General features: G+C 70.5%; 54 protein-coding genes and 2 riboswitches (1 of these 56 running past the window's edge). Of the genes, 34 read left to right on the top strand and 20 right to left on the bottom strand.

The window, feature by feature from the left end; translation table 11 throughout:
* Together ACFO0C_RS02290 and ACFO0C_RS02285 are read left to right on the top strand one after the other, a co-directional pair.
* Positions 1-514 carry the 3' portion of a beta-phosphoglucomutase family hydrolase gene (locus ACFO0C_RS02290; RefSeq protein ID WP_378064786.1) on the top strand. 221 nt of this gene lie to the left of the window's left edge, so 514 of the gene's 735 nt are visible here — the last part of the coding sequence; its start codon lies off the left edge, out of view; the stop codon is at positions 512-514.
* A 23-nt stretch (positions 515-537) separates the two neighbouring features.
* Positions 538-2,901 (top strand): glycoside hydrolase family 65 protein, encoded by a 2,364-nt coding sequence (locus ACFO0C_RS02285; RefSeq protein WP_378064784.1) that lies wholly within the window; start codon positions 538-540, stop codon positions 2,899-2,901.
* Between the two features lie 62 nt (positions 2,902-2,963).
* Here the strand turns inward: ACFO0C_RS02285 and ACFO0C_RS02280 are convergent, their stop codons facing one another.
* Positions 2,964-3,992: a coiled-coil domain-containing protein gene (locus tag ACFO0C_RS02280; protein WP_378064782.1), complete on the bottom strand. Its 1,029-nt coding sequence runs from the start codon at positions 3,990-3,992 to the stop codon at positions 2,964-2,966.
* 6 nt (positions 3,993-3,998) lie between these two features.
* Positions 3,999-4,130, bottom strand: a riboswitch (cyclic di-AMP (ydaO/yuaA leader).
* 207 nt (positions 4,131-4,337) lie between these two features.
* A riboswitch (cyclic di-AMP (ydaO/yuaA leader) is annotated at positions 4,338-4,474 on the top strand.
* Between ACFO0C_RS02280 and ACFO0C_RS02275 the strand changes: the two genes are divergently transcribed.
* The gene (locus tag ACFO0C_RS02275; protein ID WP_378064781.1) at positions 4,473-5,507 is read left to right on the top strand and encodes a coiled-coil domain-containing protein; all 1,035 of its coding nucleotides are present in this window, start codon (positions 4,473-4,475) and stop codon (positions 5,505-5,507) included. Its footprint overlaps the riboswitch before it by 2 nt.
* A gap of 23 nt (positions 5,508-5,530) precedes the next feature.
* Here ACFO0C_RS02275 and ACFO0C_RS02270 read toward each other — a convergent pair whose 3' ends face one another.
* Together ACFO0C_RS02270 and ACFO0C_RS02265 are read right to left on the bottom strand one after the other, a co-directional pair.
* Complete coding sequence (locus tag ACFO0C_RS02270; protein WP_378064779.1) at positions 5,531-6,301, bottom strand: ABC transporter ATP-binding protein; 771 nt, start codon at positions 6,299-6,301, stop codon at positions 5,531-5,533.
* Complete coding sequence (locus ACFO0C_RS02265) at positions 6,294-7,190, bottom strand: ABC transporter permease (protein WP_378064778.1); 897 nt, start codon at positions 7,188-7,190, stop codon at positions 6,294-6,296. The genes ACFO0C_RS02270 and ACFO0C_RS02265 overlap by 8 nt, the downstream gene beginning before the upstream one ends.
* 226 nt (positions 7,191-7,416) lie before the next feature.
* Here ACFO0C_RS02265 and ACFO0C_RS02260 point away from each other — a divergent pair, with 226 nt between their 5' ends.
* From ACFO0C_RS02260 to ACFO0C_RS02250, 3 genes are all read left to right on the top strand, one after another.
* The gene (locus ACFO0C_RS02260) at positions 7,417-7,980 is read left to right on the top strand and encodes a TetR/AcrR family transcriptional regulator (RefSeq protein ID WP_378064969.1); all 564 of its coding nucleotides are present in this window, start codon (positions 7,417-7,419) and stop codon (positions 7,978-7,980) included.
* A gap of 118 nt (positions 7,981-8,098) precedes the next feature.
* On the top strand, positions 8,099-8,464 hold the full coding sequence (locus tag ACFO0C_RS02255) for an Atu4866 domain-containing protein (RefSeq protein WP_378064777.1): 366 nt from the start codon (positions 8,099-8,101) through the stop codon (positions 8,462-8,464).
* 51 nt (positions 8,465-8,515) lie between these two features.
* Entirely contained in the window at positions 8,516-9,079 is a 564-nt protein-coding gene (locus ACFO0C_RS02250; protein WP_378064776.1) for a hypothetical protein, read from the top strand.
* Positions 9,080-9,083: 4 nt separating this feature from the next.
* On the opposite strand, the gene ACFO0C_RS02245 is transcribed toward ACFO0C_RS02250, so the two are convergent.
* Positions 9,084-9,539: a cysteine dioxygenase gene (locus ACFO0C_RS02245; protein WP_378064775.1), complete on the bottom strand. Its 456-nt coding sequence runs from the start codon at positions 9,537-9,539 to the stop codon at positions 9,084-9,086.
* A 344-nt stretch (positions 9,540-9,883) separates the two neighbouring features.
* On the opposite strand from ACFO0C_RS02245, the gene ACFO0C_RS02240 reads away from it, so the two are divergent.
* The 3 genes from ACFO0C_RS02240 (at position 9,884) to ACFO0C_RS02230 (ending at position 12,361) form a co-directional block, all read left to right on the top strand.
* Positions 9,884-10,972 carry a neprosin family prolyl endopeptidase gene (locus tag ACFO0C_RS02240; RefSeq protein ID WP_378064774.1) on the top strand — a complete coding sequence of 363 codons (1,089 nt, stop codon included), beginning with the start codon at positions 9,884-9,886 and terminating at the stop codon, positions 10,970-10,972.
* Between the two features lie 151 nt (positions 10,973-11,123).
* Positions 11,124-11,645: a sigma-70 family RNA polymerase sigma factor gene (locus ACFO0C_RS02235; RefSeq protein WP_093620254.1), complete on the top strand. Its 522-nt coding sequence runs from the start codon at positions 11,124-11,126 to the stop codon at positions 11,643-11,645.
* The gene (locus ACFO0C_RS02230) at positions 11,642-12,361 is read left to right on the top strand and encodes a zf-HC2 domain-containing protein (protein ID WP_378064773.1); all 720 of its coding nucleotides are present in this window, start codon (positions 11,642-11,644) and stop codon (positions 12,359-12,361) included. The genes ACFO0C_RS02235 and ACFO0C_RS02230 overlap by 4 nt, the downstream gene beginning before the upstream one ends.
* Positions 12,362-12,367: 6 nt before the next feature.
* Here ACFO0C_RS02230 and ACFO0C_RS02225 read toward each other — a convergent pair whose 3' ends face one another.
* Positions 12,368-12,841 carry a response regulator transcription factor gene (locus ACFO0C_RS02225; RefSeq protein WP_378064772.1) on the bottom strand — a complete coding sequence of 158 codons (474 nt, stop codon included), beginning with the start codon at positions 12,839-12,841 and terminating at the stop codon, positions 12,368-12,370.
* A gap of 106 nt (positions 12,842-12,947) precedes the next feature.
* On the opposite strand from ACFO0C_RS02225, the gene ACFO0C_RS02220 reads away from it, so the two are divergent.
* Positions 12,948-13,961 carry an NADPH:quinone reductase gene (locus ACFO0C_RS02220; RefSeq protein ID WP_378064771.1) on the top strand — a complete coding sequence of 338 codons (1,014 nt, stop codon included), beginning with the start codon at positions 12,948-12,950 and terminating at the stop codon, positions 13,959-13,961.
* On the opposite strand, the gene ACFO0C_RS02215 is transcribed toward ACFO0C_RS02220, so the two are convergent.
* From ACFO0C_RS02215 to pseB, 6 genes are read right to left on the bottom strand one after another with little or no spacing between them, the layout of a single operon-like run.
* The gene (locus tag ACFO0C_RS02215) at positions 13,948-14,949 is read right to left on the bottom strand and encodes a PseG/SpsG family protein (RefSeq protein WP_378064770.1); all 1,002 of its coding nucleotides are present in this window, start codon (positions 14,947-14,949) and stop codon (positions 13,948-13,950) included. The two genes, ACFO0C_RS02220 and ACFO0C_RS02215, sit on opposite strands and share 14 nt — an antisense overlap.
* The gene (locus ACFO0C_RS02210; protein ID WP_378064968.1) at positions 14,946-15,674 is read right to left on the bottom strand and encodes a cytidylyltransferase domain-containing protein; all 729 of its coding nucleotides are present in this window, start codon (positions 15,672-15,674) and stop codon (positions 14,946-14,948) included. The genes ACFO0C_RS02215 and ACFO0C_RS02210 overlap by 4 nt, the downstream gene beginning before the upstream one ends.
* The gene (locus ACFO0C_RS02205) at positions 15,668-17,158 is read right to left on the bottom strand and encodes a hypothetical protein (protein ID WP_378064769.1); all 1,491 of its coding nucleotides are present in this window, start codon (positions 17,156-17,158) and stop codon (positions 15,668-15,670) included. Before ACFO0C_RS02205 ends, ACFO0C_RS02210 begins: the two co-directional genes overlap by 7 nt.
* Positions 17,155-17,964, bottom strand: coding sequence for a hypothetical protein (locus ACFO0C_RS02200; RefSeq protein ID WP_378064768.1), 810 nt, complete (start codon positions 17,962-17,964; stop codon positions 17,155-17,157). The genes ACFO0C_RS02205 and ACFO0C_RS02200 overlap by 4 nt, the downstream gene beginning before the upstream one ends.
* Positions 17,965-17,967: 3 nt before the next feature.
* Complete coding sequence (locus ACFO0C_RS02195) at positions 17,968-19,092, bottom strand: DegT/DnrJ/EryC1/StrS family aminotransferase (RefSeq protein WP_378064767.1); 1,125 nt, start codon at positions 19,090-19,092, stop codon at positions 17,968-17,970.
* A complete protein-coding gene (pseB, locus tag ACFO0C_RS02190; protein WP_378064766.1) occupies positions 19,092-20,114 on the bottom strand; it encodes a UDP-N-acetylglucosamine 4,6-dehydratase (inverting) in 1,023 nt (340 codons plus the stop codon). The genes ACFO0C_RS02195 and pseB overlap by 1 nt, the downstream gene beginning before the upstream one ends.
* Before the next feature lie 141 nt (positions 20,115-20,255).
* On the opposite strand from pseB, the gene ACFO0C_RS02185 reads away from it, so the two are divergent.
* The 10 genes from ACFO0C_RS02185 to ACFO0C_RS02140 all read left to right on the top strand — a co-directional run bounded on the left by ACFO0C_RS02185 (position 20,256) and on the right by ACFO0C_RS02140 (position 32,200).
* Positions 20,256-20,498 (top strand): acyl carrier protein, encoded by a 243-nt coding sequence (locus ACFO0C_RS02185; RefSeq protein WP_378064765.1) that lies wholly within the window; start codon positions 20,256-20,258, stop codon positions 20,496-20,498.
* A complete protein-coding gene (locus tag ACFO0C_RS02180; RefSeq protein ID WP_378064764.1) occupies positions 20,495-21,226 on the top strand; it encodes an SDR family NAD(P)-dependent oxidoreductase in 732 nt (243 codons plus the stop codon). The genes ACFO0C_RS02185 and ACFO0C_RS02180 overlap by 4 nt, the downstream gene beginning before the upstream one ends.
* Positions 21,223-22,437 (top strand): AMP-binding protein, encoded by a 1,215-nt coding sequence (locus tag ACFO0C_RS02175; protein ID WP_378064763.1) that lies wholly within the window; start codon positions 21,223-21,225, stop codon positions 22,435-22,437. Before ACFO0C_RS02180 ends, ACFO0C_RS02175 begins: the two co-directional genes overlap by 4 nt.
* The gene (locus ACFO0C_RS02170) at positions 22,434-23,471 is read left to right on the top strand and encodes a LuxE/PaaK family acyltransferase (RefSeq protein WP_378064762.1); all 1,038 of its coding nucleotides are present in this window, start codon (positions 22,434-22,436) and stop codon (positions 23,469-23,471) included. The genes ACFO0C_RS02175 and ACFO0C_RS02170 overlap by 4 nt, the downstream gene beginning before the upstream one ends.
* Positions 23,468-24,649: an acyl-CoA reductase gene (locus tag ACFO0C_RS02165; RefSeq protein WP_378064761.1), complete on the top strand. Its 1,182-nt coding sequence runs from the start codon at positions 23,468-23,470 to the stop codon at positions 24,647-24,649. The genes ACFO0C_RS02170 and ACFO0C_RS02165 overlap by 4 nt, the downstream gene beginning before the upstream one ends.
* Positions 24,646-25,626, top strand: coding sequence for a glycosyltransferase family 2 protein (locus ACFO0C_RS02160; RefSeq protein WP_378064760.1), 981 nt, complete (start codon positions 24,646-24,648; stop codon positions 25,624-25,626). Before ACFO0C_RS02165 ends, ACFO0C_RS02160 begins: the two co-directional genes overlap by 4 nt.
* Positions 25,623-27,884: a hypothetical protein gene (locus ACFO0C_RS02155; protein WP_378064759.1), complete on the top strand. Its 2,262-nt coding sequence runs from the start codon at positions 25,623-25,625 to the stop codon at positions 27,882-27,884. The genes ACFO0C_RS02160 and ACFO0C_RS02155 overlap by 4 nt, the downstream gene beginning before the upstream one ends.
* A gap of 65 nt (positions 27,885-27,949) precedes the next feature.
* Positions 27,950-29,254, top strand: coding sequence for a sensor histidine kinase (locus ACFO0C_RS02150; protein WP_378064758.1), 1,305 nt, complete (start codon positions 27,950-27,952; stop codon positions 29,252-29,254).
* A 28-nt stretch (positions 29,255-29,282) separates the two neighbouring features.
* The gene (locus ACFO0C_RS02145; protein ID WP_378064757.1) at positions 29,283-29,927 is read left to right on the top strand and encodes a LuxR C-terminal-related transcriptional regulator; all 645 of its coding nucleotides are present in this window, start codon (positions 29,283-29,285) and stop codon (positions 29,925-29,927) included.
* A gap of 71 nt (positions 29,928-29,998) precedes the next feature.
* On the top strand, positions 29,999-32,200 hold the full coding sequence (locus ACFO0C_RS02140) for an MMPL family transporter (protein WP_378064756.1): 2,202 nt from the start codon (positions 29,999-30,001) through the stop codon (positions 32,198-32,200).
* On the opposite strand, the gene ACFO0C_RS02135 is transcribed toward ACFO0C_RS02140, so the two are convergent.
* Positions 32,193-32,552: a fluoride efflux transporter FluC gene (locus tag ACFO0C_RS02135; RefSeq protein WP_378064755.1), complete on the bottom strand. Its 360-nt coding sequence runs from the start codon at positions 32,550-32,552 to the stop codon at positions 32,193-32,195. The genes ACFO0C_RS02140 and ACFO0C_RS02135 overlap by 8 nt on opposite strands.
* Positions 32,549-32,893, bottom strand: coding sequence for a fluoride efflux transporter FluC (locus ACFO0C_RS02130; RefSeq protein ID WP_378064754.1), 345 nt, complete (start codon positions 32,891-32,893; stop codon positions 32,549-32,551). Before ACFO0C_RS02130 ends, ACFO0C_RS02135 begins: the two co-directional genes overlap by 4 nt.
* 308 nt (positions 32,894-33,201) lie before the next feature.
* Between ACFO0C_RS02130 and ACFO0C_RS02125 the strand changes: the two genes are divergently transcribed.
* A complete protein-coding gene (locus ACFO0C_RS02125) occupies positions 33,202-34,029 on the top strand; it encodes a hypothetical protein (RefSeq protein ID WP_378064753.1) in 828 nt (275 codons plus the stop codon).
* Entirely contained in the window at positions 34,029-35,741 is a 1,713-nt protein-coding gene (locus tag ACFO0C_RS02120) for a hypothetical protein (protein WP_378064752.1), read from the top strand. The genes ACFO0C_RS02125 and ACFO0C_RS02120 overlap by 1 nt, the downstream gene beginning before the upstream one ends.
* A 60-nt stretch (positions 35,742-35,801) precedes the next feature.
* On the opposite strand, the gene pseI is transcribed toward ACFO0C_RS02120, so the two are convergent.
* The 4 genes from pseI to ACFO0C_RS02100 are packed head-to-tail and all read right to left on the bottom strand — an operon-like array spanning position 35,802 to position 40,646.
* On the bottom strand, positions 35,802-36,818 hold the full coding sequence (gene pseI / locus ACFO0C_RS02115) for a pseudaminic acid synthase (RefSeq protein ID WP_378064751.1): 1,017 nt from the start codon (positions 36,816-36,818) through the stop codon (positions 35,802-35,804).
* The gene (locus ACFO0C_RS02110) at positions 36,815-37,264 is read right to left on the bottom strand and encodes a GNAT family N-acetyltransferase (protein ID WP_378064750.1); all 450 of its coding nucleotides are present in this window, start codon (positions 37,262-37,264) and stop codon (positions 36,815-36,817) included. Before ACFO0C_RS02110 ends, pseI begins: the two co-directional genes overlap by 4 nt.
* A 4-nt stretch (positions 37,265-37,268) precedes the next feature.
* Entirely contained in the window at positions 37,269-38,333 is a 1,065-nt protein-coding gene (locus ACFO0C_RS02105; RefSeq protein WP_378064749.1) for a glycosyltransferase family 2 protein, read from the bottom strand.
* 60 nt (positions 38,334-38,393) lie between these two features.
* Positions 38,394-40,646 carry a putative bifunctional diguanylate cyclase/phosphodiesterase gene (locus tag ACFO0C_RS02100; RefSeq protein ID WP_378064748.1) on the bottom strand — a complete coding sequence of 751 codons (2,253 nt, stop codon included), beginning with the start codon at positions 40,644-40,646 and terminating at the stop codon, positions 38,394-38,396.
* Positions 40,647-40,785: 139 nt separating this feature from the next.
* On the opposite strand from ACFO0C_RS02100, the gene ACFO0C_RS02095 reads away from it, so the two are divergent.
* Entirely contained in the window at positions 40,786-42,333 is a 1,548-nt protein-coding gene (locus ACFO0C_RS02095; protein ID WP_378064747.1) for an APC family permease, read from the top strand.
* Here ACFO0C_RS02095 and ACFO0C_RS02090 read toward each other — a convergent pair.
* The gene (locus ACFO0C_RS02090) at positions 42,305-42,805 is read right to left on the bottom strand and encodes a hypothetical protein (protein WP_378064746.1); all 501 of its coding nucleotides are present in this window, start codon (positions 42,803-42,805) and stop codon (positions 42,305-42,307) included. The genes ACFO0C_RS02095 and ACFO0C_RS02090 overlap by 29 nt on opposite strands.
* 95 nt (positions 42,806-42,900) lie before the next feature.
* Here ACFO0C_RS02090 and ACFO0C_RS02085 point away from each other — a divergent pair, with 95 nt between their 5' ends.
* The 11 genes from ACFO0C_RS02085 (at position 42,901) to ACFO0C_RS02035 (ending at position 55,585) form a co-directional block, all read left to right on the top strand.
* Positions 42,901-43,314 carry a MarR family winged helix-turn-helix transcriptional regulator gene (locus ACFO0C_RS02085; protein WP_378064745.1) on the top strand — a complete coding sequence of 138 codons (414 nt, stop codon included), beginning with the start codon at positions 42,901-42,903 and terminating at the stop codon, positions 43,312-43,314.
* Complete coding sequence (locus ACFO0C_RS02080) at positions 43,311-45,035, top strand: MFS transporter (RefSeq protein ID WP_378064744.1); 1,725 nt, start codon at positions 43,311-43,313, stop codon at positions 45,033-45,035. Before ACFO0C_RS02085 ends, ACFO0C_RS02080 begins: the two co-directional genes overlap by 4 nt.
* Before the next feature lie 55 nt (positions 45,036-45,090).
* The gene (locus ACFO0C_RS02075) at positions 45,091-46,668 is read left to right on the top strand and encodes an alpha/beta hydrolase (RefSeq protein WP_378064743.1); all 1,578 of its coding nucleotides are present in this window, start codon (positions 45,091-45,093) and stop codon (positions 46,666-46,668) included.
* 242 nt (positions 46,669-46,910) lie between these two features.
* Entirely contained in the window at positions 46,911-47,498 is a 588-nt protein-coding gene (locus ACFO0C_RS02070) for a TMEM165/GDT1 family protein (protein ID WP_378064742.1), read from the top strand.
* An 11-nt stretch (positions 47,499-47,509) separates the two neighbouring features.
* Positions 47,510-48,421, top strand: a complete 912-nt coding sequence (locus ACFO0C_RS02065; RefSeq protein ID WP_378064741.1) for a cyclase family protein — start codon at positions 47,510-47,512, stop codon at positions 48,419-48,421.
* A complete protein-coding gene (locus ACFO0C_RS02060; RefSeq protein WP_378064740.1) occupies positions 48,418-49,695 on the top strand; it encodes a tetratricopeptide repeat protein in 1,278 nt (425 codons plus the stop codon). The genes ACFO0C_RS02065 and ACFO0C_RS02060 overlap by 4 nt, the downstream gene beginning before the upstream one ends.
* Positions 49,696-49,904: 209 nt before the next feature.
* Complete coding sequence (locus ACFO0C_RS02055; RefSeq protein ID WP_378064739.1) at positions 49,905-50,633, top strand: tetratricopeptide repeat protein; 729 nt, start codon at positions 49,905-49,907, stop codon at positions 50,631-50,633.
* A 43-nt stretch (positions 50,634-50,676) separates the two neighbouring features.
* The gene (locus ACFO0C_RS02050) at positions 50,677-51,423 is read left to right on the top strand and encodes a LamG-like jellyroll fold domain-containing protein (RefSeq protein WP_378064738.1); all 747 of its coding nucleotides are present in this window, start codon (positions 50,677-50,679) and stop codon (positions 51,421-51,423) included.
* Positions 51,424-51,456: 33 nt separating this feature from the next.
* Positions 51,457-53,376, top strand: a complete 1,920-nt coding sequence (locus tag ACFO0C_RS02045; protein WP_378064737.1) for an alkaline phosphatase family protein — start codon at positions 51,457-51,459, stop codon at positions 53,374-53,376.
* Between the two features lie 6 nt (positions 53,377-53,382).
* A complete protein-coding gene (locus tag ACFO0C_RS02040) occupies positions 53,383-54,489 on the top strand; it encodes a hypothetical protein (protein WP_378064736.1) in 1,107 nt (368 codons plus the stop codon).
* Positions 54,490-54,619: 130 nt separating this feature from the next.
* Entirely contained in the window at positions 54,620-55,585 is a 966-nt protein-coding gene (locus tag ACFO0C_RS02035; RefSeq protein WP_378064735.1) for a hypothetical protein, read from the top strand.
* Between the two features lie 70 nt (positions 55,586-55,655).
* Here the strand turns inward: ACFO0C_RS02035 and ACFO0C_RS02030 are convergent, their stop codons facing one another.
* Complete coding sequence (locus tag ACFO0C_RS02030) at positions 55,656-56,363, bottom strand: DedA family protein (RefSeq protein WP_378064734.1); 708 nt, start codon at positions 56,361-56,363, stop codon at positions 55,656-55,658.
* Positions 56,364-56,466: 103 nt separating this feature from the next.
* A partial coding sequence (locus ACFO0C_RS02025; protein WP_378064733.1) for a sigma-70 family RNA polymerase sigma factor occupies positions 56,467-56,756 on the bottom strand: 290 nt, incomplete at its 5' end.

The raw sequence follows: 56,756 nt of genomic DNA, 5'->3' as shown, positions 1-56,756 counted from the left end.
TCTGGCCTCGCGGGACATCACGCTGCCCGAGGGCGACCCCGACGACACCCCCGATCGGGAGACCGTCAACGGCATCGGCAATCGCAAGAACCTGCTCGTGCTACAGAAGATCAAGGAAGGCGCCGTACAGGTCTACCCCGGATCGGTGGAGTACCTGAAGGCCGCACACGCCGCCGGTCTACGCCGTGCGGTGGTGTCGGCGAGCGCCAACTGCAAGGACGTCCTGGAGGCGGCCGGGATCGCCGACCTCCTGGAGGCCCGCGTGGACGGGGTCGTCGCGCGTGAGCTGGGCCTGCCCGGCAAACCCGCGCCGGACACCTTCCTGAAGGGTGCCGAGCTGCTCGGCATCGACCCGGCGAACTGTGCCGTCTTCGAGGACGCGCAGGCGGGCGTGGCCGCCGGGCGCGCCGGCGGCTTCGGCATCGTGATCGGCGTGGACCGGGTGGGCCAGGCCGACGCGCTGCGTGAACACGGCGCCGACGTCGTGGTGAAAGATCTAAAAGACCTCCTCTGAAATCAGTTACGAGAGGCACGACCGTGATCCGTGAACGGGCCTACCCCGTCGACCCTTGGCACATCCGGGAGACCCGGCTCGACCTGGACCTGCTGGCCCAGTCCGAGTCGGTGTTCGCGCTCTCCAACGGCCACATCGGGATACGCGGAAACCTGGACGAGGGCGAGCCGCACGGCCTGCCGGGCAGCTATCTGAACTCGTTCTACGAGTTGCGGCCCCTGCCGCACGCGGAGGCGGGGTACGGGTTCCCCGAGTCCGGCCAGACCATGGTCAACGTCACCAACGCCAAGCTGATGCGCCTGCTCGTGGACGACGAGCCGTTCGACGTGCGCTACGGCGAGTTGCGGTCCCACGAGCGCTGCCTCGACCTGCGGGCCGGCACGCTGGAGCGGGTCGTCGAGTGGGTGTCGCCGTCGGGCCAGGGCATCCGGGTGCGCACGGTGCGGCTGGTGTCGTTCACCCAGCGCGCCGTGGTGGCCTTCCTCTACGAGGTGGAGCCGCTCGACGCGTCCACCCGGCTCATCCTGCAGTCCGAGCTGGTGGCCAACGAGCAGTTGCCGCCGATGAGCAAGGACCCGCGGGTCGCCGCCGTGCTGGACCGGCCGCTGCAGGCCGAGGAGATGCTGGAGCAGCCCACCGGCGGCATCCTCGTGCACCGCACCAAGGCCAGTGACCTGCGGATGGCCGCGGCCATGGAGCACCTGGTGGAGACGCCGGGCCGGCACGCCATAACCACCGAGGGCCACCCGGACTGGCTGCGCACCACCGTCGCCTGCCGGCTGGAGCCGGGGCAGAAGCTGCGGGTGGTCAAGCTGGCGGCGTACGGCTGGTCCAGCATGCGCTCGCTGCCGGCCCTGCGTGACCAGGTCGGCGCGGCTCTCGCCAGCGCCCGCCTGGACGGCTGGGACGGCCTGGTCCAGCAGCAGAGGGACTATCTCGACGCGTTCTGGGACCACTCGGACGTCAAGGTCGAGGGTGATTCGGAGGTGCAGCAGGCGGTCCGGTTCGGGCTGTTCCACACGCTGCAGGCCGGCGCCCGGGCCGAGCAGCGCCCGATCGGCTCCAAGGGCCTCACCGGCCCCGGCTACGACGGCCACACGTTCTGGGATGCCGAGACGTTCGTGCTGCCGGCGCTGACCTACACCCAGCCCTCCGCGGCGGCCGACGTGCTGCGCTGGCGGCACTCGACGCTGGACCTGGCCCGGGAGCGGGCCCAGACCCTGGGGCTGCAGGGCGCCGCGTTCCCGTGGCGGACCATCCGCGGGCAGGAGTGCTCCGGGTACTGGCCGGCCGGCACCGCCGGGTTCCACATCGCCGCCGACATCGCCGACGCGGTCCGCAGGTACGTGCAGGCCACCGGCGACTACGACTTCGAGCGTGAGGTCGGCCTGGAGCTGCTGGTCGAGACGGCCCGGCTGTGGCGGTCGCTGGGCCACCACGACCGGCACGGGCGGTTCCACATCGACGGCGTCACCGGCCCCGACGAGTACACCGCCGTGGTGAACGACAACATCTACACCAACCTGATGGCCCAGCAGAACCTGATGACGGCGGTCGAGGCGTGCCAGCGTCACCCGGACCTGGCCCGGCGTTTCGGGGTGGACGACGAGGAGGCGGCCTCCTGGCGGGACGCGGCGGCGGCCGTGCACATCCCGTACGACAAGGAGATCGGCGTCCACCAGCAGTGTGAGGGCTTCACCCGGCTCCAGGAGTGGGACTTCGAGAACACCCCGCCGGAGGGTTACCCGCTGCTGCTCAACTACCCGTACTTCGACCTGTACCGCAAGCAGGTGGTGAAGCAGGCCGACCTGGTCATGGCGATGTACATCCGGGGGGACGCGTTCACGCCGGAGGAGAAGGCGCGCAACTTCGCCTACTACGACGCCCGGACGGTACGGGACTCGTCGCTCTCCGCCTGCATCCAGGCCGTCCTCGCGGCCGAGACCGGTCACCTGGAGCTGGCGCACGACTATCTGGGCGAGGCCGCCCTGATGGACCTGCACGACCTGCACCAGAACGCCCGGGACGGCGTGCACGTGGCGTCGCTGGCCGGCACCTGGATCTCGCTGGTCGCCGGACTCGGCGGCATGCGTGACTTCAACGGCCAGCTGTCGTTCGCGCCGCGCCTGCCCAGCCGGATCAACAACCTGGAGTTCTCGCTGCTCTGGCGCGGCCTGCGACTGCGGGTCAGCGTGACCTCCGACGAGGTCACCTACTCGCTGCGCAACGGTGGTGGACAGGCCCGGCTCACCCTGCTGCACCACGGCAAGGAGCTGGAGGTCACCCAGGTCCGGCCGGTGACGATCCCGATCCCGGCGGCTGTTCCGGCCGGCCCGGCGCCGGCTCAGCCGCACGGCCGGGCACCGGTGCGGCGCGCCCTGCACTGAGGTTCTCCGAGACGAGGAAGGCCCGCCCCGAAAGGGGCGGGCCTTCGCGCTGTCTGCGGAAGCTAGAGCATCGATACGTGCACGTGGTCGGTGTGGTCACTGACTCCGTGGTAGTTGCTCCACCCGTTCGCGGGGAACCAGATCTTCTTGTTCCAGATGACGTAGTAGATGCCGAGCGCGTCGGCGTTACGCACCAGGAACGCCATCAGGTTGTTGCCGTACTTGAATTCCTTGTCGGTGTCGTAGGTCGAGAACCCGGACTTCTGCAGCGACCAGTCGCAGGCACGGCCCTTGGGATGCTCGAACGGTCCACCGTCGCGGTGACAGCCGACGAAGTTGCTGAAGCCGGCCTTCTTGACTTCCTTGTACATGTGCAGCGTGCGCTTGGTGACGCAGCCGTTCGTGGTCGGGTCCTTCTCGGTGCACCCCTCGGCCGAGAACCCGCCGTTGGAGTTGCGCGGGGCGGGAGCCGCCTCCGGCGAGTCCGCGACGACCAGACCGTTGGTGACGCCCTTGCCGCCGACCAGGGCCAGCGCGTCGACCGCCTGGTCCTTCTGCTTCTTCATGACGGCGGCGTCCTGTTGCTGCTGCTTCACCTCGGCGTCGAGCCGGGCCTTGCTGTCGGTGATGGTCTTCAGCGCGTCGTTCAGCTCGCGCAGCTTGGCGTCGTGCAGCCGGTTGATCTCCTCGAGGGAGACGGCCTTCTCCAGGAAGTCGCCCGAGGAGTTCGCGTTCAGCAGGTAGCCGATCGAGCTGAGATTGCCCGTCATGTACTGCTCTTTGGCGATCTTGTCGACCTCGGGGATCAGCGCGTCGCGCCGGGCCTCGGCCTGCTTGATCTGGTTGGCCAGCTGAGCCTGGGCCTTCACCGACTTCGTCACCGCGGCCTTGGCGGTCACGTAACGACGGTTGGTGTTCTCGATCACATCGGAGAGAAGCGCGTCCGGCCCGCCGTTCTGCTCCTCTTCTTGGGCGGACGACGAGGAGCCGCCGGGCTCGGCCGAGGCCGGTGACGCCGGTGCCGCGAACATCGCGAGGGTCACCAGCGGTGCCAGGGCAAGTATCAGCCACCGGCGGGGACTTGCGGTCATCAACAGTTCCTTCCGTGTCACCGCCGACCGAGTTAGCTGACGGGTTCGGGACGGAAGCAATCCCTACCGCAAACTGCGGATACACCCCAGTGACCTGGTTCCCCGGCTCGCCTTTCGACGATTGGGCGGCGGCCTGCCGGCAACTCGGGGGCGGTGCCGTCCTGGCAGGACCGGCGGCCAGTTTACCCGAGATATCGCCGTGGATCAGGCCCGAGGAACCGCCAAAAGTGTTACCTCGCAACGACTTTCCGTAATTGTTGTCACCGCTCGTGTCGAGGCAATCGCGGGGCGTACGAGAACTGTCGATCTGTCGATCGAGTGGGTATGGTCGTTGCGGTTCCCGCACGGGAGCCGCCGCCTAATCGCCTTCAATGGCGAGCCGGGGAACCATTATTCCCTGGGGTGAATCCGCTACCCGCGGTAGGGATTTCCTTCGTCCCGAACCCGTCAGCTAACCCGGCCGGCGGCCGACGGAAGGAAATGCCTGTGCAGCAGAACACTGCGCGGCGATTAGCGGCGTTGCTGGCGCTGCTCGTCGCCGCGTGCGGACTGGCCGTCGCCCCGACGCCGGCCACCGCGGCCCCCCGGCTGCTCGCCGCTCCCGGCGACTCCGGTGACGACGGTGAGGGTGGCTCCGCGTCACTGATCGAGAAACTGGAGAAGGCCTCCAAAGGTTTCGTGGAGGCGAAGGCCAAGCTGAAGACATCCAAGGCGCAGCAGGCCAAGCTGACCGCCGAGCTGAAGAAGCTGGACGGCGACCTGGGACCCCAGCAGGACCGGCTTGACCTGCTCGCCTCCCAGGCGTACACCGCGGGCCGTGGCGGCCCGATGGCGGCACTGCTCAGCTCGGACTCCGCCGAGGGCTTCCTGGGGCGGGCCGAGACCCTGGCCATCGTGGCCGCCGACCAGAACCGGGCGATCCAGGACCTCAAGACCACCCGGGAGACCCAGCAGAAGGCCAAGGACGCCATCGACATCGCCATCAAGGACCAGCAGAAGCAGGTCACCGTGATGGCGAAGCAGAAGGAGCAGGCCGAGACCGCTCTGAAGGCGGCCAACCAGGGCAACGACGCCAGCTCCTCGTCGGACGGCGGCGGCAGCGACGACGCGGCGCCGGGCCCGACCGGCACGAGCTGCAGCCAGACCGACCCGACCGGGACCGGTGGCTGCGTCACCCCGACCCTGCTGCACGCCTACAAGGAGGCCCGGGCCGACGGCTTCACCCGGTTCACCAAGTGCTGGCGGACGCAGAACAGCGGTGAGCACCCCAAGGGCCGGGCCTGTGACTTCTCCGCCGAGAAGGGAACCTTCGGCGGGGACGCCACCGGGGCCGACAAGACGTACGGCAACAACCTGGCGAACTACTTCATCAACAACGCCGACGATCTCAACGTGCTCTACGTGATCTGGTACCGCCGGATCTGGCTACCGAGCAGTGGCTGGAAGTCGTACAGCGGGGCGGGCGGAGACCCGTCCAGCGACCACACCAACCACGTGCATCTCTCGGTCAACTAGCACGTCCGAAGGAGTGCGGGGCCTCACCTGCGGGTGAAGGCCTCGTACTCCTTCATCACCTCGCTGGTCGGGCCGTCGGCCCGGATCTCGCCGGCCTCCAGCCAGATGCAGCGCTCGCAGGTGTCGCGGATCGACTGCTCGCTGTGGCTCACCAGGAACACCGTGCCGGCCTCGCCGCGCAGCTGACGGACCCGCTCCTCGCTGCGCTTGCGGAATTTCGCGTCACCGGTGGCCAGCGCCTCGTCGATCAGGAGCACGTCGTGCTTCTTCGCCGCCGCGATGGAGAACCGCAGCCGGGCCGACATGCCCGACGAGTAGGTCCGCATCGGCAGCGAGGAGAAGTCGCCCTTGTCGTTGATACCGGAGAACTCGATGATCTCGTCCTTCTTCGACGCGACCTCGGCCGGTGACATGCCCATGGCGAGGCAGCCCAGCTCGACGTTGCGGTCGCCGGGCAGCTCGTTCATCAGCGCCGCGTTGACACCCAGCAGCGACGGCTGGCCGGCCGCGTAGATCGCGCCGCTGGACACCGGCAGCAGCCCGGCCACCGCGCGCAGCAGCGTCGACTTGCCCGAGCCGTTGGTGCCGATCAGGCCGATCGCCTCGCCCCGGTAGGCGACGAAGCTGACACCCCGCACCGCGTGCACCTCACGGATGTTCGCGTTCTTGCTGCGGGTGGTGAGGCGCTTGAAGCTGGCGAGCGGGCTGGAGCTGGCCGACCCGGCCTGGTGGATCTTGTAGATGATGTGGGCCTGATCCGCGATGACGGTGGGGATGCGCTCGTTGTCAGCCACGGCCGTAGCCCTTCTCTCCGCGCCAGAAGTAGACGAACCCGACGACACCGACGACCAGGCTCCAGACGACCGCCTCGATCCACAGCACGGTGGGCGTGTTGGCGAGGACCGTCTCCTCGAGGAGCGCGTGGCGCATCAGCTCGATGAAGACCAGCAGAGGGTTGGCCTCGACCACCTGGAGCTGCCAGCCGCCCAGCACGTCCCCGAACTTGGTGACCGGGTAGAGGACCGCCGAGCCGTACAGCCAGAACCGCATGATGAACGGGATCAACTGCTTCACGTCGCGGACCTTGGAGCCGTAGCGCGCCATGAACAGGCCGAGCCCGATGTTGAAGAACGAGTGCAGGACCAGCAGTGGCAGCACGAGCAGCCACTCCAGGGTGATCGGCTCGCCGGTGATCAGCACGATCCCCATCAGGACGAACAGCGCCACGATGAAGTTACGGATCTCCACCAGCGCGGCCGAGAGCGGCAGGCTGGCCCGCGGGAAGTGCAGCGCCCGGATCAGGCCGAGGTTGCCGGTGATGGCGTTGGTGCCGGTCTGGACCACCGACTGGGTGAACTGGAAGACGAAGACACCGATGCAGAGGTACGCGATGAAGTTCGGCATGTCGTCGTGGCCGCCCAGCACGAGGCCGAAGATCACGTAGTAGACACCGGCGTTGATCATCGGCGTCAGGACCTGCCAGACCGCGCCGAGCTTGGTGTTGCCCAGCGAGGATGTGATCTTCGCGCTGGCGTGGGCCCGGATGAAGTGCCGGTACGCCCAGAGGGTCCGCGAATACTCCGCGAGGCTCGGAAGGCGCCCGGAGGCGCTCAGGCCGTTGCGCCGGGCCAGCTCCGAGAGGGAGAGGCCGGCGTCGGCCGAGGCGACCGCCGTCTCTGTCATGGGATGGTGCTCCGATCTGGTCGTCGGCCCTTGGGGCGCGGCGGGATCCGATGCCTGGTGCGAGGACACAGCATGCAGCATGACAGGCCCCCGACCGCGCCGATGGAACGGGTTCGTATCGACGTGGCTGTGACGGTAGCTGACCAAACGGCGGAACGCAACCGTTACGTCGTAGCGTTATAGTGGTTCGGTGGCGACAATAAAGCGCGCACCTGCCGGAGCGGCGGTGCTCCGAGGCGACATCACCGTGGCGATCCGTAACGCTGTCATGAACGAGCTGGCAGAGGTCGGTTACGGGCGGCTGTCCATCGAAGCGGTTGCCCGTCGTGCCGGGGTCGGCAAGACGGCCATCTACCGTCGATGGAGCAACAAGCTCGAAATGGTAATGGAGATAATCTCGGATGTCGCGGAACGAAAAGTTCCACTTCCGGACACCGGGAGTTTCGCCGGCGATCTGTCGCTGCTCCTGCTGATCGTCAGCACGGCGCTCCGGCACCGGATGGCGTCGCAGATCATCCCGGACCTGATGGCCGAGGCGGCGCGCAACCCGCAGATCGCCGAGACGCTCCAGCGGGCTCTGCGGACCCATCAGCAGGCCGTCGGTGAGAAGCTGATCGGTCAGGCGGTGGCCCGTGGTGAGCTGCCCGAGGGGACCGACCCGGACGTGGCCGTCGACATGATCCTCGGCCCGCTCTACTGGCGCCTCGCGGTGGCCCGGCAGCCGATCGAGGACGACTACCTGGAGAAGTTCACGGTGGCGGTCACGGCCGCGCTGCGGGCCACGGGCTGATCCGCCCGCACCCGTAAGCGCACCGGTTCGCTCCTGATCGCAACTCAGGAATCCACAGGGCGTGGGCGGTCTCTGCCGACCGGAGAGGCCGACCCCGACCGAACCGGAGCCGGAGACCATGCCCACCTCCTGTGAACCCCACGTCGACTTCACCGTGCTCGACGCCGCCTCTCTTCTCGCCATCGCCATGGGCGGCGTCGACGGCGCCCACACCGGGCCGGCGGCCGCACACCCCCGGGTGGTCACCGGTGCCGCCGTGGTCGGCGCCTGGCGCAGTCAGGACGGGTCGGTCAAGCTCCAGCTGCGCCGCGACGGCACCTACGCGGGTGAGGTGGCCGGTCGCCGCAAGCCGGCCCGGGGCACCTACCTGATCGATGGGCAGGCGGTCGTGCTGCGCGACGACTCCGGTCTGCAGACCCCGGTGCAGGTGCACGAGGGCGAGCTGGAGATGGCCGGGCACCGCCTGCGCCCCGCCGCGGCCTAAGGAGCCGTACCGGCCCGCCGATGGGTGGGAGACACCGAACCGGGGGGATGAATGCGGCACACCAGGATCGCGATCGTGCTGGCGGCGGCCTCGCTGACGCTGGGCGGCTGCGCCGCGCTCGGACTCGGCGGGGACAAGTCCGGCGACTCCTCGGCGGCCACCCAGGGCGGCAAGTCGTGGATCGTGGTCGACCAGGGCAAGGCGACCCCGTCCCCGGCGGAGTCCGTCGGCAAGGCGACCGCCACACCCGCGGTGTCGCTGTCGGCGCCGACCCCGGACCCGAGCTGCACCAAGATCTGGCCGCGGACCGAGCCGGTGATGATCCCGGTCGAGGTGACGCCGGGAGCGGGCTCGCTGACCGTCGCGTGGCCGACCCAGTTCGACTCGAACTACCGGGTCACCGCCGTGCTCCAGGACCTGGTGGTCGGTCCGCAGCCGGAGCCGGTGTGGAAGGACGTGCCGGCCGGGACGGGGTGCTCGATGAGTACCACGATCACCGGGCTGACCCCGGGTGAGGCCTACATCGTCTGGCTGGACGCGCCGAACACCGGTCGTGAGCTGGACGGCACCCCGCACCTCTACAGCGGCCGATCGGGTGTCGTCTACCCGAAGTGACGGCTCACCACTGGGCGCCGGCCCGCTCCACGAGCAGAACCTCCAGCCCGTCCGGGCCCAGCCGGTACTTTGTCATGCTGGTCAGCGCCGGCCCGTAGACGTGCACGCTCACCGCGGGGCGGCTGGAGCGGTTCTCGATCCGGTGGATGTGGTGGCTCCCGAACCGGCGGCCGGCCCCCTCGCCCAGCTCCCGCGAGACGATGCGTGGCACGCCGCCGCGGACCGACACGGTGTCCTCGTTGAGGGTCCCACCGTGCACGTGGAAGGCGCCCGCCGAGCCGCCGTGGTCGTGGATCTCGGTGGCCTGGCCGGGCAGCCAGGTGAGCAACCAGACCTCGTGATCGTCGGCCACCGCGAGACGGTGGTACCAACGCTCGACCGGATCGAACCGGGGCGCGACGGCCCACTCGGCGGCAGCGGCCGAGAAGCGCTGAGCGATGGCGAGGTGATCGAGCGTCACGAGGGGCCCCCTCTATAAAACCTATAGACCTGATAGGTTTTATCACACGAACGGCCGCCGCGTGCGCAGAACCCCGGATCCCGTGTGGCTCGAAAGAAGCTTGTTGGACTTTGCCTCTTTCTGGAGGTGGTGCGAAAAACTTCGTTCCGCAACGAGGGCGACACACTGCGTACATTAAATCGGTCGATGTGTCACCAGATCGGCCTAGCCCGATCAGCCGTTCCGCCGAAATACGCTGCTCAGACGGTCCCTGCCTAATAGTCGACGCTATATGGTGGCGAGCGCGCCCGGAACCGGCCGCCGGAGGCCCCCTCCTCCGTTGTCCCGACAACGAGGACGGACACGTGTTGAAGTCTCGCCGCGGACTGCTCGCCGCCGGCATATCCGCAATCGTGATCGGAAGTATCGGAGTCGTCTCGACTCTCAACGCGGGTGCGGAAGAGATCCCGGCGAGCCCGGCCCCCGCCGTGGCGCCGGCCGAGTCCGAGGAGCCGTTGCTGACTCCGCCGGACAAGCTGCCGTGGGGCGCGGAGCCCGAGGAGCTCGAGGTCGGCCGGGACGGCGCGAGCAGCAAGTCGCTCAAGTCGTCCGGCTTCGACGCGGCCGCTCCCGACGCGACCGGCGAGGAACTCGGCGAGGTGTACGCACCGAAGGGCCAGTCCTCCAGTGAGGACGCCCCCGAAGCCGTGCCGCCGACGCCCCCGGGGCTGACGGCGAAGGCGGCGAAGGCGACCGAGCCGGTCTTCCACTACAACGCGGCCTACCAGGACGCCGTCACCCAGGGCACCTACGCCAACCTGACCATCCACAAGCCGAAGCTGGACAAGGACGACTACCACACGCTGGCCGAGCTGGCCGTGGTGTCGGGCCGGAAGGTGGGCGACCAGACGATCGAGCAGATCGTCGAGGTCGGCTGGACCGTGGACCGGACCGTCAACAAGGACGACGACCCGCACCTGTTCGTCTTCTCCTGGGTCGAGAGCAAGCCCCGCTGCTACAACGGCTGCGGCTTCGTGCAGTACAGCAAGAACATCCGGCCCGGTGACACCCTCCCGCTGGACACCACGAAGCGGTTCGGCATCGAGTTCTCCGCCGGTGCGTGGTGGATCGCCTACGACAGCGAGTGGGTCGGCTACTTCCCGATCAGCGACTTTCCCGTCGACTTCTCCAAGACCACCCAGGTCAAGATCTTCGGCGAGGTGGCATCTCCCACCCTGGAGACCTGCACCCAGATGGGTAACGGGCTCCCCGGCACGGACACGGTGGGTACCCCCGCCCGGATCGGGAGCATCTCGCTGATCTCGGGCCCGACCGTGCAGCCCACCCTGTACACCCTCGGTAATCCCCAGTACCAGCTCGTCGGGCTCAGCGCCCGGACCTTCAGGTACGGCGGACCCGACCTGACCAAGAGCCCGAAGTGCGCGACGTCCTGAGCGACGTCCCCGCAAGTCACTGATGCCCGGTCCTCGAAAGAGGGCCGGGCATCGACGTATCCGGGTTTTTCCGGGCCACCTTTGAACCGGTCCACATGCCACGATGTACATCCGGGTGGCCGGGCCGAACCCGAGGGGAGAGCTGGCGCCGATGAAGCGACGGGTTAACCCCGACGAGCAACTGATGACCGCGCTCTACACCGAACACTATGCCGTCCTGATCAACTTCGTCTCCCGGTACGTGAATGACCGGCACAAGGCGGAGGACCTGGTTCAGGAGACGCTGTTACGAGCTTGGAAGCACATCGACCACCTCGACCCGGAACCGGGGCGGACCAGGTCGTACCTGCTCACCATCGCTCGCAACGTGGTGACCAACGCCTGGCGTGCCGAACAGCGCCGGCCGAAGCTGGTCGCCGACGAGAACGCGGTCAACTCGGTGCCGTCGGCAGACAATGTCGATCAGATGGTGGAAGGCTGGCTGGTGGCGGAGGCGCTGGAGCGTCTGTCGCCGGAACACCGGGCGGTGATCCAGCAGATGTACTACGAGGGGCAGAGCGTGGCGGACGCGGCCCGAAGACTTTCGGTGCCCGAGGGCACGGTGAAATCGCGCGCGTATTACGCCGTACGCGCGCTGCGTACCGTCTTCGAGGAGATGGGGATGCTGCGATGAGCGACCTCGACGACCACCAGACCTTGCACAGGCTGCTGGGCGGCTATCTCCTCGGTGGGCTCGACGAGACGGACACCGAGCTGCTCGACGCCCACCTGGCCGAGTGCGCGGAGTGCCGGGCTGAACTGGACCGGCTGTCACCCGTACCGGAAATGCTGCAAAGGATGCCGGACGCGCGGCATCTCGGTGGCGGCGCGGCGCTCGCGGTCAGTCCGGCCGCCAGGCCGAGCTCGCAGAACATCGAGACCCTGCTGAGCCGGATGCGTGCCGAGAAATTCAAGGAGACCCGGGTCAACCGGGCGCGATGGCTGGCCGTCGCCGCGGTCACGCTGGTCGCCGCGGCCGGTGTCACCTACGGGATCTTCACCAACAACACCACGCCGCCGGACGTCCCGGAGGCCATTCCGAGCGTGCAGTTGATCGACGCACGGTTCCAGCCGGCGCCCGGCAGCGGGCTCACCGGCCAAGCCAGGATCACCCCGAAGGCGTGGGGTGTCGAGGTCTCGCTCGACGTGACCCGGATCAGCGGCAACGGGCCGTTCCTGTGCCTGGTCCGCAACCGCGGCGGTCAGACCGAGCAGGCGGCGGTCTGGGGTGACACGCCGAACGGCGAGGCGAAACTGACCGGTGCCAGCTCGACGAAGGCGGCCGACGTCGACGCGATCCTGATCACCGACCGGGACGGCAAGGTCCTCGGCACGGCGACGGTGACCTGAGCCGGGTCAGGCGGTGTGCCGGTAGGGGACCGGGGTGGGTTCCTCGACGATCGCGTGCCGGGTGGCCAGCAGGGCCGCCCGGGCCGCGGCCGCCGAGCGGGCCGCCACGCTCGGCCGGATCCGCAGCAGTGCCTCCAGCCGGCTGGTCAGCTCGTTGCGGCTGAAGGGCTTGGCCAGGAAGTCGTCGGCCCCGGCGTGCAGCGCGGTCATGATCTGGTGCCGGTGCACGTCGGCACTGACCACCATGATCGGCAGCAGCTCGGTCTCCGGTGAGCTGCGGATCTGGCGGCACAGCTCGATCCCGGAGCCGCCCGGCATCCGCACGTCGATCAGGGCGGCGTCGATACCGCCGGCGGTGAGCCGGGCGAGAGCGGTGGCGGAGTCGCCGGCGGTCACCACGTCGTAGCCGAGCCGGTGCAGGGCGAGCGTCAGCAGCTCTCGGTGGTCGACCTCGTCGTCGGCGATCAACACGGTGGGCACGGGAACCTCCCGAAGTTTTGGCGGCCTGCCGCTACTACTGTTCGGCAACCCGACAGAACGACTGAGCGCGACCGGGAGAACGACACAGCGCGAATAGGGTGGGGGAATGCGTGCTGCCGTCTTCGCCGAACCGGGTCCCGCTTCCGTCCTGCAGATCGTCGACCGTAACCTGCCGCTGGCCGGCGCCGGGGAGGTGCGCGTCCGCATCGTCCTCTCCGCGGTGAACCCGACGGACACCGGCACCAGGGCGGGCCGTGGCGTGCCCGACGGGGTGGCCCCGCCACGGGTGCCGAACCAGGACGGTGCGGGCGTGGTGGACGCGCTGGGGGTCGGGGTGACCGACCTGGAGCCGGGTGACCGGGTCTGGGTCTGGGACGCCGGTTACGGCCGGGCTGACGGCACCGCCCAGGAGTACGTGGTGCTGCCCCGCCAGCAGGTGGTGCGGATGAACGATGACATCCCGTTCGAGACGGGTGCCGATCTGGGCATTCCGGCACTGACCGCGCACCGGTGCCTGACCGTCGCGGCCGGCGGCCCTGCCCGCCTGGCGCCCGGCGCGCTAGACGGGTGGACGGTGCTGGTCGCCGGTGGCGCGGGCGCGGTCGGCAATGCGGCGATCCAGCTGGCCAAGTGGGCCGGCGCGACGGTGATCACCACGGTCAGCTCGAAGGAGAAGGAGGTGCTGGCGTTTGCGGCCGGTGCCGACACGGTGATCGACTACCGGGCGGAGGACGTCGTGGCCCGGGTGCGCGAGGTCTGCCCGGAGGGTCCGCGCCTGATCGTCGAGGTGAGCACCGACAATCTCGACGCGGACCTGGACGTGGTCGCGCCCGGCGGCCACATCGCGATCTACGTGGGTGGCCGGTTCAGTGTGCCGAGTTTCAAGGCGATGCTGAAGAACGCGAGCCTCGACTTCGTGCTCACCTACACGACCACGCCCGAGGAGAAGGCGAACGCCGTCGCGGCCGTCACCGAGGCGGTCGGCGCCGGTGCCTTCCGGGTCGGCGAGGAGGCCGGGTTGCCGATCCTGCGCTTCCCGCTGGATCGGATCGCCGAGGCGCACGAGGCCGTCGAGAACCACGCCGTCGGCAAGGTAGTGATCGAGGTCACCGCCCCTTGAGCAGGGCGTCCGCGACCCGCTCGACACCACGGCCGTCGACCGCGGCCCATCCGCGCACGGCCAGGGCGGTCCGCTCACCCGGGTTCAGCAGCAGCCGCCGCAGCGTGGTCACGGCGTCGTCGTCGAACGCGCCGAGACGGCCCAGGCCCGCCGCGTAGCCACGGGCGATCGTCCGTTCGTACCCCCGGGTCTGATTGTCGACGACCTGGACCAGAGCGGCGGCCCGCCCGAGGCACAGCAGCTCCCACGTCGAGGTGCCGCTGGCGCTGACCACCAGGTCGGCGCCGGCGAGCAGCTCGGGCAGGCGATCGGTCGGGTCGATGATCTCGAACCGCTGGCCCTCGCCTGCCGGGACCGCGAGGAGTTCGGCGCGCAGGCTCGCGTCGGCGGCGACGACGGTCGCCTCGAAGGGCGCCGCGGTGTCCGCGAGAAGCCGCGCGACCTGCGGCGCGGCACGGTAGGCGTCGGTTCCGCCGAAGAACGCGACAACCTCGGGGGTACGGCCGGACGAGCTCACCGGCGCCGCAAGAGGCCGGAGCGCCCGCACCGACGAACGCAACAGCGCGAAGTCGAGACCGGCCAGCCGGACGTCCCCGGCGTCGAGCACCGCGTCGAGGTTCTGGTCGACGTAGATGTCGGCGTCCTGCCCACGCGGGTCACCGTCCACGATGGCCAGCACCGGCGTCCCCGCCGCACGGACGGCCTTGCTGTGCGCCGGAGGCAGCGTGTAGGAGTCGATCACGAGAGCGTCCAGCCCGAGCCGCCCGACTGCCGCGACCAGCCCCACCTCGTCATACGGTGCCGGATGCCACGGCAGCCCACGCTGCGCCAGCTGAGCCTCGGCCCAGGCCACGCCGCCCAGATCGCTGAGGAAGTGCACATCCACACCCCGCGCGGTCAATTCCTCGGCGAGTGCCACACACCGCACGAGATGCCCGACCCCGGTCCGGGCCCCCGCGTCGCACCGGATCCCGACGGCCCTGCTCATGCCTGCTCCAGGTCCTTCTGCATGATGTGCGCGTTGAGCTCGGCCAGCTCCGGCTGCCCGCCGAGCCAGTCGGCGATCTCGCGGACCTGGACCGGGGCGTCGCCGAAGTGGTCGACGATCGCCTCGATCAGCTGCCAGTCGTCCTCGGTGTCGAGGGTGAGCCGCAGGTAGGACATGTCCGGCTGCACGGTCAGCCCGATCAGGTCGAAGTCCCCGGGGTGGGTGTAGATGTACGACGTCACGTGGGTGCGGTGGTGGGCGTACGCCAGTTTGTCGATCTCCTTGAGCACCGGCGCCCGGACCACCTCGACGTCCAGGCCACGCGGCAGGGTCCGCATGAGCGACGTGGTCAGGTAGTCGACGTCGGCCGCCGCGAACACCCGGTAGGCCCGGGCGACCAGCCGCGGGTCGAGCAGCGGGCAGTCGGCGGTGAACCGCAGCACGTCGTCGACGGTCCGGGTCTCCAGCACGCCGAGGAACCGGGTGAGCACGTCGTCGACCGGCCCGCGGTAGCAGTCCACCCCGATCGCCGCGCACTCGGCCTCTACCGCGTCGTCGTCCGGCAGGATCGTGGTGGCCACCACGAGGTCGTCGACGACGCCGCTGTCCCGGGCGGCGCGGACCACCCGGTCGAGGACGGTCCGTCCGCCCAGGTGGCGCAGCACCTTGCCGGGGAGCCGGGTGGAGCCCATCCGGGCCTGAATGATGCCGAGGGTGCTCATGATCGTCCTTTTCGGATGCGATTGCGGGCGGCGCGGGCCAGGACGAGCCCGGCCTTGGCGGCGCGATAACCGAGGTTGCCGCTGAACGCGGCGATCTGTGTCCTGGCGCGGCCCAGTTCGGCCTCACGCTTCTCCAGCTCGATCTCGAAGAAGCGGCTGCGGGCCTCGGCGTCGGCGAGGCGCTGCCGCAGGGCGTCGAGCTGGATCTCCTGCTCCCGGCGGCCGGGCGATTCGGTGGCACCGGCCGGTTCGGCGGCGGCATCGATCCCGGCGGCCCCGGCGAGCACGGCGATGAGCCGGGCCACGTCGGTGACCGCGGGCCACGGGTGGTGGTATCCGCCGTCGAGCAGGGTGTGCGCGAACCGGGCCAGGGCGTCCGGCTGGTCCGGGACCACCGGGTCCAGCAGGGCGAACCGGTCGCCGTCGACCAGCACGTTGCCGGCCCCGGCCATCGGCAGCTCGGTCATCCAGCCGGTGAGCAGTTTCCGCAGCACCGGCAGGTCGTGCTGGAGAGCCGCCGTGATCAGGTGCTCCTCCAGCAGCCGCCCGTCCGGGAGCGGTTCGGTCACCGCGAGGCCGGGCCGGTCGCCGGTCGCACGCCGCAGCCAGCCGCGGTCCGGAGTGCCGATCACCTCGGTCACCGTCCCGGACGGGCCGGCGATCAGCGCGGGCGCGAGAGTCATGGCGGCCTTCCCCGGCCGGGTGGCGCGCTGGGCGACGACCAGCCAGGCCGGGGCCAGCTCGGCGCCGATCCCGCGACGCACGGCCGCGGCGGCGAGCCGCCGGGGGTCACCGAGCACAGACCTCTGCGAGTACGCCGAAGCCACCGCCCCGGCAGCGAACGCGGCGAGCGCGTCCAGTGGCCCCGAACGCAGTGTCTCCGTGGTGACCAGCAACGACGGGCTCTCCGGCAGCGGCCAGGCGGCGGCCAGCGCGGTGACCGGCAGACCGTCGGCGGCGAACGCGGCGACCAGCCGGTCCGGACGGCCGGGCACGTCGGTGAACTCGCCGAGCGGGCGCCACGCGTCACCGGTACGGGCCGCGGTCGGTGTGCCGGGATCGACGAGACGGTGCACACCCAGCTGGTTCTCGACGGTGAGCAGCAGGGTGCCGCCGGGCCGCAGCGAACGGGCCAGGACCCGGACCGACTCCGCCCAGTCCAGCGGGGTGTCCTCGGGCGAGCAGAGCCGGCCGGTGCCGTCGAGGGCGATCACCACGTCGTAGCGGTCGGCGTCGGTGAGCTTGGACAGGGTTCCGCAGAGCACCGTGACGTCCGGGAGCGCGGCGGCGTCCGGCTGCGACCGGACCAGGCAGGTCACGTCGCGGCGGTCGGCCAGCGCGCTGATCAGGCCGGGTTCGTGCGGGCCGGCGACCAGCACCCGGATCCGCCGGGGCAGGCGGTCGAGCAGGTGCCGGTGCAGGGTGCCGCCGGCTGGTGGGTGCTCCTCGGAGTACTCGGGCATCTCGCCGCCGATCATCCTGATCATGCGGCCCATCCCAGGATCGCCCGCAGCTCGGCCGGGGAGGCGAGGTAGCCGCCGCCCAGCTCGGCGAGCACGATCTCCCGGGCCGTCTCCGGATCGGGAGCGGGGCCGTGCATCTCCGGCCACTCGCGGCGGATCCGTTCAGCCGTGGGGGTGTCCTCTTTGTCCAGGTACATCGGGTCGCCGTACACCGCGGGCTCGCAACCGGCCGCGGAGCCGTAGAAGATCGCCGTGCTCAGCCGGTTGGACGCCACCCGGCGGTGCCGCCGCAGCTCGGCGAGCTGGCCGCGCAGGAAGTTCGCGTCGGTCCGCATCCGCATGTACCCGCGGTATCCGTGGCAGACGACCCGTCCGGCCCGCTCGTAGAGCGCCCGGATCCGCCGGTCCTCGAACTCGTTCCAGTACAGGCAGAACGTGATCGGCCCGTCCTCGGTCGCGGTGATCTCGTCGATCAGGCGGTGGTGGTCACCGCTGACCTTCTGGCCCTCCCACCCGTGGAACGGATACCAGATCGTCCCCTCCCGGGTGTCCGTCGTAGCCGCGTCCGGGGTGGATCGCAGCAGGTAGAGGAAGGGGGCGCCGATCACGGTGGCCAGCGGACGGCCCATCGACCAGGCACGGCGACGGGTCCGCTCGGACCATACGAAGATCGCGCTGCCGGGCGCGTACGGCGTACCGCCACCGAGTCCGTCGACCACGTTCCACCCGTGCTGGAGATACCCGTCGATGCGCGGCGGGGCGGCCGGGTCCAGTCCGCAGTACCCGGCCAGCACGTGAGCGTGCCCGTAGAAGTGGTTCCCGTGGTGCACCCGCTAGCTCCCGAGGATCCCGCGCAACGTGTCGACGACGCGGTCCTGGTCGGAGTCGCTCAGGTCGTAGAAGAGCGGAAGGGACAGCTCCTCGGCGTAGAAGGCCTCGGCCACCGGGCACATGCCGCGGCGGTACCCGAGGTCCTCGAAGACCGGGTGCCAGTAGACCGGGATGTAGTTGACCTGGACCAGGATCCCGGCGGCGTGCATCCGCTCGTAGACCTCACGGCGACGGCCGTCGAGGACACGCACCGGATAGAGGTGGCGCATCGGGTCGACCCCGGCCCGCTGGACGGGCAGGCGCAGTCCGGGTACGTCGGCGAGCAGAGCGTCGTACCGTGCGGTCAGCTCCTGCCGCCGGGCCTTGAAGGCGGAGAGCCGCCGCAACTGGGAGCTGCCCAGGGCGCAGAGCAGATCGGGCAGCCGGTAGTTGAGCCCGAACTCGTGCACCTCGTAGAACCAGCCGCCCTGGTCGGGCCGGCGGAGTTTCCCGGCTCCCTTCACCATGCCGACCGAGCGGAAGGTGCGAGCCCGTTCGAGCAGGTCGGGGCGGGGCGACGCGACAGCGCCGCCCTCGGCCGTGGTGAGGTTCTTCGTCGGGAAGAAGCTGAAGGTGGTCATGTCGGCGAGGGCGCCGACCGGCCGGCCGTGGTAGGTCGAGCCGATGGCGTGTGCCGCGTCGCCGATCAGAACCGCCCCGGCCGGTTCGGTGATCTTGCGGAGGGCGTCGTACTCGGCCGGGTGGCCGGCGTAGTCGACCGCGGTGACCGCCCGGGTGTTCCCGGTGACCAGGGCCTCGACGGCGGCCGGGTCGAGGTTGGCGGTGTCCTCCTCGACGTCGGCAAAGATCACCTTGGCGCCGAGCATGGCCGCGCCGGAAGCGGTCGCCACGAACGTCATCGGCGTGGTGATCACCTCGTCGCCCGCTCCGACACCGGCCGCCGCGTACGCCGCATGCAGCGCCGTGGTCCCGTTGGTGACCGTGACGGCCGGCGCCCCGGCGACCGCCTCGATGTCGGCCTCGAACCGCGCGACCCGCGGCCCGGTGGTGAGCCAGTCACTGCCCAGGGCCGCGACGACCGCCTCCACATCGGAGGCGTCGATCGACTGTCGTCCGTAGGGCAGCATCAGTCCTCCGCGAGGAGGTCACGCATCTCGTCGACCGAGAGCCACAGATCGTTGTTGTCCGAGCGGTAGTTGAAGCCGTCCGGAACCTCTTCGCCGCCGAGCGGGGTCTCGTAGCCCCAGCTCGCGACCACCGGCTGGACGACGTAACGGTCCTTGAACCGCAGGGTCCGGCGGCTGTCGTCGGCGGCGATCATCTCCTCGTGCAGCTTCTCGCCGGGGCGCATGCCCATCTCGTGGGTGGCCGCGCCCGGGGCGACCGCCTCGACCAGGTCCATGATCCGCATGCTCGGGATCCGCGGGACGTAGAGCTCGCCGCCCTGCATCACGTCGAACGAGTCGACGACGAACTTGACCGCCTGGTCCAGGGTGATCCAGAACCGGGTCATCCGCTTGTCGGTGATCGGCAGGCTCTTGCCCTCGTCGGCGAGCTTGCGGAAGAACGGGACGACCGAGCCGCGGGAGCCCATCACGTTGCCGTAGCGGACCACGGCGAGCCGGGTCGGGTGAGTGGCCGCGTAGTGGTTGCCGGCGATCACGATCTTGTCGGCGGCGAGCTTGGTCGCGCCGTACAGGTTGATCGGACTGGACGCCTTGTCGGTGGAGAGCGCGACGACCTTCTTGACCCCGTGGTTGATGGCCGCGTCGATCACGTTCTGGGTGCCGTTGATGTTCGTCGCGACGAACTCCGACGGGTTGTACTCGGCGGTGTCGACCTGCTTGAGGGCGGCCGCGTGCACCACGTAGTCGATGCCGTGCATGGCCCGGTCGAGCCGCTTCTCGTCACGGATGTCGCCGATGAAGAAGCGCAGACGGGGGTCGTCGCCGAACATCTGACGGACCTCGTACTGCTTGAGCTCGTCACGGGAGAAGACCACGATGCGTGACGGGTCGAGGTGCGTCAGCGCGTACTTGAGGAAGGCCTTGCCGAAGGAACCGGTCGAGCCGGTGACAAGGATCGAGGAGCCGGCGAGTTCAGACACGAGATTCTCCGGGGGTTCAGCGGGGTTACGAGGCGGAAGCATAACCAGCTCGGAACGCATTTCCAGAAGCGCGGAGAAATGCTGCGCGCAGTTCATTCTCAGTTCAGCCGGGATTGGTCGCGACGACCGGGAAGCTGCGGGATCGTAGGTCTCCTCTAAACACCCCACCCCTGGAGTAATACCGTGACTGAGCTGGTCAGACTACGCGAGGCGTTCCGTTCCGCCCTCGATCTGGCGGCCGACGAGCCCGTGGATGACCTGCGCTACCAGGACCACGAGAAGTGGGATTCGCTCGCGCACATGTCGCTTGTCGCGGCTATTGAAGATGAATTCTCGGTAATGATCGACACCGACGATGTCATCAATATGTCCAGCTTTGCCGAGGCCGTGCGAATCCTCGGTAAATACGGGGTGGACGTCAAGTGAGCGTCGCCCTGGTCACCGGGGCGTCCCGCGGTATCGGCCGGGCCGTCGCGCAGCGTCTCGCCGAACAGGGCTACCACCTGGTGCTGCACGGCCACGACCCGGAGCGGATCGCCGTCACGTCCGGTGAGATCGCCGCCAAGTACGGCGTCACCGTCGTGCACGCGGCCGGCGACATCGCCGACCCGGCGACCAGCAAGGCCCTGGCCCGGCTCGCCTTCGACACCTTCAAACGGCTCGATGCCCTGGTGGTCAACGCCGGCACGCACGCGGCCGGGATGCTCGGCATGACACCTGACGCGACGGTCGAGCGGCTCTTCGCCGTCAACGCGGTGGGTGCGGCGTACACCCTGCAGAACGCCGTCCGTCTGCTCGCCCGCGGGCAGCACCCGGCAGTCGTGCTCACCGCGTCGATCACCGGTGACCAGGGTGTCGCCGGCCAGGCCGTCTACGCCGCCTCCAAGGCCGCCGTGGCCGGGCTGACCAGGTCCGCGGCCAAGGAACTCGGCCCGCGGGGCATCCGGGTCAACGCCGTCGCGCCCGGCTTCATCGCCACCGACATGCTCGACACCCTGGACGAGGCCGGTCGCGCCGAGCGGATCGCGAGCACCGCCCTCGGCCGTCTCGGCGCCGCCGACGAGGTCGCCGACGTGATCGCCTTCCTCCTCTCCGGGCAGGCCCGATTCGTCACCGGCCAGATCATCGGGGTCGACGGGGGACTGACACTGTGAACCTGCTCCACCCCTCCGCCCGGGTCGTCGACGCCGCCACCGGCGAGACGTTGACGCCCGCACTGATCGACGCCGCCGCCGAGGAGATCGCCGGGCAGCCGATCGTCTTCCTGCCGATGCCGACCACCGTCCCGGCGGTGGCCCGCTATCTCGCGGCGCTGCGCCTGGAGAAGCCGGTCCTGCTCCTCGACCCGGACCTCGACCACAGCGCCCTGATCAGCCGCTACACCACCGACGAGGTGCACCCGGACCTGGCGCTGCTGCTCACCACCAGCGGTTCCACCGGCGACCCCAAGCTGGTCCGGCTCTCCCGCTCGGCGGTGCTCGCCAACGCCGGGCAGGTGGCCGAGAGCCTCGGTGTCACCGGCGACGACGTGGCGATCACCACGCTGCCGCTCTTCTACTCGTACGGGCTGTCGGTGCTGCACTCGCACCTGCTGCGCGGGGCGACGGTGGTGCTGGAACGCACCGGGATCATGCAGAGGGACTTCTGGGCCGCGGTCGGCGAGCACGGGGTCACGTCACTGGCGTTCGTGCCGTCGCAGTACGAGATGCTGCGGCGACTCCGCTTCGACCCGGCGCGGTACCCGTCGGTGCGTACCCTCACGCAGGCCGGAGGCCGCTTGCGGACCGATCTCGTGACCGATTTCGCCCAGCGGATGGACTCCGTCGGCGGCCGGATGTTCGTGATGTACGGACAGACCGAAGCCGCGCCGCGGATGGCCTGCCTGCCACCCGCGCGACTGGCCGACAAACTCGGCTCGGTCGGCCGGGCGATTCCCGGTGGCGCCTTCACCGTCGAGGACGGCGAGGTCGTCTTCCAAGGACCCAACGTCATGATGGGGTACGCCGAGACGGCCGCCGATCTGGCCCGGGGCGACGACCTCGCCGGCGTGCTGCACACCGGTGACCTGGGACATCTCGACGACGAGGGCTTCCTGTTCATCACCGGCCGGCTCAAGCGGATGGCGAAGGTCTTCGGTGTCCGGATCAACCTGGACGACGTGGAGAGGCACTTCCCGGTCGCGGCCGTGGCCGGTGACGACAGGCTGCACGTCTTCACCCGGGACGACGACGTCCGGGCACTCCGCAGCAGGATCGCCGAGTGGCTCGGCACCCACTTCAGTGGTGTCGACGTGCGCACGATCCCGTCCCTGCCGCTGCTGGCCAACGGCAAGACCGACTACCGGGCGCTGGAGGCGTCGTTGTGAGTGTCTTCACGCTGTCCCAATCGGATCGCGAAAAGGTTCTTCTGCCGCAACTGGTGGATCTCGTTGACCACCATCGGCGTCACTGTGCTCCCTACGATCGGATCCTCACGGCTTCCGGCGCCTCCCGCTTTTCGGGCATTTCCGAATTGCCGTGGCTGCCGGTCCGTCTCTTCAAGACGCTGGAACTGAAGAGCATCCCGGACGACGAGGTCTTCAAAGTACTGACGTCGAGCGGCACGACCGGCGAGGTAAGTCGGATTCATCTCGACAAGGCCGCCGCGGCCACCCAGACCCGCCAGCTCGGCGCCACCCTCCAGACCGTGCTCGGCCCCCAGCGCCTGCCGATGCTGATCGTCGACACCAGGTCGATCCTGAAGGACCGCCGCTCGTTCAGCGCCCGCGGCGCCGGCGTGCTCGGCATGGCCACTTTCGGCCGTGACCACGTCTGGGCGCTCGACAACGAGGGCGCTGTCGACCTCGACGGCATCCGCGGATTCCTGGCGAAGCACGGTGACCGGCCGTTCCTGATCTTCGGGTTCACCTATCTGGTCTGGCTGCACCTCTACGAGATCGCCCGGGACCACGGCCTGGACCTGGGCAACGGCATCCTGATCCACTCCGGCGGCTGGAAGAAGCTGGTCGATCAGGCCGTCTCCCCGGAGGAGTTCCGCAACCGCCTGGCGGCTGTCGGCCTCACCCGGATCCACAACTTCTACGGCATGGTCGAGCAGATCGGGACGATCTTTCTTGAAGGTCCGACGGGTGGATCGCTGTACTGCCCGGACTTCGCGGACGTCGTGGTTCGCGACCCGGAGACCTGGGCGGAGCTCCCGCCCGGAAAACCGGGCCTCCTCGAGGTGGTGAGCACACTGCCCACCTCGTACCCCGGGCACGTGCTGCTCACCGAGGACCTCGGTGTCGTGCACGGCATCGACGACGGGGACTGGCCCGGCAAACGCTTCTCGGTGCTCGGCCGGCTGCCCCGCGCCGAGGCCCGGGGTTGCTCGGACACGTATCGGAGCGCTGACGCATGAGGTTCCGTTTCGGCGTCGAGGGTGACCTGACCGCCCCCTCGGCGGACCGGCTCACCGTCGGTGACCCGCGGGTGGTCGACTTCCTCGCCGCACTGGCCCGCAGACTGCTCGCACCGGCGGTGGCCCGGCGCTTCCCGGAGCTGGGATCGCTCGGCTACTTCCTGCGGCCGGCCGAGCTGAAACGGTCGGTCGAGGCGATGACCGGGCGGCAGGACGCCCTGGTCTTCCCCCGGGGCAACGTCTTCCACCTGCCACCGGCCAACGTGGACACGATCTTCGTCTACTCCTGGGCGATCTCCGCGCTCGCCGGCAACCACAACGTCGTCCGGATCTCGTCGCGCTCCGCCGGGGCCGCCGAGGTGATCCTGGAGTCGCTGAACGCCGTCGACGCGGACCCGGTGATCGGCCGTACCCAGCGGATGGTCACCTACGGTCACGACGACAGCGTCACCGCCGCACTCAGCCGGTGGTGCGACCTGCGGGTGATCTGGGGTGGCGACGTGGCCGTCGACACCATCCGCCGGCAGCCGCTGCGACCGTCGGCCCGCGACCTCACCTTCCCCGACCGCACCTCCTGGGCGGTGCTGTCGGCTCCCGGCTGGCGGGCCGCCGACTCCGACGCCCGGCGGGCCGCCGTGGCCGGGTTCGCCAACGACGCCTACTGGTTCGACCAGGCGGCCTGCTCGTCACCGCGGACCGTCTTCCTGGTCGGCGGCGGGGACACCACCGGCATCCGGGCCGAGTTCCTGGAACTGCTGCTCGACGTCGTCGACCGGCGCGGCTGGACCGTCGACCCGGCGATGGCGGTGGAGAAGAGGGTCAACGCGTACGAGCTGGCCGCCACCGGAGCGGCCACGGCCCTCGACTTCCCGGACAACCGGCTGACCGCGATGACGCTGTCCGGTGCGGAGGCGGCGCCCCGGCGCTGGATCGGTGCCGGCGCGTTCCCGTTCGCCGAGGTCGACTCGCTGCTCGACCTGGTGCCGGCGATGAACCGGCAGGACCAGACCGTCAGCTACTTCGGATTCACCCCGGCCGAGCTGCGCGCCTTCGCCACCGAGCTGGGCGGCCGCGGCGTGGACCGGATCGTCCCGTTCGGTTCGGCGCTGACCTTCGGCGCGATCTGGGACGGCTATGACCTCAAACGCGAATTCACGAGATTGACGACACTCCAATGACGGCTCTGTCGGTAGTGATCCCGATGTACAACGAGGAAGCGGTCATCCCGGTCCTCGTCGCGAGGCTGCGGCCGGTGCTCGACTCCCTCGACGTCGAATACGAGGTCGTGGCGGTGGACGACGGCAGCGCCGACGACACCGCGAACCTGGTCGAGCGGTGCCGGCTCGACTGGCCGCAACTGCGGCTGATCCGGCTCCGGCGCAACAGCGGCCACCAGGCGGCCCTGACCGCCGGGCTGCACCGCTCGGCCGGCGACTGGGTGGTCAGCATCGACGCCGACCTCCAGGACCCGCCGGAGACCATCCGCGAGATGTTGCGGGTGGCCCGGGAGGAGAACGTCGACGTCGTGTACGGCGTGCGCAGCGACCGCACCACCGACACCGTCTTCAAGCGGAACACCGCGGGTCTCTACTACCGCCTGATGCGCCGGATCGTCGGCCCCGACCTGCCGTCCCAGGCCGGCGACTTCCGCCTGGTCAGCCGCTCGGTGGTGGAGGTGTTGCGGCGCATGCCGGAGCGGGTCCCGGTCTACCGGCTGCTGATCCCGTCGCTCGGCTTCTCCTCGCGCGCGGTCAGTTACACCAGGGAACGGCGTGCGGCCGGCGAGACGAAGTATCCGCTGCGCAAGATGGTCGCCCTCGCCTGGGACAGCACCGCCGACTTCACCGCGGCCCCGCTGCGCCTGGCCACCTGGCTCGGCATGGCCGCCTTCGCGGCGTCCCTGATCGCCATGGTCTTCGGCCTGGTGGTGTGGGCCAACGGCACCGTCATCCCGGGCTGGACCTCGCTGTTCCTGGCGGTGCTGCTGTTTGCCGCGGTCCAGCTGATCTGCCTGGGCCTGCTCGGTGAGTACGTGGCCCGCATCTACCGCACCCTGCAGAGCCGGCCCGCGTTCCACATCGGATCGGACTCGGCCGACACACCGGTGCCCGCCTCGGTCGTCCCGGCCCAGCGCACCCCGGCCACCATGCCGTGACCCGTTCCGCCCTCGGGCGGTTGCTGCCGTGGTTCGTCCCGGCGGTCACCGCCTTCGTCGTCCTGCACTACCTCGGTACCCCGGACCGGCAGATCGCGCTCTACGCGGTCTACTTCCTGGCCGCCGTCGTCCTGCCCGGCACCCTCGTCTTCCGTGCCCTGTTCGGCTCCCGCGGCAACTGGCCGGAGGACCTCGGACTGGGCGCGGCCACCGGACTGGTGGTCCTGCTGGCCGGCTGGGCTCTGGCCGCGGCCACCGGGGGCCAGGACCTGCTGATCGCCTGGCCGATCCTGATCGCCGCGGTCTTCGCGCTGGTCCCAGGCCTGCGCCGGCACTGGCGGATCAGTGCGCCAGAGCCGCTGCCGATCGCCTGGTCATGGGTGCTGGCCGCGGTGCTCACCGTGGTCGCGCTGTGGGGCGTCACGGTCTTCGAGACCAACCCGCTGCCGCCCGCGACCGGTGTCATCTACCAGGACCTCTACTACCACCTGGCGCTCGTGCACGAGATGACCCGGTCGATGCCGTTCCAGGTGCCCCAGCTCGCCGGTGACGCGCTGCGCTACCACTACCTCTCCGACGCGGACATCGCCACGGCCAGCATGATCACCGGGATTCCGCCGGTGAACGTGCTGCTCCGGCTCTGGGTCCTGCCGGTCACGGCGACCGCGGTGATGACGTTCGCGGCGGTCGGTCGCACGGCCGCCGGGCGCTGGCAGGCCGGCGCGCTGGCCGCGGCCCTCGGATTCGCCGGTCACGCCCTCACCCTGGGCAGCCCGGGTGGCCCCGTGAACGGTGGCCTCCCGGTGTCGCTGGTCAGCCCGTCGCAGACGTACGCGATGCCGTTGATCGGTCTTTTCACGCTGGCCGCTCTGGAAGCCCTGCGTGGCCGGCCGTTGCGCTGGGTGTGGGCGCTGTTGCCGGTCCTCGCCGTGGTCTGTGCGGGCGCCAAGTCCAGCGTGCTGCCGCCGCTCGCGGCCGGTGTCGGCCTGGCCGGGGTGGTGCTCTTCTGGCGACGCCGGCGGGTCCCGTGGCCGGCGGTGGGCCTGCTCGGCGTGATCGTCTTCGGGATCCTGGTGGGTCAGCGGCTCTTCGCCGGTGGTGGGGCGGGCATCCTGGCCGTGCAGCCGTTGCAGGCGCTGCACTGGGTGAAGGCCTACAGCACGACGCTCGGCCGCAACGACGGGCTCGGGCTGGGCGGCTTCCTGCTTCCCGGGATGGCGAACGCGTCGGTGGCCGGCTGGTTGTTCATCATCGGGCTGGTGGTGTGGTGGGCGCTGATGCAGGCGCCCCGCCTGATCGGCCTGGTGCTTCCGCCCTCGGGACCGGACGGCGTCGTCGACCGCGCCGAACCGGGACGCTGGCTCCTCGGCGGCATCGTGGTGGCCGGCGCCGGTGGACTGTGGACGTTCGCGCACCCGTCGCTGAGCCAGGGCTACTTCTTCACCGGTGTGCTCCCGGCCGCTGCCGCGCTGACCGCGTGGGCGCTCACCGACCGGGTCCGGAACTGGTGGATCGCCCTGGCCGGAGCCCTGGCCGGGGCGGTCTGGCAGCTCTTCGCCCCGGAGTTCGGCCCACCGGCCCGGCCGTCGGTGACCGGATGGGCGTGGGCGCTCGCGGTACCGGTGCTGACCACCGCGGCGGTGATCGTCGTGGCGATGCTGATCGCGGTGGCGATCTGGCGGTCCCGGGCGGTCCGGGCGCTGCCCGTGCTGCTGATCGCCGCTGTCGCCGGGGGCAGTGTCGCGAATGCGGTGTACCAGATCGGCGGGGGTGCGGTCACCGTCCCGCCGAAGCGGACGACGGTCACGCCGACGACGATCACGGCCGCCGAGATGCGGGCCGCCCTGTGGCTCGACCGGAACGCCGGCGACGAGGACGTGGTCGCCACCAACGTGCACTGCTCGCCGATGAAGGCCCAGGACCGTTGTGACGCCCGGGGGTTCTGGGTGGCGGGGCTGGGCGGGCGGCGGGCCCTCGTCGAGAGCTGGGGATACGCCGACGAGGCGGTGGCCGCGCACGGGCAGGGTGGGCTCACCTACACCCGGCAGCCGGCGCCGGACCCGGCGCTCTTCGAGCTCAACGAGCGCGCCTTCCGGGCGGCCGACCCGGCGGACATCGCCCGGCTCCGGGACGAGTACGGCGTGCGGTGGCTCTTCGCCGACCGGCGGGCCGGACCCGTGTCGCCGGATCTGGCCGGGGTCGCCGTGGTGCGGCATTCGAGCGGTCCGGTGACCGTCTACGAGCTGGGGTCCGGTTAACCCTACCTTCGGGTGGGCGGTTCACCGGATCGCCCGGGTGGGCGCCGATGCCTAGGTTCATAGGCATGACGAGCACATACGCCGACGCGGCGCCCACCCGTAGCCCTCTCCGGCGCTACCTGCGCCAGCTGGGCATCGACACCCAGTTCGTGCTTCTGGGGTTCCCGCTCGGCCTGGTGACCCTGGTGCTGGCGATCACCGGGTTCGCCGTGGGTGTCGGCACCGTTGTCATCTGGGTCGGTCTGCCGATCCTGGTCGGCACCCTGATGCTGTCCCGCGGCTTCGCCATGGCCGAGCGCGCGCGGATCGGCCCGGTCCTGGGTTTCCGGAGCCCGCACCCGATCTACAAGAAGTCGCATGGCCAAGGCTTCCTTCGCCGCACGTTCGGTCCCCTGGCCGACGCGCAGTCCTGGCTCGATCTGGTTCACGCGATCCTCCGGTTCATCCCGAGCACCATCGGGTTCTGTTTCGTCGTCACGTGGTGGGCGGTGGCTCTGGCCGGCCTCTCCTACCCACTCTGGGACTGGTCGCTGCCGCACCCGCCGGACAACTTCGAGCTGCACGAACTGCTCGGTTTCCAGGACACCGCCGGCACCCGGATACTCCTCAACTTCGCCATCGGGGTGTTCTTCGCCGGCACCCTGTCCTGGGTCGTCCGGGCCGCCGCACTGGCCGAGGCCTGGTTCGCCCGGGGGCTGCTGGTCAGCGTCTTCGAATTGCGGCGGCAGGTGGTCGAGGCCGAGGAGGCGCGCGACGTGGCCCAGCAGCAGAAGGCCGCGGCGGTCTCGGCCGAGGCGGTGGCGTTGCGCAAGCTGGAGCGTGACATCCACGACGGCCCGCAGCAGCGACTGGTCCGGCTCGCGATGGACCTGGGGCGTGCCGAGCAGCAGTTCGCCGACGACCCGGAGCGGGCCCGCGCGATCGTCGCCGAGGCGCTCACCCAGACCCGGGAGACGCTGGACGAGCTGCGTGCCCTGTCCCGCGGCATCGCCCCGCCGATCCTGGTGGACCGGGGTCTGTCAGCCGCGCTGACCGCACTGGCCGGCCGGTGCACGGTCCCGGTGGACCTGGACGCGCCGCCGATGGAGCGGCTGGACCCGGGTGTCGAGTCGACCGCGTACTTCGTGGTGGCCGAGGCGCTGACCAACGTCGCCAAGCACAGCCACGCCAGTGAGGTGCAGGTCAGCGTGCAGCGGATCGCCACCGGCCTGATCGTGACGGTCTCCGACGACGGGGTGGGCGGCGCGAGCCTGGCCAAGGGGCACGGCCTGGCCGGCCTGGACGACCGGGTGCGGGCGGCCGGGGGAGTCCTCGCGGTGGACAGCCCGGAGGACGGTGGCACGCGGCTGACAGCGGCACTGCCCCTCTGACATCGAGGGGATCTGACAGCATGACCGCATGCGGGTGGTTATCGCCGATGATGCGGTGCTGTTGCGGGAGGGCCTGATCCGGCTCGTCGAGGAGAACGGTCACACCGTCGTCTCGGCCGTCGGGGACGGGCCCTCGCTCGTTCGATCGATCAAGGAACACCGTCCGGACGTCTCCATCGTGGACGTCCGGATGCCGCCGTCGCACACCGACGAGGGGCTCCGCGCCGCCGTCGAGGCCCGTGCCGCGGTGCCCGGCAGTCCGATCCTGGTGCTTTCGCAGTACGTCGAGGTGTCGTACGCCGACGATCTTCTGGCCGACCGCCGTGGGGCGGTCGGCTATCTGCTCAAGGACCGGGTGTCGCTGGTCGCCGAGTTCCTCGACGGGCTCCAGCGGGTTGCCGAGGGCGGCACCGTGCTGGACCCCGAGGTGGTGGCCCAGCTGCTGGTCCGGCGCCGCCGTGACGACCCGATGCGCAGCCTGACCCCGCGCGAGCGGGAGGTGCTGGGGTTGATGGCCGAGGGCATGTCGAACACCGCGATCGCCCGCAAGATGGTCGTCACCGACGGCGCGGTGGAGAAGCACGTCCGCAACATCTTCACCAAGCTGGGCCTGCACCAGGACGAGGAGCAGCACCGGCGGGTCCTGGCGGTCCTGGCCTACCTCCAGTCGTAGGGCTAGCCCTACCCCGGACCGGGGTGTCCGCCGTATCGATCGGCCACTTCGGACTCCATAGCGTTCTACCCATGGAGAACAGGGAAAACGTCAAGGGGATCGCGGCTCGCGTCGCGATCTGGAGTGCCCGCCATCGGGCACTCGCGATCCTCGGATGGATCGCTTTCGTGATCGCGACGGTGGTCCTCAGCGCCCAGATCGGCACCCGGCAGGCGGACGAGGGCACCGCCGGGCACGGCGACTCCGGTGACGCCGACCGGATCGTCGCGGCGGCCGGTTTCCCCGAGCAGCCGGCCGGCGAGATGGTGCTGATCCAGAACCGGGCCGGTACCGACCGGGTGGCCGCTGCGGAGGAGGTCACCCGGGCGCTCGGTACGACCCGGGACGTCATCGACGTGCAGGAGCCGATCGAGTCGCCGGACGGCCGGTCGACGCTGATCACCTTCCGCATCGCCGGTGACGAGGACACCGCGGAGGAGCGGGTCGGCCCGGCCATGGAGGCGGTCGCCCGGGTGCAGAGCGCCCATCCGGAGCTGTATGTCGCCGAGGCCGGTTCGGCCAGCGCCGACCAGCTGGTCAGCGAGGAGCTGGACGGCGGCCTGAACCGGCTGGGCATGCTCTCCATCCCGGTCACGCTCGGCATCCTGCTGGTGGCCTTCGGCGCGGTGGTCGCCGCATTCCTGCCGGTCCTGCTGGCGATCATGTCGGTGGTCGCGGCGATCGGCCTGATGGCGGCGGCGAGCCGGTACGCTCCCGCGGTCGACGAGACGACGCACGTCATGCTGCTGATCGGCCTGGCCGTCGGCGTCGACTACTGCCTGTTCTACATCCGGCGGGAGCGCGACGAGCGTCGCCGGGGCGCCGACCCGCACCGGGCCCTGATGATCGCGGCACAGACCTCGGGCCGTTCGATCTGGGTCTCCGGCCTGACCGTCATGATCGCCATGGCCGGCATGTTCTTCACCCAGGACGTCGTGTTCGTCAGCTTCGCCGCCGGAACCATCCTGGTGGTGGCCACCGCGGTGCTCGGCTCGCTGACCGTTCTCCCAGCGCTGCTCTCGGCGCTGGGCGATCGGGTCGACGCCATCAAGATCCCCGGCCTGTACCGGCGCAACAGTGATGGCCGAGTCTGGAACGCGCTGCTCAGGGTCGTACTCGCCAAGCCGTTGATCTCGGCGATGGTCGCCATCGCCGCGCTTGCCGCGCTGGCCTACCCCGCGCTCGATCTGAAGACCCGGGGCCAGGCCATCCAGGACGTCTCGCCGCATGCTCCGGTGGTGCAGACCTTCGTCGCCATCGGCGAGGCCTTCCCGAGCAAGACCACCCCGGCGCAGATCGTGGTCAAGGACGACTCGGTGAAGACGCCCGAGTTCGAGCAGACGCTCGCGGCCTTCAAGAGCGCGGTCGCCGGCAGCGGCGGGAAGCTGGTCGAGCCGGTCGACGTCGAGGTCAACCCGGCTGGGAACGTCGCGATCGTCTCGGTCGGCCTGGCCGGCAAGGAGAGCGACAGTGTCGCCGTCGACGCGCTGAACCTGCTGCGGGACCGGGTCGTGCCGGACACCTTCGGCCGGATCGGCGGCGCCACGGCGCTGGTCACCGGATCCACCGCCGGCGGTGTCGACTACAACGACCAACTGGCGAAGACCCTGCCGCTGGTGTTCGCCTTCGTTCTCGGGCTGGCGTTCGTCCTGCTGCTGGTGTCGTTCCGGTCGGTCGTGGTGGCGGTCACCGGGCTGGTGCTCAACCTGCTGTCGGTGGCGGCCTGCTACGGCATGCTGGTCTTCGTCTTCCAGTACGGCAACTTCGAGGAGCAGCTCGGCTTCGTCTCCGGCGGGGGCATCACCAACTGGATCCCGATGTTCCTGTTCGTGATCCTGTTCGGGTTGTCGATGGACTACCACGTCTTCGTGGTCAGCCGGATCCGTGAGGGCCACGACCGCGGCCTGCCCACCCGGGAGGCGGTCCGCGAGGGCATCGGCCGCACCGCCGGCGTGATCACCAGCGCCGCCGTGGTGATGGTCGCGGTGTTCGCGCTCTTCGCCACGCTGCCGCTGACCGCCACCAAGGAGCTGGGTGTCGGCCTCGCCGCCGCGGTCCTGCTGGACGCCACGATCATCCGGGCGGTGCTGCTGCCCGCGGTGATGGCGATGCTCGGCCGGGCGAACTGGTGGCTGCCGAAGTGGCTGGGCTGGCTGCCGGAGATCGCGCACGAGCCGCCCGCGCAGGCCACCCCGGCCCGCGCCGACGAGCGGGAGCTGACCCCGGTCAGCTGAGTGAGTGGGCCAGGGCGCCGCCGATCACGGCGGCGCCCATTCCGGCCGTGATGCTGAGCAGCGCGTATCCGGCGGCGATCAGGATCTCGCCACGCTTGGAGAGGGACAGGATCTCCCAGCTGAACGTCGAGTACGTGGTGAGCGCCCCGCAGAACCCGGTGCCGAGCAGTGCCACCGTCCCGGGAGCGAGCGGCAGCCCGAGGACCAGGCCGAGGACGAACGAGCCGGCCACGTTGACGGTGAGCGTGCCCCACGGGAAGGCCGTCCCGAACCGGACCTGCATCGCCCGGTCGGTCAGCAGCCGCAGCGGCGCGCCGATCGCCGCGCCGAGGGCCACCAGGAGGGCGGTCATCGGGCCACGAGGCTTCCGGCGGCGACCGCGACGACCGCGCCGATCAGGGTGGCGGCCAGATAGACCAGCCCGGCCTGGGAGACCTCGGCGATCGCGGTGGAGAAGGTGGTGTAGCCGCCGAGGAACCCGGTGCCGAGCAGCAGGCGGGGGAGTCGTTCCCTGATCCGGGTGTAAAGGACGCCGATCAGGAAACAACCGGAGACGTTGATGACCCAGGTGGACCAGGGGAAGCCGTCCGCGGGGTGCGGCCAGGCCGTCGCGATGCCGAAGCGGGCGAGGGCGCCCAGGACGCCACCGGCGGCGACGGCGGCCAGATCGGCGGGGTGCACGTCGAGATCCATCACCCGGGACGTTAGCCCACTGCCGGCCGGCCGGCCGGGGGGACGTGGCGGCGTCCGCCCCGGCCGGTTCCAGGCGCTCCTGCTGGAGAGCGGGCCTGTCCGTCCACTGTAGAACACGATCTTGAAGCGTCGTCGAGGACCCCGGGCCACCCGGGTACCTGAATTCTGGCTGTCGAGGTGGTGACTTCGCGGTTGTTTGCTGACGGCATCGGTTCGACAATGCCTTGATAAGTAGACAAAACAGACGCGTTTGCTGAGGAAAAGGCTGATAACGTGCGGCTCCGCACGCGAACGGAGCGGAAGAGAGCATGCACCACGCCAACCATCACTACGGGCACTCGCACATCCTGGCCCGCTACTGCGGGATGCCGGAGCCGCTGCACCCGCCCCGGATCCAGGGATACCTCCAGCACGGCTGGAACATCGGGGACGGGCTGGCGCCCGGCACGCCGTACGTCTCCGGCGCCCGCCTGCTGGTCTGGTCCGAGGAGACCCGACGTCGCTCCTGGTCACAGGGCCGGCGGAACGTGGTCGTGGTCGGCGCCCCGTTCGCCTACCTGGTCGAGATGACGCCACCGCCCACCGACCCCGGCGAGGGCACCATCTTCTACCCCTTCCACGGCTGGGAGGGGCAGCAGGTCCACGGCGACCACCAGCGCCTCATCGACGAGGTGCAGGCGACCGAGACCGGCCCGATCACCGCCTGCCTGTACTGGAACGAGTACCGCATGCGCGCGGTCCGCAACCTCTACGAATCGGCCGGTTTCCGGGTCATCTGCCACGGTTACCGCGGGTTCTGGTGGCGGGACCACAACCGTGACTTCCTGGTCGGCCAGCTGGCCGAGATCCGGCGGCACCGGCGCGTGGTCTCCAACCGGTTGTGCAGCGCCATCTGGTACGGCCTGCTCGCCGGGCGCGAAGCCGCCGTCTACGGCGACCCGATGGTCCTGGACAACGCCGACATGACCTTCGGAGGTGAGCCCCGCCTGCACCGCCAGTGGCCCGAGCTGTACGGCCGGGAGACGGACTTCGCCACCTGCCACCAGATCGCCCGGGCGCAGTTGGGCGCCGACGAACTGGCCGGTCCCGACGAGCTGCGCAAGCTCCTGGGCTGGCCGAAAGAAGGGTACGTGTGATGCCGGACCGCCCGGACATGGCCGCGGCGCTCGCCGCCCCACCGTTGACCAACCTGATCCGCGCCGGCGGCGAGATGTTCGCCTGGAACGATCCGGCTGTCCGCGAGAACGCGCTGCTCACCCACCTGATCCTCGGGCTGGGTGGCCCGGGCCGGACGGTCCTGGTCGCCGGCCCCCACCCGGACGGCGTGGTCGCCGCGCTCACCGCCGGCGGCGCTGAGGTGACCTGGGTGCTGCGCTCGCTCGGCGACGCTGAGCGGGCCGCCCGCACCCATCCGGCGATCACCGTGCTGGCCGGTGCGTTCGGCAAGGCCGATCTGACCGGTGGGTACGACCTCGTGGTCGCCGCCGACGGCATCCGGCGCCTCAACTCGGCGGAGGGCGACCAGCTGCCGTCCGGTGAGCTCCTGGAGCGTCTCGCGGGTGCGGTGCGTCCCGGTGGCGCCCTGCTCCTGATGCACGACAACCAGCTCGGCGTCCACCACACCGTCAGCCTCGACCCGGGCCGTCGCCTCCGGGACGACACCGCCTGGTATTCCGCCGACGAGCCGTCCGCCGACTATCCCGCCGCGCGGGCCCAGCTCACCGCACGGCTGGCTGACGCCGGGCTGGCGGTGGGCATGGCCTACGCCGCCTTCCCGGAGCCCTCGGCCCCCGCCGTGCTGATCGGAGGCGACGTCCTCGGCGACGTCTCGTCACCGCTGCGGCCCTGGATCCGGAGCGTGCTCACCCAGGCATACACCACCGCCTTCCGGGCCCGTCCGGTGCTCAGCGACCCGCGCAAACTGATCAGTCGCGCGCTGCGGGCCGGCGCCGAGGACACCGTGGCCGGCGGCTGGCTGGTCGTGGCGTACGCGCCCGGCGAATCGGGCCCGTCGGGGAGCCGGCACGAGGTGCTGGTCGGCGACGTCCGCGGCGTCTACACGATCGAGGCCGGTGGGCCGCGCATGCTGGCGCCGCAGTCCGGGCGTACGGAGGCCCCGGGACTCCGGCACGCCGGGTTCGTCCCGCTGGCCGCCGGCTACCAGCTGGAGGAGCGGCTGTTCGAGCTCTGCGCGGTGGCCGACGTCCGCCAGTTGCGCCGGGAGATCACCCGGTACGAGGCCTGGCTCAGTGCCGGCCCGGCCGGCGGATCCCGGATGCTCGCCGACCTGTCCGACATCGTGATCGCCGAGGACGGGCCCGCGGTGCTGTCCGCCCGATGGGAGCCGGTCGAGCCGGTATCGGTGCAGGTCGCCCTGGTCCGGGCGGTGTGGCAGTTCGCGGTCCGTCTGATCACCTGGGGCCGGCCGCATCCGTGGCCGATCACCGCGAGTGCCGCCGACCTGGCCGCGATCCTGGTGGGGATGGCCGGCCGCAGCCTCGCCGACGAGGATCTGCGGGCCGCCATCGACCTGCAGATGGTGATCGACAGTGCCGAGTTCGATCTCAAGCCGTCCGAGCAGCAGACGCACCGGCTCGCGCTCCTGGCCGTCCAGCCGGGCACCGCCCCGGTCGATGTGGCGGGCTACGAGGAACTCGTCGAGGCACTGTGGCGGCAGCGTTACCAGGCGAGCCACCTGCTGGCGATGATGGAGTGGAACGAGCAGCTCATCCGCTCGCGGGACACCGCATTGAGCAAGATGGACTGGGAGCTGCAGTTGCTGCGCCGCGGCTGGGGCGCTCGCGGCCTGATGCTCGCGAAACGCGCCTACAAGATGGTCCGGAAATGACCTCGACTCCTCCGGCAGCGGCCCGTGGCGTGCCGCTGCCGGAGGAGTCGGGGCGGTCTGTCAGATGAGGTCCCAGGTCAGCGGGGTGCCCTTGGCCGCGTCCTCCCGGAACGTACGGCCGAGCACGGTTCCGATCTGGTCCGGCTCCAGCCCGCCCGTCGGCCGGATCGAGCGGACGTTCTCCTCGGTGACCGGATCGCCGGCCCGCACGTCGGTGACGACGTAGAGCGACCGCCGGAACCGCAGGCTCTCCCGCTCCGCCTCGGTCGGGCCGATCGTCGTGGTGCCGAGCGCCTGCCAGGCCCGCTCCGACTCGGTGACCAGCAGCCGCAGTTCGGCCTGGTCGAGGGAGAACGCCGAGTCCACGCCGCCGTCGGCCCGGTCCAGGGTGAAGTGCTTCTCGATCAGGACCGCGCCATAGGCGACCGCCGCGATCGGCACGCCGATGCCCATCGTGTGGTCGCTCAGTCCGATCGGCAGTTTCAGCGCCTCGGCCAGCACCGGGATGCGCCGCAGGTTCGTCTCCTCCGGCGGGGCCGGGTAGGAGGCGGTGCAGCTCAGCACGGTGACGTCGGTGGCGCCGGCCCCCTGTGCGGCCTCGACCGCGGCAGTGATCTCGCGGAGCGTGGCCATGCCGGTGGAGATGATGATCGGCTTGCCGGTCGAGGCGGCCAGCCGGATCAGCGGCAGGTCGGTGATCTCCGAGGACGCGATCTTGTACATCGGCGCGTCCAGCTTCTCCAGCAGCTCGACCGCGGTCCGGTCGAACGGGCTGGAGAACGGCGTGATGCCCCGCTCACGGGCGCGCTCGAAGATCGGCGCGTGCCAGTCCCACGGGGTGTGCGCGCGCTCGAAGAGCTGGTACAGGTAGTCGCCGCCCCACAGGTCGTGCCCGGCGGAGATCTGGAACCGCGGGTGCTTCACGTCGACGGTCATGGTGTCCGCGGTGTAGGTCTGGATCTTGATGGCGTCGGCGCCGGCCTCGGCCGCGGCGTCCACCAGGGCCAGCGCCCGGTCGAGCGAACCGTTGTGGTTGCCCGACATCTCCGCGACGATGTACGGCTTCCTGCTGCTCATTTGCTTCTCTCCGTCCAGACGACAGTCTTCGGCACCCCGTCGACGAGTCGTTCGTATCTGCGTGTCTCGCGGAATCCGAATCGCCGGTGCAGCGCGAGGACCTGCGTGTTGTCGGCGAGCGTCTCGCCGCCGAGGGTGTCGAGGCCCCGCGGGCCGAACGCGTGCTCGACGGCCTCCTTCTCCAGCCGCATCCACGCGGGCAGGAGGCGTCGGCCCAGCCCCTCGACGTCGAGGTAGAACGACCAGGTGTTGCCGTTGAAGATCACCACTCCGGCCGGGACGCCGTCCTCCTCGTAGATCAGGACGTCGTCGCTGCGCCTCGCCCACCAGGCGGCGTGCTCGGCGGGCTGGATCTCGTGCGTGGTCAGGCTGACGGCACGCACCCCAGGATGGTTGCGCCAGGGAAGGACCAGGTCACGGTCGGAGTCGCGGGCGGGTCGTAGCACGCCGTCAAGGTATGGAGGTGGTCTTGACCCGCTGTGGCGGCGAGGGGATGTCCCGGGAAACCACAGGTGTCCGTTGGGTGCCCCGGCGACGCAGGCCGGCCACCCGGTAGCCGGCGCGCAGGGCCGCGTACATCGGGTAGCTGTCGGCCGCGACCAGGCGGTGCTTGATTCCCGCGGCCCCGGCCGGCGGCAGGTAACCGGCCGGGCGGTGCCGCCGGTAGAGCGCCGCGATCTCCCGGAAGAACTCGCGGCGGTGGCTCGGGTGCACCCGGCTCTCGTTGCCGGCGACCACCAGCAGGTGGCTGATCATCAGGGTGAAGACGCGGATGCGCAGAGCCGGGTCGACGTCGGCCGAGTCCAGCCAGGCGTAGCACCGGTCCCACTGGGTGAACGCCTCGAAGTGCCGCTGACTGCGGGTGGCCGTGATCGCGCCGGACCGGCCGATGCGGTAGTGGTAGCAGACCCGGTTCAGCACGTCGAGACGCTCGGCGGCGATCAGCACCGGGTTGCTGAACGGGACGTCCTCGTACCACCCGGCCGGGAACCGCAGCTCGTGCTTGTCGAGGAACTCGCGTCGCATGATCCGGTTCCACGCGGTGTGCTGCACGGCGATCAGCCGGTTGCGGTCGGGTGGCCCGTCCAGCAGCGACGAGCTCTGATCGGTCTGTAGCCGGCCGTCCTCGTGCATCCGCAGGTGGTCGATGAGCAGAACGTCCGGTTCGGTCTCACGGAGGCGCGCCAGCACGGCCCGGACCGAGCCGGCCGGCAGCACGTCGTCGCTGTCGACGAACCAGATGTACCGGCCGCGGGCCTCGGCCAGCCCGGCGTTGCGGGCCAGGCCCAGTCCGACGTTGCTGGTCAGGTGCAGGACGCGCAGGTCACCACCGTGCTGGTCGGCGTAGTCGTCCAGCATCGCCGGGCACGAGTCCGGTGAGGCGTCGTCGACCGCGAGGACCTCGACCGACGCGTTCTCCGCCGGAGTCAGCCCGGCGCGGATCGAGTCGAGACACTGGTGGAGGTATCCCTCGACCGCGTACACCGGCACCACGACGGTCAGCAGAACGTCCATGCCGACCACCGTCGACCCCGTACGTGAAGGTGAGGGGAACCACAGTTGGCGAAGGCCGGTCTACTGGGGGTCGGCCGGGAACAGAAGCGCCTGCATCGCCTCGGAGGTCAGCGGCTCGGCGAAGTAGTAGCCCTGGCCGAGCTCGCAGTTGCCGTCGGCGAGTTCACTGAGCTGCCCGGCGTCCTCGATGCCCTCGGCGACCGTGGACAGCTGGAGCGCCTGCCCCAGCTGGATGATCCCGAGCGTCAGCGCCGCCGCGGCCGGCACGTCACCGACATCGTCCACGAACGACTTGTCGATCTTGATGATGTCGACCGGGAACCGGCGCAGGTAGGCCAGCGAGGAGTAACCCGTGCCGAAGTCGTCGATCGCCAGCCGTACGCCCAGATCCTTGATCGCGTGGAGGCGCTCCAGCGTCTCCTGCCGGTGGTCCACGAGCAGCGACTCGGTCAGCTCGATCACCAGGCAGCGGGCCGGCAGGCCGCTGTCCGACAGCGCCGAGCCCACCAGCTGCGGCAGGTCGGTACGGTCCAGCTGCACCGCCGACAGGTTGACGCTGACGGTGAGCGGCTGTCCCGCGCCACGCTGCTCGTTCCAGCGGGCGGCCTGACGGCAGGCCTCACGCAGCACCCACTCGCCGATCGGGACGATCATCCCGGTCTCCTCGGCCAGCGGGATGAAGTCCAGCGGCGGGATCATCCCGCGCTCCGGGTGCTGCCACCGGACCAGCGCCTCCAGCCCGGAGATCTCCCGGGTGGCCAGCCGCACGATCGGCTGGAACCGCAGCTGGAACTCGTGCCGCAGCACCGCCCGCCGCAGATCCGCCTCCATCTCCAGGTGCCTCTGGAAGGACTCGCGCATCGACGGCTCGAAGACCGCGAACTGGTCCTTGCCCTTCTTCTTGGCCTCGAACAGCGCGAGGTCGGAGCGGACCAGCAGCTCCTGTGCGTCCAGTTCGCCGGCCTCACCGAAGGCCAGCCCGATGCTGCACGTCACGAACGTCTCGTGGCCGTCCAGATCGAACGGCTCCCGCATCGCCGACACGATCCGGCGGGCCACCGGCATCGCGGCCTCGGCCGATCCGGCCTCCGGCAGCAGTACGGCGAACTCGTCCCCACCCAGCCGGGCGGCGGTGTCGTCGGTGCGCAGGCAGTCCCGGAGCCGGTCGGCCACCATCGTCAGCAGCCCGTCCCCGGCCGAGTGCCCGAGCGAGTCGTTCACCACCTTGAACCGGTCCAGGCCGACCAGCAGTGCGGCGACGCCGCCGGGACGGTCCGAACCGAGGGCGTTCTCCATCCGGGTGACGAACAGCGAGCGGCTGGCCAGCCCGGTCAGCGCGTCATGGAACGACGCGTTCATGTCGCGCAGCGTCCGTGCGTCGGTGACGGCCAGGCTGGCGTGCTCGGCGAAGGCCAGCAGCATCTCCTGCGCGGCCTTGTCCCACGACCGCGGCTCGGTGTACGACCCGACGAACATGGCGCCGACGACCACACCGTTCTCGTGCACAGGTACGGCCATGACGCTCTTGATCTGGCTGGCCACCATCTCCGGCACGGCGATCGGTGAGCTGGCGTAGTCGTCGACGGCGACCAGCTCGTTGCCGAGGATCGCCAGCCCCGCGACACCGAGCGAGGTGACCGGGATCTGCTGCATCCGGGCCAGCACCGGCTCCGGGATGCCGGCGCCGGAGATCAGGCTCATCCGGTTCGGCTCGTCGTGTTCGAGAACGGTCAGACCGGCGATGTCGACGTCGAGCAGGTCGACGGCCGCACCGGTGACCTGGTCCAGGATCCGCTGGAGCGGTTCACGCCGGGCGATCGCCCGCTGCACCCGGCTCAGCTCGTCGAACAACCGCTGACGGCGCTGCAGCGAGTCGATCAGCCGGTTGTTCTCCTCGGACTGGCGCCGCTCCGCCTCGACCAGGTGCAACGCCTGGAGACTCAGCTCCAGCACCCGGGCCATGCCGCGGAGCAGGCACACCTCCTCGTCGGTGAAGTCACCGGACCGGCGGCCGAGCACCAGCATCCCGGAGGACGTGCCGCCGAGCGGCGCCACCGCGAGCGAGTAGACGACCTCACCGGCGCGCAGGGTCGCCGGGCGGCCGACGTGGTAGCCGGCGGTGAGGGCGTAGACCGGGATCTCGTCGGCGGGCAGGCCGACAGCGGCAGCCACACCGCCGTCGACCGTCAACACCGCTAGGTCGGCCGCGAGGGCGCGCGACGCGCACTCGACGGCGGCATGCTGCGCGGCAGCCTCGTCGGGCCGGTCGGCTACGACGGCGAGGAACTCCGTCAGTTGCTGAGTGGCGAGCACGTGGTTGCAGTCGGCCGGTGGATCGTCCAGCTGAGGGAAACGCGCATGCCGTTCGTGGTTCGTGCCAACCTGGTCACGAACGGTCAGTGAGCCGACACGGACGGTTGTCAAAGGGGTCGGGCTGCGACTGAATAGATCCGTGGAGATATCAGCGGACGGACTGGCCTCCGGCCGGGTGGGCGCCGCGTCCATCGCCTTCCTCGGCCTGGCCGCGACCGCCCCGATCGTCACCCTGGTCACCGTGGTCCCGGCCGTGCTCACCGGCGGTGCCGGCCCGCTGGTGCCCTGGTCGTTCGCCGCGGCCGGCCTCCTGCTCCTGCTCTTCTGCACCGGTCAGGCCGCGCTGATCCGGCGGTTCCCCAGCGCCGGCGCGGCCGGCACCCAGGTCGCCCACGGCCTCGGCCGCCCCGGTGGACTGGCTGCCGCCTGGCTCGCGATCGCCGGTTACCACGCGATCCAGTTCGGTCTCTACGCGCTGGCCGGTCTGGCCGCCGCCCCGCTGCTGAGCGGCTTCTTCGGGGTGACCGCGCCGTGGTGGGCGGTGGCGGCGGTCTGCTGGGCGATCGTCGCGATCTGCGGCACCATGCGCATCGAGGTGGCCGCCGCGGTGATCGGGCTGTTCGCCGTCGCGCAGGCCGCGGTGCTGGCCGGTCTCGGCGCCGCCAACGTCCTCCAGCCCGCCGGGGGCCGGGTCGCCGCCGGCTCGATCCTGATCGGTGACACACCCGTTCTCGGGCGACCGGCGCTCGGACTCCTCCTGGTCACCGCGGTGCTCGCCTACGCCGGGTTCGAGTCCACCGGCACCTACGCCGAGGAAGGTTTCCAGCCGCGGCGCAGTGCGGGATTCGCCGGTTACGGGGTGGTGGTGCTCGTGACCCTGCTGCTCGGCGGTTTCTCCTGGTCGATGATCGTCGCCGCCGGGCCGGACGGGGTTGCCGCGGCCGCCGTCCGCGGACCGGAGCTGATCTTCGACCTGGCGACCGACCGGCTCGCCCCGTGGGCGGTCACCCTGGGGCGGTTCATGCTGCTCACCGGCGTGCTCGCGGCGATCCTGGCGCTGCACGTGGCCATCACCCGTCACCTCTACGCGCTCGGGCGGGAACGGGTGCTTCCGGCCGTACTCGGAAGGATCCGTCGCCGGACCGCCGCGCCCCGCGCCGCCTCGGTGACCCAATCGCTGATCGCGGGGGCCACGCTCGCCGGTGCCCATGCCGCCGGCGCCGCACCCGGACCGCGCACCGCGCGCTGGCTGATCACCGGCGGCGCCCTCAGCATCCTGGTGTTGCTGCTGCTCGTGGCGGTGGCCGCACTGCTGCGCCTGAACCGTGTGCCCGGCCGTGAGGGGCCCTGGGGGCGCTTTGCCGCGCCCGTTCTGTCCACAGTGTCCCTTGCCAGTGTGGCCTTCCTGGCGTTCCGCGACCTGCCCGCCCTGCTCGACCTGCCGGCCGGATATCCGCTGGTCAAGGCTATTCCGGCGGCCATCGCGGCGTGCGTGGCGCTGGCGGTCGTGCATGCTCTGCTACTGCGCCGCTTTCGTCCGGTGATCTACGCCGGCATCGGTCTGGCCGGCACCCCGGTCGTGGTGACTCCGCCGCCCCCGCCGGCCGACCCGAAGATCCCGCGCCAGCGCGACCCCGGAGCCCACCGCCCGGAGCGGGTCACCCAAAGAAGTCCTGGACCTGAGTGAGGGTGAGGTAGCCCTGCGGCTCCAGCTCGCGGGGGATGGACGGCAGGCTCCTGGCGGTCACCGGGCCCTCGGCGGCGTCCTCGGGCGGGGCCGACGGCGCCGGGGTGGGCGGCAGGTCGGAGAGGGCCATCGCCTCCCGGATCACCTCGAACATCGTCCGCACCTCGGTGGACGCCCGGCGGGCCAGTTCGTCGCGTTCGGTCCCGGCCGGTGGCAGCGCGCAGGTGAAGTTGGCCCGGAGCTGGTCGTCGACACGGCGGATGTCCGCGCTGGGGCGCAGGTGGTCGAGCCGGCCTTCGGTGACGATGCCGAGTTCGCAACCGCGGAATCCGGACCCCTGCCACCACTGCTGCCAGTGCGGGTCGGCGTCCAGGGTCCGTACGGCGTGCCGCAGCGCCCGCAGGTAGTAGCGCGGCTGCTGGCCGTCCCGAGTTGCCGTCCCCAGCCGTGGGTGGAGCCAGAACTCGTCCATGGTTCGCAATGGTCGCAAATCAGGCGGCGTGCGGCAGGGATTCCGGGCTCGCGCGTCCGAGTGGATTACATAAGCATGTGATATAAATTCGGTCCGTGGACCCCTCCCTCGGTGTAGCGCCGACTTTGGAACGCCTCTACGCCGGGCTCCGCCGGATCACCCCGCGCGACGAGCTCAGCCTGACCGCCGCCTCGACGCTGGCCCGGCTGGAGCGATACGGGCCGCAGCGTCTCAGTGATCTGCACGGTCCCGAGGGGGTCACCCAGCCGGCGATGACCCAGCTGATCACCCGCCTGGAGCGCGACGGGCTGGCCGCGCGCGCCGCCGATCCGGCCGACGGACGGGCCGTGCTGGTCAGCGTCACCGACGAGGGCCGGGCCGCGGTCGCCCGCCGCCGTGCCGCCCGCGCCGAGGCCATCGCGCTGAGGCTCCGGCAGCTGTCCCCCGAGGACCGGGCCATCATCCTGACCGCGGGACCCGCCCTCGACCGGCTGAGCGAGTTGCTGTGAGCGACACCTACAAACCGGGCGACACCTGCGAACCGGGCGACACCTGCGAAGCGGGCGACAACTACAAGTGGGTGGCGCTCTCCAACACCACGCTCGGCAGCCTGCTCGCCACGGTGAACTCGTCGATCGTGCTGATCTCGCTGCCGGCGATCTTCAAGGGCATCGAGATCGACCCGCTGGCCCCCGGCAACGTCAGCTATCTGCTCTGGATGCTGATCGGATACATGCTGGTCACCGCGGTGCTGGTGGTCACTCTGGGCCGGCTCGGCGACATGTACGGCCGGGTCCGCATCTACAACGCCGGCTTCGCGATCTTCGCCGCCACGTCGGTGTTCCTGGCGATCGACCCGTTCACCGGTGGCTCCGGCGCACTGTGGCTGATCGGCTGGCGGATCGTGCAGGCGATCGGCGGCGCGATGCTGATGGCCAACTCGGCGGCGATCATCACCGACGCGTTCCCGGCCAGGCAGCGCGGCATGGCGCTCGGGGTGAACATCGTGTCGATGCTGGCCGGGCAGTTCATCGGGCTGATCGTCGGCGGGGTGCTCGCCGAGTGGCACTGGCGGTCGGTGTTCTGGGTCAGCGTGCCGCTCAGCGTGGTGGGGACGGTGTGGGCGTACCGGTCGCTGCGCGAGACCGGGCAGCGGCGGGCCGCCCGGATCGACTGGTGGGGCAACGCGACGTTCGCACTCGGGCTCACCGCTCTGCTGGCCGGCATCACCTACGGCATCCAGCCGTACGGCGGGCACAGCCAGGGCTGGACCAACCCGTGGGTGCTGGCCGGGCTGATCGGCGGTGCGCTGATCCTGGCCGTGTTCGTGGTGATCGAGACACGCGTGCCGGAGCCGATGTTCCCGCTCGCCCTGTTCCGTGACGTCGCCTTCACCGGTGGCAACCTGGCGAACCTGCTGGCCAGCGTGGCTCGGGGCGGTCTCCAGTTCATGCTGATCATCTGGCTGCAGGGGATCTGGCTGCCACTGCACGGGTATTCGTACGAGTCCACGCCGCTCTGGGCCGGTATCTATCTGGTCCCGATGACCATCGGGTTCCTGGCCGCCGGCCCGATCGCCGGGGCGCTCTCCGACCGGTACGGCCCCCGCCCCTTCGCCGTCGGCGGGATGCTGGTGATGGCCCTGTCCTTCGCCGGTCTCCTGCTGCTGCCCGGCGACTTCTCCTATCCGCTCTTCGCCGCACTGATCTTCGTGAACGGTCTCGGCGGCGGCCTGTTCGCCGCACCGAACACGGCCCAGCTGATGTCCACGGTCCCGGCCGACATGCGTGGCGCCGCCTCCGGGATGCGGGCCACCTTCCTCAACGCCGGTCAGGTGCTCTCCATCGGGGTGTTCTTCTCGCTGCTCGTGGCCGGCCTCGCCGACTCGTTGCCGGCCGGGCTGGCCAGTGGTCTGACCGCGCAGGGTGTGCCGGCCGACGTGGCGTCGAGCACCGCGGCGACACCGCCGGTGGGCACGCTGTTCGCCGCGTTCCTGGGCTACAACCCGATCGGCTCGCTCCTCGGCGACGACGTGCTCGCCTCGCTGCCGGCGGCGAGTGCGGCCAGGCTGACCGGGCTGGACTTCTTCCCGGGCCTGCTGGCCGATCCGTTCCATGACGGTCTCGTGATCGTCTTCGGGATGGCGATCGCGATGTCCGTACTAGGCGGATTGGCATCTTTAATCCGTAAAAAGCACCTTATGGGGTGGCGCACCGGCGTGGACCGGTGATGCGTTCCGTTGAGCCCTTGACCATATGGGGTTAAACGGACACAAGGGGCTTGGTATGAGAAGATTCTGGGCGGCCGCGACCGCGGTGGCGCTCTGTGCGGTCGGTGCCGCGGTGACCGAGGCGCAGGCCGTGACGACGCGCGGCGCACCGGCGCCTATCGCCTGGGGCGCCTGCACCGAGGGCTCGCTGAAGACCCAGCGCGCCGAGTGCGGATTCCTCTCCGTCCCACTCGACTACGCGAAACCGGACGGGGCGAAGATCGAGCTCGCCGTCTCGCGGATCAAGGCCACCGCGCCCGCGGACAAGCGGCAGGGCGTGATCCTGGTCAACCCGGGCGGTCCGGGCGGCTCCGGGCGGGGCATGGCCGTGCTCGGCCAGCACGTGCCGAAGCAGGCCGGCGCCGCCTACGACTGGATCGGGTTCGACCCGCGCGGCGTGGGCTCCAGCAAACCGAAGCTCACCTGTGACAGCGACTACACCGGGTACAACCGGCCGCCGTACGTGCCGAGCACCCAGGAGATCGAGAAGGCCTGGCACGCCAGGACCACGGCGTACGCCGCGGCCTGCGCCCGGGCCGGCGGCGCTCTGCTGGACCACATGCGCAGTGAGGACACGGTCCGCGACATCGACCGGATCCGCGAGGCCCTCGGCGTCGAGAAGATCAGTTTCTACGGCTTCTCGTACGGCACCTACCTCGGCCAGCTCTACGCCACCCGCAATCCCGAGCGGGTGCACCGGATGGTCCTGGACGGCGTCGTCGACCCGGGCCGCGTCTGGTACCAGTCGAACCTCGACCAGGACATCGCCTTCGACCGGGCGATCAAGGTCTACTTCGCCTGGATCGCCAAGTACGACTCGGTCTACAAGCTGGGCCGGACCGCCGCGGCCGTGGAGAAGCTCTACTACCAGCAGCTCGCCGCCCTGGCGAAGAAGCCCGCCGGGTCGATCGGCCCGGCCGAGCTCACCGACGTGTTCCTGCAGCCCGGCTACTACGTCTTCGGCTGGGAGGAGACCGCCCGCGCCTTCTCGGCATGGGTCAACGACAAGGACCCGGCACAGCTCAAGCGGATCTTCGACGAGAACCACGAGCAGACCGAGGGCGCCGACAACGGCTACGCGGTCTACCTGGCCGTCCAGTGCACCGACGCGCCGTGGCCGGCCAGCTGGAAGAAGTGGTCCCGGGACAACTGGCGGGTGCACCGGAAGGCGCCGTTCGAGACCTGGGGCAACGCCTGGTACAACGCGCCCTGCCGGCACTGGGCCGGTGACGCCGGCACCCCGGCCGAGGTGGACGGCAGCAAGGCCCCGCCGATCCTGCTGATCAACGAGACCCTGGACGCGGCCACCCCGTACTCCGGAGCTCTGGAGGCACGCCGCCGCTTCCCGCGGTCGGTGCTGCTGGAGGGTATCGACGGCACCACCCACGCCGGTTCGCTGTTCGGCAACGCCTGCGTCGACAACACGATCGCCGACTACCTGGCCGCCGGCACGCTGCCCGGCCGGGTCAAGGCGGACCGCTCCGACAAGCAGTGCGAGCCGATCGCCAAGCCGACCCCGCTGGCGCCGACCGCGAAGAACGCGCGCCCGTCACTCACCGAGCGCCTCCTCCTGCAGGGCGCCATCGACAGGTAGCTGAGCCAACGGCCCGGTGGTGTACGCCACCGGGCCGTTGACCAGCACGTGAGGTAGGCTCGTCTCCGCGAAGGGGAGTAGCTCCCAATGTCGCGGTCGACATACTGACCCCGGTTCTCCGGGTTCCGGCCGTGCGGCCTCGTTTCGGGGCGAGCGAGACCTTCGACCAGGCCATATTCGTTATGGCCGGGTCGAGGTCGCCCTGCGCCAGAGACCCGGTCATGCTCTACCGGGAGTTTCCTGTGGAAGGTTTCCTTGCCGCGCTGGCGATCAGCTTCGCGGTCATCTTCGTCGCCGAGCTCGGCGACAAATCCCAGCTCATGGCGATGACGTTCGCCACCCGGTTCAAGACGGTGCCGGTGCTGATCGGCATCACCGTGGCCACCGCCGTGGTCCACCTGGTCTCCGTCGGCATCGGGTACGGGCTCGGTGCCGCCATCCCGACCGGCTGGATCTCGCTGGTCGCCGGCATCGCGTTCCTCGGTTTCGGCGCCTGGACGCTGCGCGGCGACTCGCTCACCGATGCTGAAAAAGGCAAGGCCGAACGCTCCACCGGCTCGGCGATCTGGGCCGTCGGCGGTGCGTTCTTCCTGGCCGAACTCGGTGACAAGACCATGCTGGCGACCATCACCCTGGCCACCCAGCACGGCTGGTTCGGCGTCTGGATCGGCTCCACGGTCGGCATGGTGGCCGCCGACGCCCTCGCCATCCTCGTCGGTCGATATCTCGGGAAACATCTACCGGAAAAGGTCATCAAGTACGGAGCCGCCGCACTCTTCGCTATCTTCGGCATCTGGTTGATCGCCGAAGGTGTGATCGAACTGCGATAAAAGGAGCCGCCGTGCTGGACTACCGGGCCGAGTTCGACGCCGAAGTCACCCTCGACGGCGGGGGCGAACTGAGGGCGCGGGGCTTCCGCCTGAACATCCCGCACGCCGACGTCACCGACTCCGAGATCACGGCGTTGCTCGTCGCCGCGCTCGCCCCGCAACGGGTCGAGCGGGCCGCGGTCAGCGACGTCCGGATCATCGCCGAACCGCACCCGCCGGCCGCCGACACACAGGCCGAGCGGGTCCGGTTCGTCGAGCTCAGCCACGTCATCACGGCCGGGATGGTCACCTCGCCCGGCCTGCCCGGCCCGGAGATCACCCCGCACCTGACGCGTCTCGCCTCCCGCGGTGTCTACGCACCGGGCACCGAGTTCGCCATCGACCGGATCAGCATGCTCGGTAACACCGGCACCTACCTGGACAGCCCGTTCCACCGCTACGCCGACGGCGCCGACCTGGCCGGCCTGCCCCTGGAGCGGCTCGCCGGGCTGCCCGCCGTGGTGGTCCGCGCGGTCGGCGGCGAGCGCGGCGTCACCGCCGAGATGCTCGCCCACGTCAGCGTCGCCGGCCGGGCCGTGCTCCTGCACACCGGCGGCGACCGGCACTGGGCCACACCCGGTTACGGCGTCGACGCCCCCTACCTGACCGGGGACGGTGCGCAGCTGCTCGTCGACCGGGGTGCCGCCCTCGTCGGCATCGACGCGGTCAACATCGACGACGTCTCCCCGGCCGCGGCGGGCGAACGGCCGGCACACACCCTGCTCCTGGCGGCCGGCATCCCGGTTGTCGAACATCTCACCAACCTGCGCGAACTGCCGCCGCTCGGCGCCCGATTCACCGCCACCCCGCCGCGGGTCGCCGGATTCAGCGCCTTCCCGGTCCGGGCCTTCGCCACCGTCCCCGACGAGGAGCCACAGCCGTGACCACGCTTTCCGGAACCGGCGATGGTACGACCGCCGGCAGCGGCCGGAACCTGGAACTGGCCCGGATCCAGCTCAGCCGCGGCGAACCGGCGGCCGCCGCCGAACTCCTCGGCCCGGTCCTCGCCGCCGAACCCGACCACGTCACCGCCCTGATCCTGATGACGCACGCCCAGCTGGCGCTGAAACGGCCGGACCTCGCCGACGAACTGGCCCGGCGCGCCGTCGAACACGCCCCCGAGTGGCCGGACGCGCTCGCCGCCCTCAGCCGGGTGCACACCGAACGGGGGCGGCACGACGAGGCCATCGCCACGGCACGCGCCGCCGCGGCCCGGCAGCCGGAGAACCCGTACCGGCACCACCGCCTGGCCTGGGCACTGCTGGAGGACGGCCGGCACGCGGTCGAGGCCGAGCACGCGGCCCGGGAGGCGATCCGTCTCGACCCCGACGAGGCCGACTTCCGGATCACGTACGCCATGGTGATGAAGCAGCTGAACCTCACCGACCGCGCCCGCCAGGCCCTCCGCGACGCCCTGGCGCTGGCGCCGGACAGCGCGGTGGCCCGCCACGAACTGGCCGCCCTCGACGTCGTCCACCACCATCCGTTCGCTCTCGGGCGTCTGGCCCGCGGCGCGTCCGGCCTGGTCGGTGCCCTGCGTGCGGACCCGAAACAGGAGGCCAGCCGCTTCCTGCTGGATGTGGCGCTGCGCCAGTTCCTGGTCTACACCGCGATCATCCTGGTCCTGCTGGCGTACCTGGGCTGGCGCACCGCCGACTCGTCCCCCGGCGTCGCCCGGCTCTTCGCCGCACTGGCCGCACTGTCCCCTGCCGCGTATGCCGGCTACTTCCACTCCCGCCTCGACCCGGCCCTGCGCTCCTACCTGCGCGACCTGCTCACCCACGGCCGCCAGCGGATCGCCCTGGCCGCGGCCGCGATCGCCGTCGTACCGCTGCTGGTCGCCTTGATCGCCCCGGCCGGATGGCTTCCCGCACTGCTCGCCACGGCCACCTTCGCCGGCTTCGCCGTCCGGCTGCTGACCGCCCCGATCGACGAGCCGGGCGAACCGGCCCGCGGCCTGACCAGCCACTCCTTACTGCTGATGGCAGGCGTCTGCGCCGCGGTCGGAGTCGGCGTGATCACCACCGAGGCGCTCACCCCCGCATGGCGCCTCCCGGCAGCGGCCGCCGCTTTCGTAGCCACCGCCGCCTGCCTCACGCTGATCGCCCGCCGCCGAACCCCTGCCCCACCCCAGGCGGGCGTCTTCCTGCCGCTTTGACCCTTCATCCGGTACGCCGTACCCGAGTCTCGAGCCTGTCCCGCAAGGCAGCCACCTCTCCCGGCCAAAGGCGCCGCACGGGCGAGACGCAGGTCACCGAGCCGGTCGGGAGGGAGGGAAACGTATCGAGTGGGTGGCGGCGCTCAGAAATCGTGTGTTTCTGCCGATGTGAACCTGGTGATCCACACCCGTATCCCCGGAGCGGACCGATGACCGAGCTCGCCCCCTCCCCGGGCATGACCGCGAACCCCGCCGCCAGCGACGCGTCTGCCAGGGCGTTCGCCGATCCGAGTGACCTGGGGGTGGCGCGGGCCGCCGCCCTGTTCGAGCACATGCAACCGGAGAAGGCCGCCGAGATGCTGCACCCGGTGCTGGCGGGACGGCCGGATTCGGCGCCGGGGTGGATTCTGATGGCCCGGATCCGGCTCGCGCTGGATCAGGTGGACGCGGCACTGGACGCGTCGAACCGTGCTGTCGACCTGGCGCCGGAGGATCCGCGTCCGCTGGCCATCGCCAGTCGCGCGCTGACCCTGCTGGGCCGGCACGAGGAGGCGATGAGCATGGCGTACCGGGCGGTGATCGTGGAGCCGAAGAATCCGCTGTGGCACGACCGGGTGGCGTGGGCTCTGCTGGCCGCGGATCGTCAGCTGGGCGATGCCGAGCAGGCGGCGCGTACGGCGGTCGGGCTGGAGCCGAACGAGGCGCACTACTACTTCACGCACGGGGTGACGCTGGCCGCTCTCGGTCATGTGGATCAGGCCCGGCAGGCGCTGGAGACGTCGTTGCGGCTGGAGCCGGAGAACCCGGTGGCCCGGCACCGCCTGGACGTGTTGAACGGCGCGGCTCAGCCGGTGGTGGAGAAGAAGAAGCGGGGATGGCGCCTGTTCGGGCGCAAGGATCGGGGTAAGCCGGTTCGCCCGGAGGAGTTCCGCCCCTGAAACCCGGGCCACGGCACAATACCGCACAAGTAATAATTCGGACATGCAATCACGGATGTCCGCAGCGGTGCTGGCTCTGGTACCCGTCGTCGCCTCGCCCGCGCCGGTGCGAGCGGGCGACCCGCCCGCGAGAGCGAGCGATCCGCCGGTGATGACCGAGCTGGCCGCCCACTACCGCTTCAACGAGCGGCCGGGACGGATCATCGACGAGTCGGGCAACGGCCACACCCTGCGGGTGGTCTCCGCGCAGGGCGGCCGGGTCCGCCCGGTGGCGCACGGCCCGGGTACCGCCCTGGCCTTCCCCGGCAAGTGCACCACACAGGTCTGCCCGCACGTGGCCCTGCAGAGCGGCGACTCCGCCGACCTGAACCCGGGCACCCGCGACATCGCCTTCGGTGCCGACGTGCTGCTCGCGCCCGGCCAGACCAGCCCCGGCCAGAACGTGGTGCAGAAGGGCTATTCGGCCACCAGCAGCCAGTACAAGCTGCAGATCGACGGCGTGGCCGGGAACCCGAGCTGCGTGCTGGTCGACGTGAACCGGCCGGCGATCCGGATGGTCCGCAGCTCGGTGACGATCGCGGACAACAACTGGCACCGGGTCCGATGCGAGCGGGTCGGCACCCGTCTCGAGGTCTTCGTCGACAACACGTTGCGTGGCCGTACCACGGTCCCGGCTGACCTGAACGTGTACAACGACCTGCCGCTGAGCATCGGGGCCAAGGGCGCCTACCGGGACAACGACCAGTTCAACGGCATTCTCGACAACGTCTGGGTACGTATCAGCCGCTGAGCGTCGTACGCCCGGATGTGCAATCGTCGTGGGGTGGCCATCAGCAGCCGAGTGCGTGCCCTGCTCAGACGGGCCCGCGCCGTGCTGCGCAGCGCCCTCACCACGTTCGTGGTGCTGACCCTCACCCTGTGGCTGATGCCGGGCGTGGCCGGCACCGATGTCGTGGACACCCTCGGCCTGGTGGTGCTCGTCGCCGTGGTCGGCGCCGTGTTGCGGCCGTTGCTGCTGGTGGGCATCACGGTGCTCGGCGGCTGGGCGGCAATGCTGCTGGGCGTGGTCACGCAGATCGTCGTCATGGTGGTGGCCCTGCGGTTCGACCCGGGCAACCGGATCAGCGGGCTGCCCACCCTGGTGACCGCCGCGATCCTGGCGGTGATCGTGGCCGCGCTGATCAACTGGATGGCCGACGCCGGCAGTGACGACATGTTCGTGCGGGAAGCCCGCCGCCTGATGCGCGGGGTGCGCCGCCGCTCCGCCGGTCGGCTGATCAGTTTCCGCCGCCAGCCGGCCGGCACCGAGGCGGGCCTGTTGATCATCCAGCTGGACGGGGTGGCCGAGCCCGTGCTGCGCTGGGCGATCCGGGCCGGGAACCTGCCGACGCTGGGCCACTGGCTGCGGACCGGCAGCCACACCGCCCGCGGCTGGCACACCGGCCTGCCGTCGACGACCCCGGCGTCACAGGCCGGCATCCTGCACGGGGCCTCCCGGCAGATCCCCGGCTTCCGGTGGTACGAGAAGGAGACCGGCAAGCTGATGGTCTCCAACCGGCCCCGGGACGCCGCGATCATCGAGTCCCGCCTGACCGACGGCCGTGGCCTGCTCCGCGACGGCGGGGTCAGCATCAGCAACGCGTTCAGCGGCGACGCCACCACGAGCCTGCTGACCATCAGCCACGCGGCGCTGCCGGGCAGGACCGCCCGAGGCTGGGCGGCGTTCATGGCCTCCCCGTACGGCTTCACCCGCGCTCTGGTCCTCGGCGCCGCCGAGGTGGTCACCGAGTTGCACCAGGCCCGTCTGCAGCGCCGCCGCAACCTGCGCCCGCGGGTCAGCCGTTCCGGCGCGTTCCTGGCGCTGCGCCCGGCCTCGATGCTGCTGCGCGACGTCAACATCTCGCTGGTCGCCGAGCAGATGGCCCGAGGAGTCCCGGCGATCTACTGCGACCTGGTCGACTACGACGAGGTGGCACATCACGCCGGCCCGGCCCGCCCGGAGTCGATGCGTCAGCTGGAGAGCCTGGACCGGATGCTCGGCGTACTGGAGCGCCTGGCGCCGGAGGCGGCCCGCCGTTACCACCTGGTGGTGCTCTCCGACCACGGCCAGAGCCAGGGCCCGACGTTTCGTCAGCGGCACGGCGAGACGCTGGAGGAGGTGGTGCGGCGCCTGGCCGACGACGTGATGGTGGTCTCCTCGGGCAACCTGTCGATGCTCTACCTGACCCGATTCCCGACCCGCGTCCGGCAGAGCGCGATCGAGCACGCCCATCCCACGCTGATCAGCGGGCTGGCCGCCCATCCGGGCGTCGGGGTCGTCGTGGCACAGGGTGAGGACGGCCCGATGGCGTACGGCTCCGCCGGCTCCCATCGACTGCGGGACGGTCTGGTCGTCGGCCTGGATCCGCTGGTGCCGTACGGCCCGCACGCCCGCACCGACCTGCTGCGCCACCAGAGCGCCGCGCACGTCGGCGACCTCGTGGTGATCAGCTCGGTGGATCCGGAGACGCAGGAGGTCTCGGCGTTCGAGGAACTGGTCGGGTCACACGGCGGCCTCGGCGGCTGGCAGACCGACGCCATGCTGGTGCATCCGGCGTCGTGGCCGGTCTCGCACGACCTCGACGGCCCGGACGCCGTCCACGATCAGCTCGTCGACTGGCTGCTCATGCTGGGCCTGCGAAAGCCCGAGGTGACGCCCGTGACCGACCCCGAAACGGAACTTTCCCCGAGCCGGGAGAGTTGAAAGGATGTGCGGCTCCTACTCCTGACAGTCCTCTTCGTGGTGTCCGTCGCCTCGCCCGCGACGGCCGTCGGGCCGGAGGCACGGGAGGCGCCGACCTTCAACGGGACCGTCCAGGCCGTCGCCTACCTGGGCGGCACGGTCTATGTCGGCGGGACGTTCACCAAGGCCAGCTGGGGCGGGCGCATCTACCCTCGGGAACGGCTCGCGGCCTTCGACGGGCGGACCGGTGAACTGCTGAAATGGGCACCAGCCGCGGACGGGCCGGTCCGCGCGCTCGCCACCACCCCGGGTGCGGTCTTCGCGGCTGGTGACTTCCACCGGATCGCCGGCGAGAAACGGGACTCGATCGCCCGGCTGAGTCCCACCGAGGACACCGTCCACAGCTTCCGGGCGGACGTTCAGGGCACCCCGTACGCGCTCGCCGCAGGCAACGGCCGCCTCTACCTCGGTGGCAGCTTCAGCCGGGTGAACGGCCGGAAAGCCCGCAACCTGGTCGCCTTCTCGCTGCTCACCGGCAAGGTCGACGGGAGATGGCGCGCCGCGGCCGACGCCCGGGTGCACGCCCTCGCGGTCGCCCGAGGGCAGGTGTTCCTCGGCGGCTCCTTCACGAAGGTCGGCGCGGTGAAGGGTTATCCACGGCTGGCCGCGGTGGACGCCACGACCGGGGCGCTCACCCGGCGGTTCCGGCCCGAGGCGCCGGCCGATGTCAACGCCGTGACGGTGGACGGCGACGGGGTGTACGCGGCCGCCGGTGGACGGGGCGGGCGGGCCGCCGCGTACCGCCTCGACGGCTCCACCCGATGGCAGCGGGTGTTCGACGGGGACGCCACCGCGATCACCACGATCGGCGGTGTCGCCTATGTCGGCGGCCATTTCGACCGGGTCTGCCTCACCGCCCGTAACGGTGCACAGGGCACCTGCCTCGACGGTTCCGTCTCCCGCGTCAAGCTCGCCGCGGTCACCGCCGGCGGACGCCTCACCGAGTGGAAACCGCAGGCCAACGGCGTGATCGGGGTTCGTGTCCTGGCCTCCGCGCCGAACGGGGCGCTCGATGCCGGCGGCGACTTCACCATGATCGGCGGACTGCTCCGGCCCCGGTTCGCCCGCTTCTGACGATTGCGCGCTGTTGATATGCGGCGCCTATGAGCCGCACAGCGGACGCATAGCACCGCTCGGCACTCTTCTCGACGTCATCAAGAACGACTCGACGTCACCGAGAACAACCGGACCGAGGAGAGCGCCGATGAGTCAGCACGATCCGTCCGCACCGGGACCGCGGCATGCGCAGGGCTGGTCGACCGGGGCGCACCCGTCGACCGGGGCATACCCGCGAACCGCCCACGGCGAGCCCGGCGGCTGGGCGGCCGAGGTGCCCGAGCCCGCCTCCGTCCCCACCGACTGGTCACCCTCCGGCGCCTACGCAGGCCACCACAACTCCGGCTACTCCGGCGATCCGGGCGGCGCGCCCGCCGCCTGGCTCTCCACCCCCACGGAGCCAGGCGGCGCGCCCGTCGCCTGGGATCAGCCCGTCGCCGGTCCCGGCATCTCCGCGCCGGGCTGGACCGGGCGGCACCCGCAACCCGATCCGGCGGCCTCCTGGAACGGCAACACCACGATGGGCGCCACCTACCCGGCCGGGCCGGAGCCGGCCACGTGGGACGACCGCCGTCCCGAGGTCGGGCCGAACACCTGGAACGGCAGCATGGTGCCGGACCGGGTCCCAGCCGAATGGAACGACAGCCAGGTCCCCGACTCGGTGCCGCAGACCTGGAACGCCGAGCCGCCTACCGCGGCGTGGAACAGCCCGTCCACCTCATGGAACGCACCGGCCGAACCGCCGGCTGCCGCCTGGAACAGCCCGGCCGGCCCGGGGACGGGCACCGTGCCACAGTCCCGGAACGCGGCTCCCGCACCGGCTCACCCGGGTGCCGCACCGGCTGACCCGGGTGCCGCACCGGCTGACCCGGGTGCTGGCTCCGGCCGTACCCGGAAAAGGAATCCGAAAATGATGCTGGCGGCCGCGCTGGCCGCCGCAGCCCTCGCCGGCGGTGGCGTCGGAGCAGGCCTGATGGCCGCCTTCGGAGGAGACAGCGCCACCACCGTTCCGGCCGGCCCCGGCGCGGGTCAGATGCCCGGTGGCCAGCCGCCGAACGGGCAGGCGCCCGAAGGGGCGGCTCCCACCGCCCAGCCGTCGACGGCGAGCAACTGACGAAAGACCTTGTTCGGGGGATGGAAGCGAGGGCGGTTCCCGCTGTGGGCGGCGGGGACCGCCTTCGTGCTCAGGCCTGGCTCTGCTCGCGGCTCTCGGCCGGCTCGGGCTCCTCGGAGCGCTCGGCCTGCCGGATCTCCTCGGCGGTCCGGGCCCGGCGCCGCCGGATGTGCCGGACGTGCAGCACCACATAGGTCGCGACCGCCAGCACCAGCACGCCGATGACCGGCCACTGGTAGTGATGGATCTTGCCCATGATCGGGCCCAGGTTGGCGCCCAGCTGGTACGCCAGCGTGCACCAGAACCCGACCCAGAGCGCCGCCCCGATCGCGTTGTAGAGCAGAAATGTCTTCCACGGCATCCGGGTGATCCCGGCGATCACGCCGTTGAGCTGCCGCAACCCGTCGATGAACCGGGCGATCACGATGATCCGGTTGCCGCGCCGGGCGAAGAACTGCTCGGCCTTGGCCAGCCGGGCCGGTGTCACGAGGATGTATTTCCCCCACCGATTCACGATCTTGCGACCGCCGCGCAGCCCGATCCAGTAGCCGATGTTGTCGCCGACGACCGCCGTCACGAAGCAGATCGCCGCGACGATCCAGATGTTCATCCGTCCGTAGCCGGCGTAGACCGACGCCGCTGCCATGATCGTCTGGCCGGGGGCGGGCACGCCGAAGCTCTCCACCACGATGATGCCGCCGATCGCCAGGTAACCCCAGCGATCCAGAATCGGCGCCACTGTGTGCAGGAACCCGGGAAGCTCGGCTGAAGGTGGCATCCGTTACACGGTAGCGGCAGCCGTCAGCGGCAGCCGCGCGGACCTTTCAATAAAGAGTGAAGGCGCCACTCCGGGGAGCGGCGCCTTCATCACGTGGTGGTGGTCAGAGGACATCCGGCGCCAGCTGGCCGCGCAGCTTGGCGAGGGCCTTGGTCAGCAGGCGGGAGACGTGCATCTGCGAGATGCCGATCTGGTCGGCGATCTGGCTCTGGGTCAGGTTGCCGTAGAAGCGGAGCGTCAGGATCTTCTGCTCGCGCTCGTCGAGGGTCGCCAGTGCGGGGCCCAGGGCGACCCGGGTCTCGGCCACCTCGAACTCGTGGTCCTCGCCGCCGAGCGTCTCGCCCAGCTCGGTGGTCCCGTCGGCGCTGATCGGCGTGGAGAGCGAGGTCGCGT

This window comes from Actinoplanes subglobosus (genome assembly GCF_042650585.1).
GTDB classification, from domain to species: domain Bacteria; phylum Actinomycetota; class Actinomycetes; order Mycobacteriales; family Micromonosporaceae; genus Actinoplanes; species Actinoplanes subglobosus.
This window is presented reverse-complemented; position numbering and strand designations above follow the sequence as displayed.

Excerpts from the sequence above, each read along its gene's own strand:
- ACFO0C_RS02280 (WP_378064782.1), bottom strand. The coding sequence starts at position 3,992 with ATGACCGCAAGTCCCCGCCGGTGGCTGATACTTGCCCTGGCACCGCTG.
- ACFO0C_RS02275 (WP_378064781.1), top strand. The coding sequence starts at position 4,473 with ATGCCTGTGCAGCAGAACACTGCGCGGCGATTAGCGGCGTTGCTGGCG.
- ACFO0C_RS02265 (WP_378064778.1), bottom strand. The coding sequence starts at position 7,190 with ATGACAGAGACGGCGGTCGCCTCGGCCGACGCCGGCCTCTCCCTCTCG.
- ACFO0C_RS02255 (WP_378064777.1), top strand. The coding sequence starts at position 8,099 with ATGCCCACCTCCTGTGAACCCCACGTCGACTTCACCGTGCTCGACGCC.
- ACFO0C_RS02250 (WP_378064776.1), top strand. The coding sequence starts at position 8,516 with ATGCGGCACACCAGGATCGCGATCGTGCTGGCGGCGGCCTCGCTGACG.
- ACFO0C_RS02235 (WP_093620254.1), top strand. The coding sequence starts at position 11,124 with ATGAAGCGACGGGTTAACCCCGACGAGCAACTGATGACCGCGCTCTAC.
- ACFO0C_RS02230 (WP_378064773.1), top strand. The coding sequence starts at position 11,642 with ATGAGCGACCTCGACGACCACCAGACCTTGCACAGGCTGCTGGGCGGC.
- ACFO0C_RS02220 (WP_378064771.1), top strand. The coding sequence starts at position 12,948 with ATGCGTGCTGCCGTCTTCGCCGAACCGGGTCCCGCTTCCGTCCTGCAG.
- ACFO0C_RS02215 (WP_378064770.1), bottom strand. The coding sequence starts at position 14,949 with ATGAGCAGGGCCGTCGGGATCCGGTGCGACGCGGGGGCCCGGACCGGG.
- ACFO0C_RS02205 (WP_378064769.1), bottom strand. The coding sequence starts at position 17,158 with ATGATCAGGATGATCGGCGGCGAGATGCCCGAGTACTCCGAGGAGCAC.
- ACFO0C_RS02195 (WP_378064767.1), bottom strand. The coding sequence starts at position 19,092 with ATGCTGCCCTACGGACGACAGTCGATCGACGCCTCCGATGTGGAGGCG.
- pseB (WP_378064766.1), bottom strand. The coding sequence starts at position 20,114 with ATGCTTCCGCCTCGTAACCCCGCTGAACCCCCGGAGAATCTCGTGTCT.
- ACFO0C_RS02165 (WP_378064761.1), top strand. The coding sequence starts at position 23,468 with ATGAGGTTCCGTTTCGGCGTCGAGGGTGACCTGACCGCCCCCTCGGCG.
- ACFO0C_RS02160 (WP_378064760.1), top strand. The coding sequence starts at position 24,646 with ATGACGGCTCTGTCGGTAGTGATCCCGATGTACAACGAGGAAGCGGTC.
- ACFO0C_RS02150 (WP_378064758.1), top strand. The coding sequence starts at position 27,950 with ATGACGAGCACATACGCCGACGCGGCGCCCACCCGTAGCCCTCTCCGG.
- ACFO0C_RS02145 (WP_378064757.1), top strand. The coding sequence starts at position 29,283 with ATGCGGGTGGTTATCGCCGATGATGCGGTGCTGTTGCGGGAGGGCCTG.
- ACFO0C_RS02140 (WP_378064756.1), top strand. The coding sequence starts at position 29,999 with ATGGAGAACAGGGAAAACGTCAAGGGGATCGCGGCTCGCGTCGCGATC.
- ACFO0C_RS02135 (WP_378064755.1), bottom strand. The coding sequence starts at position 32,552 with ATGACCGCCCTCCTGGTGGCCCTCGGCGCGGCGATCGGCGCGCCGCTG.
- ACFO0C_RS02130 (WP_378064754.1), bottom strand. The coding sequence starts at position 32,893 with ATGGATCTCGACGTGCACCCCGCCGATCTGGCCGCCGTCGCCGCCGGT.
- ACFO0C_RS02125 (WP_378064753.1), top strand. The coding sequence starts at position 33,202 with ATGCACCACGCCAACCATCACTACGGGCACTCGCACATCCTGGCCCGC.
- ACFO0C_RS02120 (WP_378064752.1), top strand. The coding sequence starts at position 34,029 with ATGCCGGACCGCCCGGACATGGCCGCGGCGCTCGCCGCCCCACCGTTG.
- pseI (WP_378064751.1), bottom strand. The coding sequence starts at position 36,818 with ATGAGCAGCAGGAAGCCGTACATCGTCGCGGAGATGTCGGGCAACCAC.
- ACFO0C_RS02105 (WP_378064749.1), bottom strand. The coding sequence starts at position 38,333 with ATGGACGTTCTGCTGACCGTCGTGGTGCCGGTGTACGCGGTCGAGGGA.
- ACFO0C_RS02090 (WP_378064746.1), bottom strand. The coding sequence starts at position 42,805 with ATGGACGAGTTCTGGCTCCACCCACGGCTGGGGACGGCAACTCGGGAC.
- ACFO0C_RS02075 (WP_378064743.1), top strand. The coding sequence starts at position 45,091 with ATGAGAAGATTCTGGGCGGCCGCGACCGCGGTGGCGCTCTGTGCGGTC.
- ACFO0C_RS02055 (WP_378064739.1), top strand. The coding sequence starts at position 49,905 with ATGACCGAGCTCGCCCCCTCCCCGGGCATGACCGCGAACCCCGCCGCC.
- ACFO0C_RS02050 (WP_378064738.1), top strand. The coding sequence starts at position 50,677 with ATGCAATCACGGATGTCCGCAGCGGTGCTGGCTCTGGTACCCGTCGTC.
- ACFO0C_RS02035 (WP_378064735.1), top strand. The coding sequence starts at position 54,620 with ATGAGTCAGCACGATCCGTCCGCACCGGGACCGCGGCATGCGCAGGGC.
- ACFO0C_RS02030 (WP_378064734.1), bottom strand. The coding sequence starts at position 56,363 with ATGCCACCTTCAGCCGAGCTTCCCGGGTTCCTGCACACAGTGGCGCCG.